This is a genomic window from Allgaiera indica, assembly GCF_900106675.1.
Taxonomy (GTDB): Bacteria; Pseudomonadota; Alphaproteobacteria; order Rhodobacterales; family Rhodobacteraceae; genus Acidimangrovimonas; species Acidimangrovimonas indica.
The window spans coordinates 278989-336659 of record NZ_FNOB01000001.1 but is presented as its reverse complement, the minus strand read 5'-3'; the positions used below and the strand labels follow the sequence as shown (position 1 = coordinate 336659).

The 57671-nt window shown below is 65.1% G+C and carries 45 protein-coding genes; 24 read left to right on the top strand and 21 right to left on the bottom strand.

What is annotated here, in order from left to right:
• Positions 1-45 precede the first annotated feature (45 nt).
• Complete coding sequence (locus BLV97_RS01530) at positions 46-639, top strand: c-type cytochrome (protein WP_244520937.1); 594 nt, start codon at positions 46-48, stop codon at positions 637-639.
• Between the two features lie 189 nt (positions 640-828).
• On the opposite strand, the gene BLV97_RS01525 is transcribed toward BLV97_RS01530, so the two are convergent.
• A complete protein-coding gene (locus tag BLV97_RS01525; protein WP_035841369.1) occupies positions 829-1260 on the bottom strand; it encodes an Lrp/AsnC family transcriptional regulator in 432 nt (143 codons plus the stop codon).
• Between the two features lie 126 nt (positions 1261-1386).
• Here BLV97_RS01525 and rocF point away from each other — a divergent pair, with 126 nt between their 5' ends.
• The 3 genes from rocF to BLV97_RS01510 all read left to right on the top strand — a co-directional run bounded on the left by rocF (position 1387) and on the right by BLV97_RS01510 (position 4411).
• A complete protein-coding gene (rocF, locus tag BLV97_RS01520) occupies positions 1387-2313 on the top strand; it encodes an arginase (RefSeq protein WP_035841372.1) in 927 nt (308 codons plus the stop codon).
• Positions 2313-3392 carry an ornithine cyclodeaminase gene (locus BLV97_RS01515; protein ID WP_051645991.1) on the top strand — a complete coding sequence of 360 codons (1080 nt, stop codon included), beginning with the start codon at positions 2313-2315 and terminating at the stop codon, positions 3390-3392. The genes rocF and BLV97_RS01515 overlap by 1 nt, the downstream gene beginning before the upstream one ends.
• Before the next feature lie 344 nt (positions 3393-3736).
• Entirely contained in the window at positions 3737-4411 is a 675-nt protein-coding gene (locus BLV97_RS01510; protein WP_244520936.1) for a VPLPA-CTERM sorting domain-containing protein, read from the top strand.
• A 33-nt stretch (positions 4412-4444) separates the two neighbouring features.
• On the opposite strand, the gene BLV97_RS01505 is transcribed toward BLV97_RS01510, so the two are convergent.
• The 3 genes from BLV97_RS01505 to BLV97_RS01495 all read right to left on the bottom strand — a co-directional run bounded on the left by BLV97_RS01505 (position 4445) and on the right by BLV97_RS01495 (position 9458).
• Positions 4445-5824, bottom strand: coding sequence for an efflux transporter outer membrane subunit (locus BLV97_RS01505; RefSeq protein ID WP_035841375.1), 1380 nt, complete (start codon positions 5822-5824; stop codon positions 4445-4447).
• A 179-nt stretch (positions 5825-6003) separates the two neighbouring features.
• Entirely contained in the window at positions 6004-7776 is a 1773-nt protein-coding gene (locus BLV97_RS01500; protein WP_244520935.1) for an HlyD family type I secretion periplasmic adaptor subunit, read from the bottom strand.
• Complete coding sequence (locus tag BLV97_RS01495; RefSeq protein WP_244520934.1) at positions 7773-9458, bottom strand: type I secretion system permease/ATPase; 1686 nt, start codon at positions 9456-9458, stop codon at positions 7773-7775. The genes BLV97_RS01500 and BLV97_RS01495 overlap by 4 nt, the downstream gene beginning before the upstream one ends.
• 482 nt (positions 9459-9940) lie before the next feature.
• Here BLV97_RS01495 and xrtD point away from each other — a divergent pair, with 482 nt between their 5' ends.
• Positions 9941-11452 carry a VPLPA-CTERM-specific exosortase XrtD gene (gene xrtD, locus BLV97_RS01490; RefSeq protein ID WP_244520933.1) on the top strand — a complete coding sequence of 504 codons (1512 nt, stop codon included), beginning with the start codon at positions 9941-9943 and terminating at the stop codon, positions 11450-11452.
• A 398-nt stretch (positions 11453-11850) separates the two neighbouring features.
• The gene (locus BLV97_RS01485) at positions 11851-15465 is read left to right on the top strand and encodes a calcium-binding protein (protein ID WP_035841379.1); all 3615 of its coding nucleotides are present in this window, start codon (positions 11851-11853) and stop codon (positions 15463-15465) included.
• Between the two features lie 34 nt (positions 15466-15499).
• Here BLV97_RS01485 and BLV97_RS01480 read toward each other — a convergent pair whose 3' ends face one another.
• From BLV97_RS01480 to BLV97_RS01470, 3 genes are all read right to left on the bottom strand, one after another.
• Positions 15500-16588: a hypothetical protein gene (locus BLV97_RS01480; protein ID WP_035841381.1), complete on the bottom strand. Its 1089-nt coding sequence runs from the start codon at positions 16586-16588 to the stop codon at positions 15500-15502.
• A gap of 19 nt (positions 16589-16607) precedes the next feature.
• On the bottom strand, positions 16608-17972 hold the full coding sequence (locus BLV97_RS01475; protein ID WP_051645993.1) for an MBOAT family O-acyltransferase: 1365 nt from the start codon (positions 17970-17972) through the stop codon (positions 16608-16610).
• A gap of 400 nt (positions 17973-18372) precedes the next feature.
• On the bottom strand, positions 18373-18573 hold the full coding sequence (locus BLV97_RS01470; protein WP_143037473.1) for a hypothetical protein: 201 nt from the start codon (positions 18571-18573) through the stop codon (positions 18373-18375).
• A 565-nt stretch (positions 18574-19138) separates the two neighbouring features.
• Here BLV97_RS01470 and BLV97_RS01465 point away from each other — a divergent pair.
• Entirely contained in the window at positions 19139-19741 is a 603-nt protein-coding gene (locus BLV97_RS01465) for a VPLPA-CTERM sorting domain-containing protein (RefSeq protein ID WP_092163916.1), read from the top strand.
• A 128-nt stretch (positions 19742-19869) separates the two neighbouring features.
• Here BLV97_RS01465 and BLV97_RS01460 read toward each other — a convergent pair whose 3' ends face one another.
• Genes BLV97_RS01460 through BLV97_RS01450 form a run of 3 tightly spaced genes read right to left on the bottom strand, consistent with a single transcriptional unit; the run spans position 19870 to position 23307 of the window.
• Positions 19870-20721 carry a CpsD/CapB family tyrosine-protein kinase gene (locus BLV97_RS01460; protein ID WP_035841389.1) on the bottom strand — a complete coding sequence of 284 codons (852 nt, stop codon included), beginning with the start codon at positions 20719-20721 and terminating at the stop codon, positions 19870-19872.
• Between the two features lie 52 nt (positions 20722-20773).
• A complete protein-coding gene (locus BLV97_RS01455) occupies positions 20774-22345 on the bottom strand; it encodes a GumC family protein (protein WP_092163915.1) in 1572 nt (523 codons plus the stop codon).
• Positions 22342-23307, bottom strand: a complete 966-nt coding sequence (locus BLV97_RS01450) for an ExeA family protein (RefSeq protein WP_081825010.1) — start codon at positions 23305-23307, stop codon at positions 22342-22344. The genes BLV97_RS01455 and BLV97_RS01450 overlap by 4 nt, the downstream gene beginning before the upstream one ends.
• A gap of 669 nt (positions 23308-23976) precedes the next feature.
• On the opposite strand from BLV97_RS01450, the gene BLV97_RS01445 reads away from it, so the two are divergent.
• Both BLV97_RS01445 and BLV97_RS01440 read left to right on the top strand, forming a co-directional pair.
• Positions 23977-24555, top strand: a complete 579-nt coding sequence (locus tag BLV97_RS01445) for a sugar transferase (protein WP_244520932.1) — start codon at positions 23977-23979, stop codon at positions 24553-24555.
• A gap of 103 nt (positions 24556-24658) precedes the next feature.
• Positions 24659-27238, top strand: coding sequence for a tetratricopeptide repeat protein (locus tag BLV97_RS01440; protein WP_035841395.1), 2580 nt, complete (start codon positions 24659-24661; stop codon positions 27236-27238).
• 260 nt (positions 27239-27498) lie between these two features.
• Here the strand turns inward: BLV97_RS01440 and BLV97_RS01435 are convergent, their stop codons facing one another.
• On the bottom strand, positions 27499-28290 hold the full coding sequence (locus BLV97_RS01435; RefSeq protein WP_143037472.1) for a PEP-CTERM sorting domain-containing protein: 792 nt from the start codon (positions 28288-28290) through the stop codon (positions 27499-27501).
• 328 nt (positions 28291-28618) lie between these two features.
• Here BLV97_RS01435 and BLV97_RS01430 point away from each other — a divergent pair, with 328 nt between their 5' ends.
• The 3 genes from BLV97_RS01430 to BLV97_RS01420 all read left to right on the top strand — a co-directional run bounded on the left by BLV97_RS01430 (position 28619) and on the right by BLV97_RS01420 (position 31366).
• Positions 28619-29233 (top strand): polysaccharide biosynthesis/export family protein, encoded by a 615-nt coding sequence (locus tag BLV97_RS01430; RefSeq protein WP_143037471.1) that lies wholly within the window; start codon positions 28619-28621, stop codon positions 29231-29233.
• A gap of 15 nt (positions 29234-29248) precedes the next feature.
• Positions 29249-30670 carry a hypothetical protein gene (locus tag BLV97_RS01425; protein WP_143037470.1) on the top strand — a complete coding sequence of 474 codons (1422 nt, stop codon included), beginning with the start codon at positions 29249-29251 and terminating at the stop codon, positions 30668-30670.
• Positions 30671-30754: 84 nt separating this feature from the next.
• Positions 30755-31366, top strand: coding sequence for a rhomboid family intramembrane serine protease (locus BLV97_RS01420; RefSeq protein ID WP_244520931.1), 612 nt, complete (start codon positions 30755-30757; stop codon positions 31364-31366).
• 72 nt (positions 31367-31438) lie between these two features.
• Here the strand turns inward: BLV97_RS01420 and BLV97_RS01415 are convergent, their stop codons facing one another.
• On the bottom strand, positions 31439-33523 hold the full coding sequence (locus BLV97_RS01415; RefSeq protein ID WP_051646041.1) for a hypothetical protein: 2085 nt from the start codon (positions 33521-33523) through the stop codon (positions 31439-31441).
• Positions 33524-33793: 270 nt separating this feature from the next.
• Here BLV97_RS01415 and BLV97_RS21095 point away from each other — a divergent pair, with 270 nt between their 5' ends.
• Complete coding sequence (locus tag BLV97_RS21095; RefSeq protein ID WP_035841990.1) at positions 33794-34597, top strand: glycosyltransferase family 25 protein; 804 nt, start codon at positions 33794-33796, stop codon at positions 34595-34597.
• Between the two features lie 67 nt (positions 34598-34664).
• On the opposite strand, the gene BLV97_RS01405 is transcribed toward BLV97_RS21095, so the two are convergent.
• Positions 34665-36479, bottom strand: a complete 1815-nt coding sequence (locus BLV97_RS01405) for an ABC transporter ATP-binding protein (RefSeq protein WP_092163911.1) — start codon at positions 36477-36479, stop codon at positions 34665-34667.
• A 247-nt stretch (positions 36480-36726) separates the two neighbouring features.
• Between BLV97_RS01405 and BLV97_RS01400 the strand changes: the two genes are divergently transcribed.
• Positions 36727-37794, top strand: a complete 1068-nt coding sequence (locus tag BLV97_RS01400) for a glycosyltransferase family 2 protein (protein WP_143037469.1) — start codon at positions 36727-36729, stop codon at positions 37792-37794.
• Here the strand turns inward: BLV97_RS01400 and BLV97_RS01395 are convergent.
• Positions 37784-39319, bottom strand: coding sequence for an O-antigen ligase family protein (locus BLV97_RS01395; protein ID WP_035843244.1), 1536 nt, complete (start codon positions 39317-39319; stop codon positions 37784-37786). The two genes, BLV97_RS01400 and BLV97_RS01395, sit on opposite strands and share 11 nt — an antisense overlap.
• Positions 39320-39497: 178 nt before the next feature.
• On the opposite strand from BLV97_RS01395, the gene BLV97_RS01390 reads away from it, so the two are divergent.
• Together BLV97_RS01390 and BLV97_RS01385 are read left to right on the top strand one after the other, a co-directional pair.
• A complete protein-coding gene (locus BLV97_RS01390; RefSeq protein ID WP_051646099.1) occupies positions 39498-40466 on the top strand; it encodes a glycosyltransferase family 2 protein in 969 nt (322 codons plus the stop codon).
• Positions 40463-41398 carry a VirK/YbjX family protein gene (locus BLV97_RS01385; protein ID WP_081825078.1) on the top strand — a complete coding sequence of 312 codons (936 nt, stop codon included), beginning with the start codon at positions 40463-40465 and terminating at the stop codon, positions 41396-41398. The genes BLV97_RS01390 and BLV97_RS01385 overlap by 4 nt, the downstream gene beginning before the upstream one ends.
• A gap of 9 nt (positions 41399-41407) precedes the next feature.
• On the opposite strand, the gene BLV97_RS01380 is transcribed toward BLV97_RS01385, so the two are convergent.
• From BLV97_RS01380 to BLV97_RS01370, 3 genes are read right to left on the bottom strand one after another with little or no spacing between them, the layout of a single operon-like run.
• Positions 41408-42223, bottom strand: coding sequence for a sulfotransferase (locus BLV97_RS01380; protein ID WP_035843248.1), 816 nt, complete (start codon positions 42221-42223; stop codon positions 41408-41410).
• Between the two features lie 3 nt (positions 42224-42226).
• Positions 42227-43441, bottom strand: coding sequence for a glycosyltransferase (locus BLV97_RS01375; protein ID WP_035843284.1), 1215 nt, complete (start codon positions 43439-43441; stop codon positions 42227-42229).
• 55 nt (positions 43442-43496) lie between these two features.
• Positions 43497-44393 (bottom strand): glycosyltransferase family 2 protein, encoded by an 897-nt coding sequence (locus tag BLV97_RS01370; RefSeq protein ID WP_035843253.1) that lies wholly within the window; start codon positions 44391-44393, stop codon positions 43497-43499.
• 211 nt (positions 44394-44604) lie between these two features.
• Between BLV97_RS01370 and BLV97_RS01365 the strand changes: the two genes are divergently transcribed.
• The 3 genes from BLV97_RS01365 (at position 44605) to BLV97_RS01355 (ending at position 46556) form a co-directional block, all read left to right on the top strand.
• On the top strand, positions 44605-45390 hold the full coding sequence (locus BLV97_RS01365) for a WecB/TagA/CpsF family glycosyltransferase (protein ID WP_244520929.1): 786 nt from the start codon (positions 44605-44607) through the stop codon (positions 45388-45390).
• A 142-nt stretch (positions 45391-45532) separates the two neighbouring features.
• Positions 45533-46141, top strand: a complete 609-nt coding sequence (locus tag BLV97_RS01360) for a Pr6Pr family membrane protein (RefSeq protein WP_092163910.1) — start codon at positions 45533-45535, stop codon at positions 46139-46141.
• Positions 46142-46325: 184 nt separating this feature from the next.
• Positions 46326-46556, top strand: coding sequence for a hypothetical protein (locus BLV97_RS01355; protein WP_035843263.1), 231 nt, complete (start codon positions 46326-46328; stop codon positions 46554-46556).
• Between the two features lie 27 nt (positions 46557-46583).
• Here the strand turns inward: BLV97_RS01355 and BLV97_RS01350 are convergent, their stop codons facing one another.
• Positions 46584-47444 carry a hypothetical protein gene (locus BLV97_RS01350; protein WP_092163909.1) on the bottom strand — a complete coding sequence of 287 codons (861 nt, stop codon included), beginning with the start codon at positions 47442-47444 and terminating at the stop codon, positions 46584-46586.
• 361 nt (positions 47445-47805) lie between these two features.
• Here BLV97_RS01350 and BLV97_RS01345 point away from each other — a divergent pair, with 361 nt between their 5' ends.
• From BLV97_RS01345 to BLV97_RS01335, 3 genes are read left to right on the top strand one after another with little or no spacing between them, the layout of a single operon-like run.
• A complete protein-coding gene (locus tag BLV97_RS01345) occupies positions 47806-48651 on the top strand; it encodes a sulfotransferase domain-containing protein (protein ID WP_035844003.1) in 846 nt (281 codons plus the stop codon).
• A complete protein-coding gene (locus tag BLV97_RS01340) occupies positions 48648-49625 on the top strand; it encodes a glycosyltransferase family 2 protein (RefSeq protein WP_035844004.1) in 978 nt (325 codons plus the stop codon). Before BLV97_RS01345 ends, BLV97_RS01340 begins: the two co-directional genes overlap by 4 nt.
• Positions 49626-49650: 25 nt before the next feature.
• Positions 49651-51750: an NAD-dependent epimerase/dehydratase family protein gene (locus BLV97_RS01335; protein WP_035844005.1), complete on the top strand. Its 2100-nt coding sequence runs from the start codon at positions 49651-49653 to the stop codon at positions 51748-51750.
• Between the two features lie 12 nt (positions 51751-51762).
• Here BLV97_RS01335 and BLV97_RS01330 read toward each other — a convergent pair whose 3' ends face one another.
• Positions 51763-53274 (bottom strand): hypothetical protein, encoded by a 1512-nt coding sequence (locus BLV97_RS01330; protein ID WP_035844006.1) that lies wholly within the window; start codon positions 53272-53274, stop codon positions 51763-51765.
• A 201-nt stretch (positions 53275-53475) separates the two neighbouring features.
• A complete protein-coding gene (locus BLV97_RS01325) occupies positions 53476-54162 on the bottom strand; it encodes a VPLPA-CTERM sorting domain-containing protein (protein ID WP_035844008.1) in 687 nt (228 codons plus the stop codon).
• Positions 54163-54531: 369 nt separating this feature from the next.
• On the opposite strand from BLV97_RS01325, the gene BLV97_RS01320 reads away from it, so the two are divergent.
• Complete coding sequence (locus BLV97_RS01320; RefSeq protein WP_035844009.1) at positions 54532-55791, top strand: glycosyltransferase family 4 protein; 1260 nt, start codon at positions 54532-54534, stop codon at positions 55789-55791.
• Between the two features lie 36 nt (positions 55792-55827).
• Here BLV97_RS01320 and BLV97_RS01315 read toward each other — a convergent pair whose 3' ends face one another.
• The gene (locus BLV97_RS01315; RefSeq protein ID WP_035844010.1) at positions 55828-56799 is read right to left on the bottom strand and encodes an agmatinase; all 972 of its coding nucleotides are present in this window, start codon (positions 56797-56799) and stop codon (positions 55828-55830) included.
• A 477-nt stretch (positions 56800-57276) separates the two neighbouring features.
• Between BLV97_RS01315 and BLV97_RS21480 the strand changes: the two genes are divergently transcribed.
• Complete coding sequence (locus tag BLV97_RS21480) at positions 57277-57543, top strand: DUF2267 domain-containing protein (protein ID WP_342028508.1); 267 nt, start codon at positions 57277-57279, stop codon at positions 57541-57543.
• Positions 57544-57671 lie beyond the last annotated feature (128 nt).

Genomic DNA, 57671 nt, shown 5'->3' with positions numbered 1-57671 from the left:
CGCCTGCGGCGCGACGCAGGCCGCTGCCGTCGGCAGGCAGAGGACATGGAAAGAAAACCGCACAACCGTCTTCGTTGCGGAAAATTTGGGCGACTGGCCCGTTCACTGGCGCGCCCAATCCCCCTCGGTGCCGCGCATGGAAGCCTTGGGCGGAGCGACGGCATGAAAACCACGGTACTCGTTCTTTCCATCGGCGCCGCGATGATCGGTGTGGTGCTTTGGCTGGCCTGGCCCCGGAACGACAGCGCGTGGCCCGTGCAGCCTGCGACGGTCGACATCGCCCAGGGCCAGGTGCTTTATCAGGCCAACTGCGCAGCGTGCCACGGGGATCGGCTGCAGGGCGACCCGGATTGGCGCCGCGCCGGTCCCGACGGGGTTTTCCCGCCGCCGCCGCATGACCAGACGGGCCATACATGGCATCACGGCGACGCGCTGCTTTTCAACTACACGAAACTTGGCGGTCAGGCGATAATGGACGGCGGCGGAGCCGGCGGCAAAAGCGGCATGCCCGGCTTCGGCGCAACGCTGAGCGATGCGCAGATCTGGGATGTTCTGGCCTATATCAAATCGACATGGCCGCCGCGCGTTCGGGCGATGCAGGCAGAACGCACGAAGGCCGAACGCGCAAGGAGCAGATAGGCGCGCGGTCCCCTCCCGCGGGCGGTTCGGCACATTGCCGGACATCGCATGAACGCCGCGATAGCCGCCCGCGATTTGCGCCTTCCTGCGCCATTTCGCATTCGTCAATCGCCTCTGCCGCGCCGCCGTCGGCGGGGCCGCAGGCAGGTGACAATCACAACCCAGGCCCCGGCCGTCTTCCAAGGGCCTCTATCCCGTCACATGCGCCAGCAAAAGGCAGCTTTCGCTGCGCAGCACACCGGGCACTTCGCGGATCTCGCGCAGGATGCGGTCGAAATCCACCAGGCTCGCGGTCTTGATCTCGACCACGAGATCCCAAGATCCATTGGTCGCATAGATCGTCGAGACCCCGGCCACGCGCCGCAACGTGCGGATCACCGCGCGCGACATCTTGCCCTGCAACTCGATCAGCGTGATCGCCTTGATCTCGCCTTCCACATCGACATCGGTTTCGATCGTGAAACGCCGGATCCGGCCGGTCGCGACCAGCGCGTCCAGACGGGCCCGCACGGTGGTGCGTGAGATCCCCAAGCGCTGCGAAAGTTCCGTCACAGACGCGCGCGAATTTTCCCTGAGCGCCGAAATCAACGCCCGGTCGGCGGCAGAGGCAGCTTCAGCCATGACATTCCCATTTTGCCAAGTGTATTTAATCAATATGATCAGAAAGCGCGGCAATATTGTCAATTTTTCGCGCAAACCCTCCATCGGCTTCTGGCACACTCACCCCCGCAACATCCAGGAGAGGCCATGACCCGCACCTGTTCCCTTCTTGGCGTCCCGGTCGAGACCGGCGCCGCGCAACGCGGCTGCACCATGGGCCCCGCCAGCCTGCGCACCGCCGAACTGGGCGAAATCATCGCCGGTCTGGGCTGGCAAGTAAGCGACCTGGGCGATTTGACCGTTCCCGCCACCCCGGCGCGGGCGCATGACAACGCCGCGATCCACCACCTGGCCGAAACCGCCGCCCTGATCGGCGCGCTGGAGCCGGCCGCCTTCGACGCGGCCCAGGCCCATGACCGCGCGATCTTCATGGGCGGGGATCATTCCATGGCCGCGGGCAGCATCGCCGGCGTTTGCCGTCACGCCGCCGCGCGGGGCCGGCCGCTTTTCGTCCTTTGGCTCGATGCGCATCCCGATCTGCACCGGCTGTCCACGACCACCAGCGGCAACCTGCACGGCACGCCGATGGCCTATCTGATCGGAGAGCCGGGTTTCGAGGCCTACCCGCCATTGGCCCATCCGCTGGCGCCGGAAAACATCTGCATGATGGGCATCCGCTCGGTCGACGAACCCGAGGCCGCGCATATCCGCGACCGCGGGATCGAGGTGCACGATATGCGGGCCATCGACGAAACCGGCGTGCTGGCGCCACTGGAAAGCTTCCTGGCCCGGGTCCGTGCCGCGCGGGGCCTGCTGCATCTCAGCTTCGATGTCGATTTCCTCGACCCCGCCATCGCGCCCGGCGTGGGCACCACCGTCCCCGGCGGCGCCACCTTCCGAGAGGCCCATCTGATCATGGAAACGCTGTGCGACAGCGGCCTTGTCACCTCGCTCGACCTGGTCGAGCTGAACCCCTTCCTCGATGAACGCGGCCGCACGGCTAAATTGCTGTGCGACCTGACGGCCAGCCTGTTCGGCCGCCGTGTCCTCGACCGCATGACGCGGAGCTTCTGATGCCGCTTCGCCCCCAGCCTTCGCCCCTTGCCTATGTGCCCTTCGTCAGCGTCGACAACATGATGCGCCTGGTCAACAGCCTGGGCGTCGAGGCCTTCCTGACCGAACTGGCCACCTATATCGAGGCCGATTTCAGGCGCTGGCCGGAATTCGACAAGACCCCGCGCGTGGCCAGCCATTCCCGCGACGGGGTGATCGAGCTGATGCCGACGGCCGATGCCGAAAACTACGGCTTCAAATACGTCAACGGTCACCCCAAGAACATGCGCGCAGGCTATCAGACGGTCACCGCCTTCGGGGTGCTGTCGTCGGTGGCGAACGGCTATCCGATCTTGCTCAGCGAGATGACCGTGCTGACGGCGCTGCGCACGGCCGCGACATCGGGCCTTGTCGGGCGCTATCTGGCACCCGAAGGTGCGCGGGTGATGGCGATGATCGGCAATGGGGCGCAATGCGAATTCCAGGCGCTGGCGTTCCGCGCGCTGTGCGGCATCGACCGCCTGCGGCTGTATGATATCGACCCGGCCGCGACCGAGAAGGCGGCGCGCAATCTTGCGGCGCAGGGATTTCAGATCACGCGCTGCGGCAGTGCCCAGGAGGTGGTCGAGGGTGCTCAGGTCATCACCACCTGCACGGCCGACAAGCAATGCGCCACCGTGCTGACCGACAACATGGTGGGTAGCGGCATCCACATCAACGCGATCGGTGGCGATTGTCCGGGCAAGACCGAACTGCATCGCGACATCCTGCTGCGGTCGGACATCTTCGTGGAATACCCGCCGCAGACGCGGGTAGAGGGAGAAATCCAGCAGCTTGCCCCCGACCACCCGGTGCAAGAGCTGTGGCAGGTGATGCGCGCCGAGGCGCCGGGCCGGCGCGACGGGCGCCAGATCACCCTGTTTGATTCCGTGGGCTTCGCGATCGAGGATTTCTCGGCCCTGCGTTTCGTCCACGACCGGATCCAGGACACCGAATTCTTCGAACCGCTGGATCTGCTGGCCGATCCCGACGACCCGCGCGACCTGTACGGAATGCTGATCAGGGCGGGCCGGCCTTCTGAAGCGGCGCCAAAGCCCTAGCGAGAATAGGCGTTCGCGGGCGCGGCAAAGGTCGCGTCCTTCGTGCGATCCTATTTCGCGAAAGTCGCGTCTGTTGCATGGCGCGCTTCCCATGGCCCGAAATCCGCGCTTGCGAATGGCTCAAAGCGGTCTGCACCGCGCGAAAGCAGCCGAGCAGCCAAATGATTCGCTTCCTGGCCCGCCGTTGGCATATCCAGATGCAATTGGCGATTGTTGAGCATTAGTGGAACGGCACAACCTATTTGTCATTCCGTACCGGCGCAATACATCCCACGCGTGCATTTGGGGTAGATTCCAAGGAGATTCCACAAAATGACTCGGATCACCGACGGCGCGACAGTAGTGTGGCAAAATCGTGGCAATATTGTGCCAGATCGATTGCATTAGGAATTGAGACAATGATCAATTTTCGAGCACTTACTCTTGCGATTGCGCTCAGCGGCGTTGCCGGCGCGTCTCAAGCCGCTGTGGTATATTACAATACCTATGTGACCGGCGCCGATCTGGGTACCACCAATGTCGCCAAGGTCGAACTGACCGACAGCGGGTCGAACACGATCTTCAAGATCTCCAATACGCTGGCGGCCTATCCCGCCGGTTTCATCAATCAGCTTGGTCTGGATTACGTCGGGTCGGCGCTCTCTGCGCTTGGCTTTGGCAATTTTTCGGGGGTCGCGCCGCTTTCGATCTCTACGAACAGCGCGCCGCCTCCGGGCAATCCCTACAATGTTGTCATCGACTGGAACACCAGCAACGCAGGCGGTGGGATCCATCGCCTCAACCCTGGCGAAGATACCGCCTTCACGGTGTTCAACGCGAATACCTGGGATTTCAATTTTGCGAATGGGGTGACGCAGATTCATGTGAATGCCACGGCAAATGGCAATTCGACCAAGTATACGACCCCGGTCGCGCCCGTGCCGCTGCCCGCGGCCGGCCTGATGTTGATCGGCGGCCTGGCCGGGCTTGCGGCGCTGAAGCGGCGGCGCAAGCAGACCCAGGTTGCAGCGGTCGCCTGACCGCATCCGATGCCCTGCCCGCGCCGAGCGTCGTCACTTCTGCGGCGCGTCCTGTCCGGCGCCAAGCCCCAGCGCCACATGCAGCGCGATGAAATCCGTGGCAAAGGCCCGCCGGGTCTGCGCCAGGCTGGCCCGCGCATCCGCGATCGCGCGTTCGCGGTCCAGCAGATCCAGAACCGTCACGTCGCCATGGCTGTCGAGCAATTCGCGCGAAAGCTTTAGCGCCTGCGCGTTCAGCGATACCGAATACGATGCCATCGCCACCGCCCGGCGCGAGGCCGAGACCGAGGCCAGCGCGCTCGAGACCTGCTCGACCCCCGACAACACGGCCAGCCGCCAGGCCTGATAGGCCTGGTCCGCCCGCGCCTGTGCCGCATCCACATTTGCCGCCAGCCCCGGCTGATTGAACAGCGGCAAGACCAGGCCCGCACCCAGGGACTGGCCGCTTTTGAGCGCGCCGTCGAAGGGGGCGACGATCTGACCGGACAGGCTAAGCGAGGGATAGCGCGCGGCTTCGGCTGCGTTCACGTCGCTGACTGCGGCCGCGTAATTGCGTTCGGCCTGCCGGATGTCGGGGCGGCGGCGGACAAGATCGGCCGGCACCCCCAGCGCGGCCTGGCCGCGGGGCAGGGGCTGCCTTCCGGTATCGCGCAGGTCGATATTCAGCGCCCCGGCCGGCACCCCAAGAAGCGTGGCGATCCGCGCGGCCTGCTGGGCGATCCGGGCACTGATCTGCGGGATCTGCGTCTCCGTCTGGGCGATCAACGCCTGGCTGCGCAGCTTGTCGAGCTTGGTCGCGGCGCCGGCGGACAACAGCGTCTCGATTCCGCGCAGGGTGCGCCGGCGCGAGGCCAGATCGCTGTTATGCTGACGCAGGCTTGCCTGATAGAAGCGCAGGTCGATATAGGCCTGCGCGAGGTTCTGAAGCAATGTCAGCCGAGCGTTCTGCAACCCGTAGCCCGCAGCCTGCAGCCGCTCTATCGCCGCCCGGGATTGTGCCCGCGCCGCGGGAGAAAACGAAAGCCCCAGCGCGCCGATGCTTTCATCCACGCTGGTTCCGCTGCCCTTCTGCACCGACAGGTTCAGATTGCCGGCGACCGTGTTGCCCGCGCGGCGCGACAAGGCCGCGGCTTCGGCCAACCTGGCCTTGGCCTGCGCCACCGTCACGCTGTCCGACAGGCCGCGAGCAATCAGACGGTCCAGCACCGGGTCGCGGAAGCTCTTCCACCATTCGTTCTGATCCGCCGGCACAACCGGCAGCGGGGCCAGCCGCGCGTATCGGTCCGGCAACGCCATCTGCGGTTCGTGATAGACCTGCCCGACCGAACAGGCCGAAAGCACGATCACCAGCGGGGCCACGCGCGGTAGCGCGGCCACGGGGCCCCAGCCCCATCGCAAAATCCGACGTTCCATTGTCCTGCCCCGGCCTCTTTCGGCTCTCGGTTTCATGCCTCATCGCCCGTTCGTGCGGGCAATGACGTCTATGTTACCAGAATTTTCCGAGAATTTGCAGCATTTTGTCGCATGCCGTGCGAGGCGCCTTTGCCACGGTGACGCGGATACCACGCACCGAGGTTCTCCGACGAAAGCTTCTATTCTCGGAAAGCCTTGTCGAAATAGACCACCAGCGGATGCAGCAGATAGGTCATCGGACTGCGCGACCCGGTCTCGATGAAGGCTTCGGCGGGCATTCCCGGCACCAGTTTCATGCCCGGTCCCAGCTTGGCCAGCCCGGCCTTGTCGGGTTCGATCGTCGCGGCGTAGTAGTTCTGATGCGTGGTCGGATCGGTCAGCACATCGGCCGAGATGCGGATCAGCTTGCCCTCGATCGGTGCCGTGGTGCGCTGGTCGAAAGCCGGGAAGCGCAGCGATACCTTCTGTCCCAGATGGATGTCGTCGATATGGGTGCCGTCGACCCGCGCCTGCACCACCAGCGGCTGGTTCTGCGGGATGATATACATCAGCGGAGCTGCCGGCTGTACCACCGAATTCACGGTGAACACCCTGGAATCATAGACAATTCCAGATACGGGCGCGCGAATTTCAAGGCGTGACAGCGTGTCCTTCAGCGATAGCCGTTTCTCAGAAAGCTCGACTTCCTTGTACTGGATGTCGCGCAGCTGGCTTACCGCCTCCTCGCGCCGCTTCGTGGTCAGTTGCAGCTTTTGAATTTCGTTCGCGGCGATCTGGCCCTTCAGGTCGGCGATCTTGGCCTGCAGTTGCGCCACCTGGCCCAGCAGCGTCTCGCGCTTGGTGCGCAGGTCCAGCACGCGCGAGCTTTGCGCAAGGCCCTGTGACAGCAGCTTTTGCTGATCCGCCAACGCGGTCTCGATCAACCCGGCCTGCCGCTTGACAGAGGCCAGCTCGGCCTGGGTGCCGCTGACGCGGTTGCGCACCTGTGCATTCTGCTCGTCGATCAATCCCACCTGCTGGGTCAAGGCCTCAAGCCGGGCCTTGAACAGGGTGCGCTCGCTTTCCATCTGGCCGGCAAAGCCGGGATCACCGCGGATCCAGTCCGGCAGGTCCCCGATCGCGGCCACGTCCTTCAGGCCGTCGCGTTCGGCGCGAAGACGGGCCCGCCGCGCCGCCAGTTCGCGCAATTGCCCTTCGACAATCGCCAATTCCGAACGGGTGCGGCTGCCGTCGAGTGTAAGCAGAAGCTGCCCGGCCTTCACCCGGCTGCCATCTTGCACCAGGATCTTGCCCACCACCCCGCCCTGCGGGTGCTGCACGACCTGCCGGTTGGATTCCACCTCGATCCGGCCGGGGGCCACGACCGCGCCGGCAATGCGCGCCTGCACGGCCCAGAAACCGAAACCGCCGAACAGGATGACCACCGCCAGGATGCCGATCACCGCCGGCCAGGCGGCGCCCCATCTCGGTTCGGGCGGGTCCGTGGGTTCCTGCCCTGGCGGGGGGCGAGAGGCGTGGTCCTGTTTGCGCGGATCGCGCGCGGCGACGACGGGCGAAGCCTTGGGGGCGCGATCCTCTGGGGTCTGCTCCCCGGATTCCAGACCTCGGGACGAAGGGCTTTGGGGGGGCGGGCCTTCGGGATCCGGCGACGGGCCCGGCGCCGGCACGGGCGCAGCCGCCTTGGCCATGCTTTCTTCTTTGGGCGTCTCTTCGGCGCGGCTGGGCGTGCGGTCGCCGCCCTGGCTCCGGGCGCGTGTTCCCTGCCCGGCGGTGGTCTCGGCCTGCGCCAGCTTGCGCGTCACGCGATCGCCCACGCGGACCGCCTTGGGCAGCGCCTCTGGCCCGGTCTCGGCGGCGGAAGTATCGGAAAGGTCCGATCCGCGCCGTTCCGCCTGTTCGGCGGGCGTGTCGCCGCCCTTGTTGTCGCCGCGGACCAGGCGAAAGCGGGTCATTCCGCGCCCCCCTGCGCACGCGATGCGGCCTGAACCGTCGCCTGAACCACCGAAGCGTTCTGCAGGACCTTCGAAAGCACCTCATCGCGCGGGCCGGCGGCCTTGATCTGTCCGCCCTCCATCACCAGAAGCACGTCGCACGCGACGATCGCCATCGGACGATGGGTCATGATGATCACGGCCCGACCCTCTTGCTTGGCCTGCACCACGGCGCGATTGAGCGCCTCGGATCCTTCGGAATCGAGGGCCGAATTCGGCTCGTCCAGCAGCAGAAGCTGGGGGTTGCCGTACAGGGCGCGGGCCAGCGCGATCCGCTGGCATTGCCCCCCGGACAGGCGGCTTCCGTTGCCGTCAAGCCTGGTGCCGTAGCCTTCGGGCAGTTTCAGGATCATCTCGTGGGCATTGGCGCGCCGGGCGGCCTCGATCACCGCTTCGGAATCCGGGCTGGTCGCCATGCGCGCGATGTTCTCGGCCACGGTCCCCGTGAACAGGGTTACCTGCTGCGGCAGATAGCCGATATGGCGCCCCAGATCCTCGGGTTCGTACTGGTCCAGGGTGGCGCCGCCAAGTCGGATCTCGCCCGACGCGGGGGGCCAGTATCCCAGCAGCGCGCGCGCCAGCGTCGACTTGCCCATGCCGCTGGCCCCGATCACCGCCAGCGCCTGACCCGGCATGACCGAGAAGGAGATATTGGTGATCAGCGGCGCCCGGCGTCCCGGCGCCACCACCGACAACCCGCGCACATCCAGCCGCGCCTCGGGCACCGGCAGTCGGGTAAGCTTGGGGAAGATCGGCGTCGCGGCAAGGTACCGCCCGAGCGAGACCCAGGCAGCGCGCGCCTTCTGTATCATCGGCCATTGTCCGATCGCCTGTTCCACCGGTGCCAGCGCCCGGCCCAGCATGATCGAACTGGCCACCATCGCCCCCGCGGTGATCTGGTTCTTGAGCACCAGATAGGCGCCGACCGCCAGCATCGTCGATTGCAGGTAAAGCCGGAAGGTCCTGGTCGTGGTGGTGAAGCTGCCGGTCCAGTCGGCGGCGGCAAGGGATTGGCGCAATGCCTCGGTTCGTAGGCTTAGCCAGCGCTGCAAGATCGCCCGCCGCATGCCCTGGGTCATCACCACCTCGGCGCCACTGCGCGCGTGTTCGGCGAAGTGATGCGCCTGGGCCTGGGCGCTTTGCGCTTCGCGCACCTTGCGCGCCGTTAGCATCTGGTTGGCGATGCCGATGGCCACCAGCACCAGCCCGCCCACCACCGCCGTCGCCCCCAGCAGCGGATGAAAGATGAAGATCGCCGCCACGAAAAGCGGCGTCCAGGGAAGATCCATCAGCGCCAGCAGGACCGGCGAGGACAGCAACGCCTGCACCGCGTCGATGTCGCGCAGCGCGCTGGTCGGGGCCGCGCGTTCCGCGGGGATCTGGGTGCGCCGCAGCGCCGCCTCGAAGACGCGGGCGTCCAGCGCAGTCTGGAACCGCGCACCCACCCGTCCCATCAGGCGGCCGCGGGCGTAATCGATGACCCCCATCAGCAAGAACAGCCCGGAGACCAGCAGGAAAAGCGCGGTCAGCGTCTCCATCGACCGCGAGGCAAGCACCCGGTCATAGACCTGAAGCATGAATAGCGAGCCGGTAAGCATCAGCAGGTTGACGAAGATCGAGAAGACGAAGGCTGCGGCGATCAACCAGCGACCGCGTGCCCGGGCTGCTCTCAGCTCGGCGATCCCAGAGCGAGGTGTCGTTGTCGCTGTCGTCACTGTCTCGATGCCCCTGAACCAGTCGCTGCCTGTGACGTTGTTTTGCACCAGCAAAGCTTAATTTCACGAAAAAGGGAAGGTGAACTGCATTTTTGTGGCCGCTTCGGCGGCTCTGCGCTCAGCGAGGCGCCCGGGCCGGCGCTGTCAGACCCGGGTTTGCCGCGCGCCCGGATGAGCGCAACCCGAGACACGGCATCACCTGACTTCGCAGGACCCTTTCCGAATTGAGATTCGCATCCATAAGTGTTAACGTTCAGCGAATTTCTCGGCACCATTTGGGTGCCACCGTTCCTATTTTATTCTTTTTCAGAGGTCTTGAGCCCGTGACTTTGACAAATGACTATGTCCATCCGCCAAGCGGTTTTGCGGCGTTTCGGGGATGGGGGGTATTCTGGTTTGTGGTCGCGGTGGTGAGCGCTGCCATATATTTCCAGACCGGGCTTGAAACCTTGTTCCGGGCATGGGCCACGCCGGAATACAGCCACGGTCCGCTGATCCCGATCCTGTCGCTTTTCCTGTTCTTGCGACAGCTCAAGTCCGTGCCGATCAACACCGCCCCTGTGACCGACCGCACGCCGGGAGTGATGGTGCTGATCTTCGCACTGCTGCTGGGCGGGGTCGGCCGGATGATCCAGATCCCGGATTTCGCAGCCTATGCGATCATCCTGTGGGTGGGGGGGCTGATCCTTGTCTCCTTCGGCTGGCGTGACGGGCGCCAGTTCTGGCCGCCGGTGTTGCACCTAGTCTACATGCTGCCGCTGCCGGGCGTCCTTTATTACGGGCTTTCGACCTATCTGCAGGGGGTTTCGTCGGAACTGGGCGTGTGGATGCTGCGGTTGATCGACGTTCCGGTCTATCTGGAAGGCAACATCATCGACCTCGGGGTCTACAAGCTGCAGGTGGCCGAGGCCTGTTCGGGCCTGCGCTATCTGTTCCCGATCCTGTCGTTTTCCTACATCTTCGCGGTGCTCTACCGCGGCCCGATGTGGCACAAGGCGATCCTGCTGGTGTCGGCCGTCCCGATCACCGTGTTCATGAACTCGGTCCGCATCGCGATCGCCGGGGCGGTGGTCGACCATTTCGGACTTTCCTTCGTCGAGGGGGTCACCCATTTCATGGAAGGTTGGGTGATCTTCGTCACCTGCGTGCTGATCCTCTTCGCGCTGGCCTGGCTGCTGCTGCGGCTTCATCCCGAAAAGCATAGCCTCGTCGCCGCGCTCGATCTCGAAACCGCGGGCCTGGGGCCGCAGTTCCGGCGCATCGGGCTTGTGCGGCCGTCGAAGGAATTGATCGGTGTCGCGCTGTTGGTAAGCGCGCTGGCGGCCGCCTGGCAGGTGATCCCGCCACGCCAGCTTTCGCAGGTTCAGCGCGAGCCCTTCTATCTGTTCCCGCGCCAGGTGGGCGACTGGTCGGTCGGGGAATCGGCGCGTCTGACCCCCGATATCGCGCGCATTCTGGCCGCGGATGATTACATCTCGGCGCCTCTCACGCGCCCCGGTACGCCGCAGGCGGTGGATCTCTTCGTGGCGTGGTATCGTGACCAGATGACAGGCGGCACCCATTCTCCGACCGTCTGTCTGCCGGGCGCCGGATGGGAGATCGCCAGCCTAGAAACCATCAAGGTGTCAAAGGACCTGGGCGGGGCAAGACCGTTCACCCTGAAGCGGGCGATCATCCAGAAGGGTGTCGAGCGGATGTTGGTCTACTATTGGTATGACCAGCAGGGGGTGAATACGGCCTCGTCCTATTACGCCAAGCTGACCCTGACCAAGGCCAAGGTGCTGACCGGCCGCAGCGACGGCGCGCTGGTGCGGCTGATCACGCCGATCAACTCGGGCAATGATGTCGCGGCGGCGGAAGCGCGGCTGCAAGATGCGCTGCGCGCCGTGATCAAACCGCTGAACCGCTTCGTCCCTGGTTGACAGGGCGGCCCCTGACGGACACCTGACGACGCCCGGCCCGAGCGGCCGCGACAGGCGCGGCCCATTTGTTGTCTTCCGGGTCATTTGGCTGCGGAAGTGCGTGCGACGGATGGCTCGGGCCAACCGTCGGCAGATAAAGATTCATGCGCGAGGCGCAAGCCCGATCAGCTGACCGGTTCGCTGACTTCCGCCGCCCTCTACCAGAATTGGCAGTTTACTGCCATGTTCCCCCACCACATATTGAGGGTATGGCATGCATGTGACACCGATAAAACATTCCGTACCTTTCTAAGTCTTGCCGTTTTCAAGCCATCGACCGGCCCGAATCTCACGGCTTTGTTACAGGAGTGCAAGTCACCCGTATGACGCGGGCGTTCGTGGAGCGAAGCGGAGGGACAATGTCCAACACCGATCTTCTGAATAACCTTCCCGCGGGAGAGGGCCTGACCGATCCGACCCTGGCCTATGGGCTGATCGGGGTTTCGGACTATGGAACGCAGATGCCGTTCCTGAACATCGCGCATATGATGCGGCCCTGGATCGGGCATACCGCCACGCAATGGAACGGTATGACGACCCAGCAGCTGGAAGATGGCGGCTATTTCGACGCGAATGGCTGGCCGACGCATATCCCGAACGGGCTGAGTTCGATCGGTACGATCTGGGCCTGGGGCGGCACCGATCAGCAGGGTACCCCCGCGGCGGAATCGCGCGCCGGCACCTATGTGCTGACCTATGAGGGCGAGGGGACGATCAAGATGGGCCTCAATGCCCATGTGATCAGCTCCCAGCCCGGAAAGATCGTGTTTGCGAACCCGACGGGCACTCAGATGTCGATGTCGATCACCTCGACCGACCCGAATGGGACCGGGGATTACATCCACAACGTCTCTATCGTGAACGAGAAATACGAAGGGCTCTATCAGGCCGGCGAGGTCTTCAATCCCGACTGGCTGTCGGTCGTCAACGACGCGCGCGAGCTGCGATTCATGGATTGGATGCGCACCAACGGTTCGTCGGTTACGGACTGGGCCCATCGGCCACAGCTCGACTCTGCGAGCTGGCAGGACAAGGGCGTGCCGGTCGAGGTGATGGTTCAACTGGCGAACCAGACCGGCACCGACCCCTGGTTCAACATGCCCGCCAAGGCCACCGACGCCTATGTGCAAAGCTTTGCCACCTATGTGCGCGATCATCTCGATCCCGGCCTGACGGCGCATGTGGAGTATTCCAACGAGACCTGGAACAAGTCCTTCTCGCAAACCGAGTGGATGGATACCCAGGCCAAGGAACTTTGGGGGACCGCCCGTGTCAACGGTGGTCCGCCGCCGGGCAATCTCGACTTTTACGCGATGCGCGCGACCCAGGTCGCGGAAATCTGGGATCATACCTTCGGCGCTCAGGCGGCCACGCGCGTCGACAACGTGCTGGGCGCGCAGAACGGATCCTGGTGGTGGCTTGAAAACCGCATCCTGAACGGCGAGGTCTGGCAGGCCAACGATCCCGGCCATTTCGTATCCCCCGCCTCGGTGTTCGATTCGGTCGCGGTGACCACCTATTTCGGCCAGGCGATGATGGCCGACAGCGGCCTGCGCGCTGATCTGCTGAAAGCGATCGCGGACCCCAATGTGGACGCAAGCGCCTGGTTGACCCAGAAGATGACCGATCCGAATGTCTGGTCCTCGATCCCCGACATCGAAGCCAGATGGGCCGCGATCAAAAGCGTGACCGACCCCGCCGGCCTGAAGCTGATCGCCTATGAGGGCGGCCAGCACATTCAGCAGGCTTATGCGCTGGGCACCATGACCTCCGGCCAGGTCAGCGACCTGACCCACTTCCTGACCGATTACATCCGCAGCGGCGACATGGCGTCGCTATATCAGCAGCTTTGGGACGCCTGGTCGCAGGTCAGCGATGGCCCGTTCATGCAGTATGGTGACGTCCAGGCGCCGTCGAAATGGGGATCCTGGGGCATCCTGAGCGCGCTGGGCGACGTCAATCCGCGCGCCCAACTGCTGGATCATCTGAACCAGACCTCGCACTCGTGGTTCGGCGACGGCGGCGGGTCGCAATATCAGCAGGGCGTCATCAAGATCGCCGGCGACGGCGGCGAGGTTCTGACCGGCACCGCCAAGCAGGATTTCCTGGTCGGCGGCGCGGGCAACGACACCTTCGTCGCGGGCGCCGGAAACGACGGCATCAACGGCGAGGGCGGCCACGACACGCTGGTGCTGTCGGGGGCGCCGGACCAATATTCGATCGCCGCCGACGGGCCGGGCTACGCGGTCAAGGGCGCGGATGGCACCGATTACATCGTCGGGGTCGAGGCCTTCCATTTTTCCAATGGCGAGACGCTGACCCTTGACCAGTTCCTGAGCGGTGATCCCGTCGCCGCCACGGATGCCACCGACCATAGCACCGATAACACGACGGACAGCACAGCGCACGGCACCACCGCCGATCCCACCACGAGCGAAACCGCGGCCCCCGCGTCGGGCGGCGCGACGGTACTTGGCGATCAGGGTGGCATGGTCCATGGCACCGGCAATGGAAGCGTGACCATTGCCAACACGGCCGATGGCAGCGGCGTGACCATCAACGCGATCAACGCTTGGTCGCAGCTGGGCCGTGATCTGGGCCTTAGCGACAGCAGCTCGGGCTATGTTGTCGCGGCGAAATCCGCCTCGGCCACCATCGACGGACAGGACGTTTCGGCCAGTTACTGGAGCTTGCAGGAAGACCGGGCTTCGAAGGACGGCGCGGCGCTGACCGGCAGCGCGCTGACCACCGCGCAGCTGCTTGGTTCGGTCCTGACCCATACCCATGACATCACCTTGACCGACGCGAGCGACCGTTTCATCGGCGGCGGCGCGGATGAACGGATCTTGGGCGGGGGCGGCAACGATTACATCGCAACGCATGGCGGCAACGATGTGCTGCTTGGCGGCGACGGCAACGACACGCTGCTTGGCGGCGCCGGGAACGATACGCTTGCCGGCGGCGCGGGCAACGACCTGATCGACGGCGGGGCCGGCAACGACCAGCTTCTGCTGCAGGGCGTGGCGCAGGATTATGTGTTGACCTCTCAGGCCGATGGCAAGTATGTCCTTGAAGGCCCCAAGATGGACGGCACGGACATCATCGAGAACATCGAGACCTTCCATTTCGCCGATGGCGTCGTCATGGGGTTGGGCGCGCTTCTCGCTCAGTCGGCCCAAACGCCGGCGCCCCAAGCCGAAGCCCCAGCCGTTGCCGAAACCGCCGTGGAGGCGACCGGTGCGTTGTCCGTGGCGCTGAAGGGCGATGTGGTGCAGTCGGCCGCGCCGCGCGACATGGTGCTTCAGCTTTCCTCGGATACCGGGGTGGTGGTAGACAGCGTCAACCCCTGGTCGGCACTTGGCAAGTCGCTGGGCCTGACCGTATCCCACGACCCGGCCTTCGTGCTGTCGGAAAAGGGCACAACCGCGGATTTCGGCGGCACCAATGTCGGTGCCAATTACTGGAGCCTGCAGAACAATGTCGCCGTGAGGGACGGCGAAGCCCTTAATATCGACGCGCAGGACACCACCAAGGCGCTGGGTTCCGTCGTCGTCAACGCAGCCTCGCTGACCCTGACGGAAGGCAATGACATTTTCCATGGCAGCGGCCTGGCCGACGTGATCTATGGCGGCGGCGGCAATGACGTGCTTGACGGACGTGGCGGCAATGACGTGCTGAACGGCGGCGGTGGCAACGATTGGATCGTGGGCGGCGGCGGCGACAATCGCATGACCGGCGGCGCGGGGCGTGACCGCTTTGTCATCGGGACGCAGGACGGGCACGACGTGATCACCGATTTCACGCAGGAAGATACGCTGGATTTGCGCGCATTGCATTTGACTTCCGTCGATGCGGCCAAGGACATGATGTCGACCGATCCGCATGGCGATCTGCAATTCACCCATGACCATACGACTGTCGTCTTCGAAGGCCTGCACGAGACCGATCTGTCCTGGATGAGCCTGCTTACCTGACCCGCGCATGGGGTGCTGCGCCCGAGTGACCGGGTCAGCGCCCGATGGCCTTCAGGAAGGCCTGACCAAAGCGGACGCGGATCTCGGGCGTATAATGGCCGTCGGACGTATAGGCTTCGGGTTCCGTCGGGTCCTGGTGATCGACAGTCGCGACATAGCGGATCCGTTCTGCCCTAAGGGTCGGCTTCAGCAGCGCGGCAAGATCGGGTTTTCCGCGCACCTGCACCAGAACGACGACGGGGATCTGGCCGTCCGCGCGCGCGATCATGGCGAATTCCCGAACCATCCGGCGCAGGATTTCGCCATAGGGCAGGGGCGCGCCGAAAGGATCGGCCAGCAGGCGCTGTTTCGTCGCGGCGATGGATTTCACCGCGATCGACCGGCGCACGAGACGTGCGAAGGGCGAAGCGTCGAGCCAGGGTAACCCGAAGGTCTCGGGCCCGTAGAAGGCATCGACCCGCCGCAATTGCCCACGCCAGGCCCGCGCCCCCGGCGAGGACGGGGTCAGCAGGTTCGCGCGTTCCTGCGCCGCGCTTTCCATGAGGGGCTCGATCCGGGTCAAGCCGCCGCCCGGCGCGGGCAGGAACACCGGGTAGGTGAAGGGCGAGGGTTGCTCGAACATCCAGGTCTGGTTGCTGAGCGCGCCCATGCCGGGCACGCTGGAAGACAGGATGCCGAACACGACGACATCGCCTTTGCGCCGGTTCGCCCGATCGTCGAGAAACATCGCGAAGGTCGCGTTCGGCGGAGCGGCCGGGCCCGCGTGAAGATCGACGACAAGGCCCGGGTCAAGCGCCTTCGCCGCTTCCAGCACATGGTTCACGAAGGACATGCTGTAGCCGCGAATTTCGGGTGTGTGCGGATCTTCGCGGGCGAACCGTTCCGCCGATTTGCGCATCATCGCCTGGCGCCACGCCACATCGAACAGGTTGCCGGGCGCCCCGGGACGCGCGATCCAATCGGTCAGCTTGCCCGGCACGCTGTAGCCGTAATCGAAGAACTGGGCCAGTTTGGCGACCGGCCCGCTGCGCCCGCGCGGCAGGGCAAGGACGACGGCAACCATAGCATCCAGCAAGACCAGACAGGCGATGGTGGCGATCAGGGTCTTCAGAAGCTTCGGCATGGGCAGGGGGACCTTCCGCCTAGAACTGGAAATAGATGAAGGCAGAGGTCGCCGTGGTCGCCCCGAAGGCAAGCAGATAGACCATTCCGGCGTAAAGCGCGCCGCGCAGGCTTGTCGCCCAGCCGGCGTAGAAGGTCGGGCCGTAGCGTTCGATCAAGGCGTCCCACAGCAACAGGCAGGCGATCGCCAAAACCGTCGGCACGGGCAGTTTCGGTATCGACAGCGCGGCGAACTGCGCAATATCCAGATGCAAGATGCTTTGGGTGAATTGCCCGACCTGCGCCAAAGATTCCGCGCGAAACAGCAGCCAGCCGTAGCTGACGACCTGGAAGAACAGCACGATCGCGGCCAAGCGTTTCACGCCCGCCGACCATCGGGGCCTTGGCCGTTCGAACCCGTCCCGCACGGTTGCCAAGGATCCACCCTGGCGGCCGAACAAGGCCCGATGGACGGTCAGCAACATGCCCTGATAGGCGCCCCAGGCGACGAAATGCCAGGCCGCACCATGCCACAGCCCACCCAGCACCATCGTGGCCATGAGGTTGCGGTACGTCTTCCAGCGTCCCTTCCTATTGCCGCCGAGCGAAATGTAGAGATAGTCGCGCAGCCAACTCGACAGGCTGATGTGCCAGCGATGCCAGAATTCCTGCGGGTTGGTCGCAAAATAGGGCTGACGGAAGTTGAGCATCAGGTTGAAGCCAAGCATCTTGGCCACCCCTCTGGCGATATCCGTGTAGCCCGAGAAATCGCAATAGATCTGGATCGCGAAAAGCCAGGTGGCCAGCAGGATATCGGCCCCTGACGGCGCGGTCGACTGATAGATCGCGTCCACCGACGGGGCGATGCCGTCGGCGATGACGATCTTCTTGATCAATCCTGTGGTGCACAGCACGACCCCGCGTCCGAAAGCCTCGGACGTGACGCGGCGGGGATTCGCGATTTCGGGCAGCAGGTTGCTGGCGCGTTCGATCGGGCCTGCGACAAGCTGCGGGAAGAAAGAGACGAAAAGCGCGAAATCCAGAAAATCGGCCGTGGGTTGCAGCTGCCGTCGGTAGACATCGATCGTGTAGCTCAGTGTCTGGAAGGTGTAGAAGGATATGCCAACCGGCAGGACGATCGACAGCACAAGGGGAGAGGGCTGAAAACCCAGCGCGCTCAGCAGATCGTGCATGCTGTCGGCGAAGAAGTTGAAATATTTGAAGAATCCTAGAAGCCCGAGGTTCATGGTCAGAGAAACGAGCATCAGATAGCGCCGCCGCCGGTCGTTGTTTTCCCGCCCCATGCGCAGGGCGACGAAGTAATCGACTCCGGTACTAAGCAGTATCAGCCCTAGGAAGCGCCAGTCCCAGGCGCCGTAGAACACATAGCTTGCAACAAGCAGCATACGGTTCTGGGCACGATGGCGAAGGATTGCGTAGAGCGTTAGAACGATGGCAAAGAATAGCCAGAACTGCAGTTGACTAAAAAGCATTTTCGCTTAAGCGCCCTACTACCCATCCGACAATGTACATAAATTGCGGAAATCTGGACAGCGCTATTCTTCGGCCGCCGCATTACTGTTCCAAATCGGTCGTTCAGCATGAGCCCAGGCTGTCGTCACCGGAAGGTGACCGCCGTTTCCGAACGGCGGATGGCCGCCCGCAATCCGGTGGGAAGTTGGCGCATGCCCGCGCCCTCCCCGCATCCAGGCGCGGCTTTTTGCGCGCCGCCGGGATTTCATTGCACCGATACCTTGGACAAGAGGCTAGCGGCTGGGCCAGCCTCTTGCCTCGGGAAAAGGAATCTCAGGATCGGATTTGGCGCGACAGCGCGGGGGCAGCCGTGGGCTGGCCCAGCGGCCCGCCGGGGCGTTCGTCGCTGCGCAAGAACGAAAGAACCACGATAAGGCCCGTCCCCAGATTGCCCGCACCCACGAAGGCAAGTACGACAACCCACCAGGCGGCGCCAAGCATGGCCGCCGCCACGCCACCCATGATTCCGGTCAATAGTGCTCCAAAGATGATCGTAGGAACCATTTCGGGCCACATCCCTTCATACTGCTCACGGAGATTTCCCGCGAAACGCTGCCATTCCAGGCAGCTTTGGCTTGCGCAGGTTCATGCCACCGCTGGGTGTGTGGGCTTCCTGCATTCCTGAACTAACTTGTCGCGCGAATCGGGCGAAACTATGACTGGCTACGATCCCATGCGCCGTCAGCACTGGTACACTCAAACCTTCCCGGCCTTCGCGCCTCTATCAAGGGAAAGATGCGCGCCGAATCCCTAACTTTTCGTTAACGCTGCAAGTCGGCCACGGCTGGCACGCGCCCGGACGGCGGCTTCGCATCCTCCGAAAATACAGCCTCCAGAGGCATGTAACGAGAAGTTGATCCAACAATAAGGCGTGATTGCAGAAAAACTTTGACAGAATTAAGGCATCGCGTAGCCTGTCTGTGGTCGGGTGGCCCCTACAGAAATCATCTTGAAATTGCAGGTGCTGAAGGGGTCTGGAATTCTACCCGGCGAATATTGTGACGATTTTGGCGCCAGAAATGGTTGAAAGGAAGTTAACATGAAGAAACTCGTAGGAATTATTGCCCTTGGCGCCTCGATGGCGCTTGGTGCTGGCGCGGCGTTCGCCGCCACCTGCACCTCTACCGGTGGCGGGTGCGGCACCTACACCAACAACGATTCGCAGGTTCTCGCGAACGGCACCGTGATCGGCTATCAAGTCCAGTCGATCAGTGGCGGCAACTTCGTCTACGCAAGCCGGTTCAACAATTTGACGTCTGATCCGGTGAACGTGGACTTCACCGTTCAGCAGTTCCAGAAGACCAACCAGGCGTCGATCAACAACCTGACGCTCACGGGCTACACGGACGCGGGGTATTCCAACCGTCTTGGCAGCCTGAATGTGACCGACAGCACCGGCGCGCCGACGCAGATGCTTGGCTCGCTTAACGATGTGCTCTTCAAGGGAATCACGCTGCCGGTGCAGACGATCTACTTCAAGCTGACCGGCACCGCGGTGCCTTCGCATCTGTCGGCTAATCTGCTGCCGTCTACGCAGTTCACCATCGCCGCTGTTCCGGTTCCAGCCGCAGGCTTCCTGATGCTGGCTGGTCTGGGCGTGTTCGGCTTCGCTGCGCGCCGCAAGAGCAAGATGGCGGCGTAGGCCTTCGCCTTCCGCACTGACTGCGGGCCGGTCCCTTGCGGGGCCGGCCCATTTCTTTGCCTCGTATCTATGGCCTGATCTTGGGGCATTCGACGCGCCAGCCCCAATGCTGCGGACGGCGCCCCGGTTCAGTAGTATTCGCCGCCATAGCCGTCGTGCTCGTCAAGATAGCGGCACTTGTTCATCACCGTGCCCAGCACGTTGGTCAGGCCCGACAGGTCTCGCTCGGAGCTGTCGACTTGCCGCGCCGAAGTGCTGTCCGCAGCCGCGACCAGCAAGGCGCAATCGACCTGACCCAGGAAGGCAAGGTTGTCGTCATTGCCCATCATCGGCGCGGTGTCGAAGATGATGACATCGGGCTTGAACCGGGATTCGATGTCGTCCAGCGTCGAAGCGGTCGAGGAGCCAAGCAACGTCTCGGCCGAATGGGGAACCGGCCGCCGGTTCAGCCCGATCGCCAGATTCGGCCCGAACCGGACCGCGTGCTCGGAAAAATCCCGAGTACCCGCGAGTAGTGCCGCGAGATCATGCGACCCCGCCTGCTGACCCAAGAGCCGCGCCAGCGAGGGCCGGCGCAGGTCGAAATCCAGTAGCATCACGCGCAGGTCGGCCTGCCGTGCCATCGCAAGCGCCAGGTTCAGGCTGACCGTTGTCTTGCCGCAAGCTTTGTTGGGCGAGGTGACTGCAAGACGCTTCCAGCCCTCGGCGCGCATCTGGCGCAACACGCGGGTTCGCAGGATGTCGTATGGCGCCGCGAATTCGGAGCCCATCAGCGCGCTCAGGCGCATCTTCCTTGCCAGCGCATTCCCGATCGGGATTTCGTGGAGCGCTGTCCATAGTGCTTCGGGGCGCACATCTTTGATCGGGCGCCCAGAGTCCGGCTGTGGCGCCTGGCGTGGCCTGTGGTCTGGCGCCTCCCCGTCCTTGGTTGCCTTGCGGGCGGCGCGCGCCTTGGCCATCGCGGCCTCGAGTCTTTCCATTTCTCTCACTCCTCGGGGGCGCCCCCCCCTTCACAGAACACGTTACGCGGCACTACCCGCCGAGCTTGGTCTGAATCTTCGCCGCAAGCAGGTCGAGCGGCATGTAATAGGTATCGATCGCCCACATCGAGAGCGGAACCACGACGGCCACCAGCATCAGCGCCCCCAGCGTGATCATGCGCCGCCCGACGGTTTCGCCCGGGGTACGGACATAGGGGATCGCCACAAGCGGAGTGACCCCCAGCGCGTTGGTCAGATCGGCAGGGCGGCGCAGCGACGTGTCAAGCATCTCTCGCAGCACGATCAGCCCAAGACCAAGCGCAACCCCGGCAATCAGGCCCAGAAGGATGATCTTGCGGCGGTCGGGCCGCGACGGCTGATCTGGCGCCGTCGCGGGATCGAGCACCGCCAGCCGCTGGCCCTTCGACAGCGCTTCGATCCGCTCCCCCGTCGAGGCCTGCGACAGACGCGTGACGGCGGCGTTATATTGCGACTGGATGTTGTCGTAGTCGCGTTCCAGCGCATCGAGGGCGATCTTGTTGTCCGCGGTCTCGTCGATCGATTTTCCAAGCTTTGCCAATGTCTTGACAAGCTCTTGTTCTTGATTTTCCAGCTGCGTGATGCGTCCGTCGATCTGCGCGGTCTGTATGTCCAGCATTGCCTTCTGGGCGGTGCTGACGTTGTTGGACGCGTCGGCAGCCGTGGTCGCCGCACCGGCCGCGGCCGCTGCCTGCTGGTGGGTTACCGTCTTCTCCAACTGGGCGATCTGGGCTTTCAGCATCAGCACCTTGGGATTGGATTTCGACAGCACCGCGAGCGCCTGCGCCAGCTGGGCCTGCAACGCCGTCAGATGCTGGGCCTCGGGCGAAACCGACGCACCGGTGCTATTGGTCGAGACCCCGCCAGTGGCATTGAAGATCGCGACCAGACGCTGCTTTTGGTCCCTAAGATCGGCGACCTGGCGCTGCACCGAATTCAGCCGCTCGCGCAGGCTGGACTGCTCGGTCATGCGGAAATCGAGCGTGGCGGGCAGGGCGCCGCGATGCTGGTTCTGGAAGGAGAGGATCTTGGCGGATTGAGCGTTCAGCGAGGTCGACAGACGTTCGACCTCTTGCTTGAAGAATTGCAGCGTCTGCTCTGCCTGGTTGGTGCGCATCGAGGCGCTGAAATTCAGGATCCGCGTGACGTATTCGTTCACCACCGCGGCGGCGGTGGCGGCCGAGCGCGCGGAAAACGCGATCGTCATTGTCGTCGCCTGGTCGCGCCCGGTGCTGTTGCGGATCTGCGTGGAATCGCGCATCGCATCCACGATCCGGTCCGGCGACATCGTGTCGATGCCGGGGAAGACCTGGAAGCGCCGCGCGATCTCCAGCAGGTTCTGCCGCGTCATCAGGCGCTGTTCGAAGATCTGCAGCTGTTCCAGTGCCGCCGTGCTGACCGTCGGCGCCGCCAGGCTGTTCGGTATCTGCGGGGATTCAAGCAACAGCCGCGCCTGCGATGTATAGGTCGGCGGCAGCTTGAGCGCCGCCGTGCCCGCCACGGCGAGGACCGCGACGAAGGCCAGCGCGAAATAATGGAAGCGACGCCGGAAGATCGCGAAATAATACTTGAGGTCGATGGTCATGGCTTGCCGGTCTCCGCATGGTCTTTGATCTGCGCGGCGAAGAAGACGTTGTCTTCCAGCACTTGTTCGAGTGTCGTAGTCGTCACGACGGGCGATTCGTTGGTCCAGGCATAAAGCAGGGCCATGTCGCAGAACTGGTTTATCAGGCGCGGCACGCCGCAGGTCACGTCATAGACCAGCTTGCGCGCCGCCATGTCGAATTCCTCGCCGGTGCCGCCGGCGGCGACCAGGCGGTGGACGATGAAGTTCCCCGTCATGGCCGCGTCAAGCGGCAGCAGATGGTAGCTGACGGCGATGCGCTGGGCCAGTTGGGCCAGTTCCGGCCGCCGGATCGTTTCGGCCAGCTCCGGCTGCCCCACCAGCACCAGCTGGACGACCTCGTCCTTGCCGGTGTTGATGTTGGTCAGCATCCGCAGTTCTTCCAGCCCTTCCATCGACAGGTTCTGGGCCTCGTCGAAGATCAGGGTCACGCGCCGGCCGACCGCATATTCCGCGATCAGAAAATCCTGCAATTGCTGGAACAGGAAGACATAGCTGGAATTCGAAGCAAACTTCTGGCTCAGCGCGTTGAGCACCCATTGCAGCAGGGCGCCGCGCCCGCCCTGGGCATTCGACACCAGCCCGACCGTCGCCGAAGGGTCTATTTCACGCAACAGTTCGCGCAGCAAGGTGGTCTTGCCGCAACCGATCGCCCCGGTCAGCAAGGTCACCGGGGAACGGGAATGGATGCCGTATTCCAGCACCGAAAAGGCCCGCCGGTGCTGCGGCGACCACATCAGCATGTCGGGGTCGGGCAGCAGCGTGAAGGGGCGCTCCTTGAAGCCGAAGAAATCGGAATAGAAGCCGCGAAGTTCGGGGTCGTCGCTGTTCGGTTGCGTGCCGTCCGCCGCGACCGGCTCGGCCGTCGTCGCCTTGCCTGCCTTGGCGTCCCGCGGATCCCATGGTGGGTCAATCTCAGTCATTCAATATCCTTGGTGACCGCGAAAAAAAGGCTTGTCCGCCGTCATTTGGCGAGAGCGGGCACAAGCTGCGGCCTCAGCCCTCCTTTTTTGAGGGAGGCTCCGGAGAAAAGCAATTGCTCACTTGGCTGCGCTGTTCGTCAAGGCGCGGGAAACACCGAATCGACCATCTCGATGCGGGCAAATTTCTGGCGGTTCCATGGTGTCCTGTCGCGCGTTTGGTGCCCAAATCGTGACAATCAGCGGATGAGCGCGCAGAAACAACATCGAATCGGGAACAGTTCCGTGAACTTTGGGGCGAAAACATGGCGATCGGTCGGAGCGACACCATTTTTTTGTCGATTTTTCGCCTCGTTCCGCTAACCTGTACCCGTGTGAGTGCGAGTGGCGTAGAACGCTTGCGGGTGAAGTACAGCGTTCCTGATTATGTAATGCAATTCTGATTTCCGGGTTCTGGCCCCGAATATTTTTCTTATTGACGCGGCCTTTTCGTGGTTTGCGATTTGGGGCGCCGTGGCTGTCTGATTTTCCAGACTGTGGCGCGGTGTTTTATTTGAAGGGATTACTTTGACCATGCATTTGCCCGACTTGTATGATAGCTATTCAATTCTGGACAGACAGAGACGAAACCGCGCGCGGCGCACGGGACTCTATCGTGGCGGCGTCAAGCGCATGATCGATGTTTCTCTCGTGCTGATCTCGCTGCCGCTGGTGGCACCGATGCTTGCAATTCTGGCGCTTCTCGTCGCCCGCGATGGCCACAGCCCCTTCTACTGGAACCGTCGGGTCGGCCGCGGCGGCCGGGTGTTCCACATGCTGAAGCTGCGCACGATGGTGCCCGATGCCGACCGCAAGCTGCAGGAACATCTCGACAATTGTCCCGCGGCGGCGGCCGAATGGTCCTACAGCCAAAAGCTGCGCAACGATCCGCGCGTCACCCGCGTGGGGCGCTTCCTGCGCAAGTGTTCGCTCGACGAACTGCCCCAGATCTGGAACGTGCTCAGAGGTGACATGTCGCTGGTCGGCCCCCGTCCGATCATGCCCAATCAGGCGCCGCTTTATCCCGGCACCGCCTATTTCAATCTGCGTCCCGGGTTGACTGGACCGTGGCAGGTATCGGACCGCCATGAAAGCGCATTCGTAAAACGCGCGGAATACGACGCCCGGTACGAGGCCGAGCTGTCTTTGGCGACAGATACGAGGCTCATTGTGCGTACTCTGGGCGTGGTGATGCGCGGTACGGGTTGTTAGCCTACCGGCGCAGGAAGTAACCTGGCCCCACCGGAGACGCCTCCGTGGGGTCCTTGCCCGTTAAGACGGCGTTTCGAGTTGAGCCAGATTTCAGGAATCCCACATGACTTTTTCCCGCGCTGCCTTTCTTCTCCCGGTCTTCATGGTCGCCATGTTGGCGCTTGCGGGGTGCAAGACCAATGAAGAACGGGCGGCAGAGTATTTCCAAAGCGCCCAGAACTACGTTAGGTCTGGCGACTTCTCCCGCGCCGGAGTCGAGTTCCGCAATGCGATCCGCCTTGCGCCGGGCGATGACAAGGTCCGGATCGGCTTCGCCGAGATGCTTGAATCCGAGGGCAACCTTCCGGGGGCTTATCAACAATATGCCTCTCTGATCGAACATGACCCCAACAACATCACGGCGATCTCCGCGGCGGCGCGGCTGGCCGCCGAGCTGACCGATTGGAAGACGGCCGACGAACAGGCGCGGGCCGGCCTTGCGCTCAAGCCGGATGATGTGCAGCTGAAGGCCGTCGAGGTCGGGGTACGTTATGCCAAGGCGGTGTCGGCCCGCGATGACGCCGCGCGCGCAAAGGCCGCGACGGACGCGCGCGACCTGATCAAGAAGCTTCCCCGAAATCTGATGCTTTGGCGCATCGTCATCAACGACGAGATGCGTTCGCAACGCTACGATGCCGCGCTGGAAAAGGTCGACGCCGCGCTGAAGATCGCGCCGAAGAACCGAACCTTCTATGCGCAGCGGCTAGCGATTCTCAGCGCGCTACGGGACGGGCCGGCGATCGAGGCCCAGCTCAAGAAGATGGTCGACATGTTCCCGGGCGACAACGCCGTGCAGCAAACCTTGCTGCGCTGGTATGTCTCGCAAGGCAAGATCGCCGAGGCCGAGGGTTACCTGAAGAGGCTTGCGGCCGAGGCGAAGCCCGCCCAACGGGCCAAGGCCGACATGACCCTTGTCGGTTTTATTCTGCAGTACCGTGGCCATGATGCCGCGCTGAAAGAGCTTGACCGGGTGATCGGCTCGGGCGACGTGCCGTCGGCCCCCGCCGCCGCCCCTGCCGCCGCCCCCGCCGCCAGCGCCGATGACACCAACGGAAATGCGGCCGATGCCGGCACCGATTTGACGTTGGAAAGCTTTCGCGCGCTGAAGGCGACGATCCTGTTCCAGAAGGGCGAGCGGGACCAAGGGCTGAAGTTGATGGATGCGATCGTCAAGACTGCGCCCGCCACGGACGAGACCCGCCGCATCGAGGTGACGCTGGCGAACATGCGCTACATGGCGGGCGACAGCGTGGGCGCGCGCGCCCTGGTCGAGAAAGTGTTGAGCCAAGACAAGGGCCAGACCGAGGCGCTGAAGCTCAAGGCCGGCTGGCTGATCGATACTGGCGACACCGACGAGGCGATCTCGCTTCTGCGCACGGCAATGGAGGCCAATCCCAACGATCCCAAGGCGATGACGCTGATGGCCCGCGCCTACGAGCGCAGCGGCAAGCCCGATCTTGTGGGCGACATGCTTGGCCAGGCGGTCGAGGCCTCGAACAGCGCCCCCGAGGAATCGCTGCGCTACGCGCGGTTCCTCGCGCAACAGGGAAAGGAAGTCTCGGCCGAGACCGTGCTGATCGACGCGCTGCGCCTGTCGCCCGACAACTTGCAGCTGCTGATCCCCTTGGGACAGATCTACATCGAGACGAAGGATTGGCCGCGCGCCGAGGGCGTGACGCGGCGCCTGAACGAGATCGGATCGCCCGAGGCCAAGGCGGCCGCGCTGAACATGACACCGGCAATCCTGGCCGGACGTCAGAACCTGGGGGCCGCGGTTTCCTATCTGGAAGGGCTTATCAAGGACGGTCAGGGCGGGATGGACGCCCAGATCGCGGTGATCCGGTCGTTCCTGACAGAGGGCAAGGTCGCTCAGGCGAAAGAGGCCGCCGCCAAGCTACTGGCCGAGAAGCCGGAGGACCCGGCACGTCTTTTCGTCCTGGCCTCGGTGCAGGCGGCGACCGGGGATGTGAAAGACGCCGAACAAGGCTATCGCAAGCTTCTTGCTGCAGATCCCGCGCGCGATCGCGTCTGGGTCGCGTTGATTCAGCTGCAGCGGGTCTCGGGGCAGGTCGCGGCATCGCATGCGACGTTGACCCAGGCGCTTGCGGCCGTACCGGATTCGTCGGCGCTTCTGGGCATCAAGGCCGCCGACGAAGAGAAGGCGGGCCGTATCGACGCCTCGATCGCGATCTACAAGAAGCTTTATGACAAGAACCCCAACAGCGTGCTGAATGCCAACAACCTTGCCAGCATGTTGTCGGACCATCGTGCGAGCGACCCGAAATCGCTGGGAGAGGCGCAGCGGATTGCGCGCCGTCTGGCGGGGACCAAGGTGCCGGCTTTCGCCGATACTTACGGCTGGATCGCCTATCAGCGCGGCAATCCGCAAGAGGCGCGGACCTATCTTGAACTGGCGGCGCAAGGAATGCCGCAAAGCCCGATCGTGCAATATCATCTGGCCGAAACCTACAAGGCGCTGGATGAGCACGACAAGGCCAAGGCTCAGTTCAAGAAGATCGTCGCCATGGTCGGGCCCGACGACACGCGCCCCTTCGTCCAGGCCGCGCGCAAGGCTCTGGCCGATCTCAAGCCCGCCGGCGATGGCGCGGAGGCGATGATACCCGCCAACGGTAGCGGCAACTAGGCCCCGCCAGCCTCCGGCTGCAACGAACGACGCCCCGGTGCCATGCCTCGGGGCGTTCGTTCTGGGTGTCGCCTTTGGCCCGTCGCCCGGCGCGACGGGGCGATTGCCGTTTCGGGGGATACATGCTGTGCGACCTGCCAATGCGTTTGCATGGAAGGGAATTGGAAGGGCTTTCGCGCGGCGGCGGGCGGCTTTTGCGGCCTGACGACTGCCCGTTTCGACCGCCCGTCAGGGCGCGGGCCGGAAATTCGGAGATCCGATCAGGTTGCAGGCCGTCTGCGCCGCCCGGCCATGACCAGCGCGCCCAGTCCGAGCAGCAGCATCGGCAATGTCGCCGGCAGTGGAACGACCGACGGCAGCGCAGCCCTGGACGTGCCCGAGGATGGGCCGCTTCCGCCGGTGATCGTCGGGTTGCCCGAACCCGACCCGACTAGACCCGTTCCGCCCGAGCCCGCCCCGACTAGGCCCGTTCCGCCCGAACCAGACCCGACTAGGCCCGTTCCGCCCGGACCGGCGGAGGTGAGGAGGTTTCCGGACGGAGCGCTAGTGCCGCCAAAGGGGTGCGCCCCGGCAAGCAGCGCGGTCCACGGTGGCGAGGACTTGGCGCTGCCTTGCAAGCCGCCTTGGGCCGGGCCGCGTGGTGGGCCGCCATAAAGGCCCGCCCCCCCCGCGATCAGCTTCTCGAAGATTTCGGCCGGGGTGAGCGTGCCGCCCGCTGACGTTCCGCCCTGGCCTCTGTCCTGGCCGTCGTGCAACCAACTGGCCAGGGAGCCCAGCAGCGTTCCCAGGTTGGCCACGCCATTGCCCGGCATCCATGTGAACGGGGCGCTGGGAAACGTATGGTGCAGCCAGTATAGGGCCGAGACGATCTGTGAAGTCTCGGTATCGCCCAAATGGCGCAGGCCCATCCCCACCGTCTCCGGCAGGCCGGACAGACGAGACGACGGTGTCGGCGCGGCCGCGCCCGCCGTGGCGCCCAAGGACAACGCCGCAGCCATGAAGAACGCCACCGCGCTACGCCGCGGATGCCACTGTTTCACCCAAATCAACATTTTGGCCCCCAATCCCAAACTGAGTCGCCGAATAACTTTGCCTTAATGTTGCCCAATATAGGGCGAAATCGCCATTTGTCATGCCAAGAATCTTCCGACAAAGCGTTCCTGCATCGGCAACAGTCCGGTCCACGCCGGCTTCGGCCGGGAAACGCGGCAACAGACGGCGCGCTTCACATGGCACACTTCACATGGCACGCGTCGGCCAGTGTCACCTTCGCGGCCGCGGGCCGCAACTGTTGCCCGACGATGACGCAAGGATGAACTTTGCTACGCAGAGAATTGTTTTTCTGTCGGAACTCCCGCATGATCGTCAAATTAAGAACAAGTGAGCGAAACCATGTTCAAAGCCATTCTTCGTCTGGCCATCGCGGCCATCTTCGCCGTGGTCGCCGTTTTGCCGGCCGCCGCAGCCTATCGCATCAAGCCTGGCGACACGTTGAAGATGCAGGTGCTTGAGGATTCGTCGCTCAACAGCGACCTGCTTGTGCTGCCCGATGGCTCGGTCACAGTTCCGTCAGTGGGCACGATCCAGGCCGCTGGTGACAGTATCGAAACACTGCGCAGCGTGATCGCCAAGCGACTCACCCCGAATTTTGCCACCACGCCGACGGTCTATCTGTCGATCGGAAGCCTTGCTCCCGTCAGGTCGGTCGGATCCGGGCGCGGGCAGATCGACGTCTACGCCATGGGTGAGGTCGCCAAGCCCGGCCTGGTCGAGGTCAGGCGCGGAACCACGCTGTTGCAGGCGCTGGCACAGGCCGGTGGGCCGACCCCCTATGCCGCGACCAAGCGCATCCAGCTGCGCCGCAGTTTCAAGAACGGCCAAAGTCAGATCCTGCATTTCGACTACAAGGCGCTGATGTCCGGCGCAGCGGTTCCGACGATCGTGCTGCAACGCGGCGATGTCATCATTGTGCCGACCCGGCGGTTGTTCGAGTAAGGCACGGTGATGGGGGTGATCAGGCGCAGAGGGACGGCCCGCAAGACAATCATCGTGGCGGTGGCCTGCACGGCCGCCGCGGTTGGGGTATTGCCGCGGGCCGACGCGCAGCAGGCCTCGGACGTCCCGGCGAATCAGGCGCCGCCGCCACGGCTGGTGCTGAATTTCGGCACCAGGCTGAACCACGAATCCAATTACAAACTGACGATCCCGGCGCGGGCGGTCACCACCTTCGACACTACCCTGGGGCTGCACTTCAACAGCACCACTCATATCCAGAGGCTGAGCTTTTCTCTTTCGGCGCTTGGCCGGTTGTCAAGCGATGGCGCGGTGGCGGAAAGCGGGTTGCATGAACCCGCGGCGCGGCTGTCCTACAGCCGGGAAACAAAGGATGCGCGGCTGAAGATCGACGGAAGCTACATGCGCCGGCCCACGTCGCAAAGCATCGGCTACACGACGCTGCCGGATGGTTCTCTGTCGCCGCAACCGATCGTTTCGAGCGGTACCGTCAGCACCGCATCCGCGCGACTGGGGTTCGAGACCGGGCTACGTGCGCCGGTCGGCTTCGGGCTGAACCTGGAGGGTTACAACCGCCTCTATAGCGGCACGACCGATCCCAACGCCTATGACGTGCGCACGCGTTCGGCGAATGCGGTGCTCAAGCTGCATCCCAGCAAGGTGGTCGAATACGACCTCGGCCTGATCTGGAGCCGCGAACATGATACCAACGCGCTGCTTACCCGGCGGCGCAGCTCCGGCGCCTATGTCGGGGTCAGCCGCGCGCTGTCGCCCGTCCTATCCCTGTCGGGGCAGTTGGGATATCAGCGGTCGGAAACCGATTTCGTCGCGACCGGGACAAGCCAGATATCCAAGGGTGCCTATGGCAATCTCAGCCTCACGCGCGACACGCGGACCGGCAGCCAGGGCGTGACATATACGGCGGCGCGCGACAGCATCGGCCTGCGCAACACGCTAAGCCTCGACGCCAAGACGACACTTCGCGACGGGGCCCAGCTTTCGGCCAGGATTGGCGCCGCGGCGCGACCGGGTCATGCCGCGCAACTGGTGGGAAAGCTGCGCTATGATGGCAAGTTGCCCGATGCCAAATACGCCGTCAGCATCGACCGGCGGGTTGGGCTGAATGCCAACGACGTCGATGTCGCCGAACTGCATGTCGGCGCCAGCTACACTCATTCAATCAACGCGCTGTCGAATCTGGCGCTTAGCCTGGACTGGGCGCGGGTGGGCAGTGCTGGCTATGGCAGTTATCCGACCACGAAGCGCCAGACCGTGGAGGTTGTCTATTCGCACGAATTGGCCAAGGGCTGGAACTTGAACGCCGGGGTCCAACACCGTCGGCAAGAAAGCAGCGCGGGCACCGCACGGTCAAATGGGGCTTTTCTCAGCATCGGGCGAAGCTTCACGCTGCTGCCCTGAACGCCACCCGATCGTGGGATGCCCCGAAAGGACATGATGGCCGTTGTGCCCCAGTTTCCAAGCCGCCTGAGGGATGTGCCGCTGGTGATCTGGGTCATACTGATCGCCGACAGCTTGCCCGAACTGGTGCTCGAAGGGGCCGGCGCGGGGCTTTGGGGAAGCCCGCGCTGGCGAGATCTGGCCTATAGCTGGGCGGGGTTCTGGCCCGGGCTGCTGCACAACTGGCAACCCAACTATCCGAGTCAGGCCCTTGCGATGTTCGTCACCTATGGCTTCGTGCATCTGGGTATCACTCATCTGCTGGGGAACATGCTGGTGCTGGTCTGGCTCGGTCTGCCGGTGGTTTCGCGGGTGGGCAGCGGCCGCTTCCTGATGATCTACTTCATGTCGATGATCGGCGGCGGGCTTGGCTATGCGCTTCTGTCGTCGGGACTGACGCCGATGGTCGGCGCTTCGGGGGCGCTGTTCGGCCTGGCCGGGGCCTGGGTCGCCTGGGAATATGTCGACCGCTTCACCGCAGGCCAGATGCTTTGGCCGGTGCTGCGCATCGTGGCGCTTCTGGCGGCGCTGAATCTTGTGTCATGGTGGGCCACGGGGGGGCATCTGGCCTGGCAGACCCATCTGGGCGGCTTCGTCGCGGGCTGGATCGCGGCGCTTCTGGCTGACCCGCGGCCCCGCCCGGGCGAGGCTCCCTGAACCGGCTGGACCACCCGCGGTGCCTTGCCCCGTCGCCTCGGCGGCCTTGTCGGCCGGGCTTCCTTGCCGCAGCTAGCGGTGCAGCATCTCGGCCAGCGTCCGTGTCGCGCCGCCATCGAAGACGAAGGTCTGGATGTTGAGCACATAATCCGACACCCCCGGCCCGGTCAGACGATACCCTGCGGCTTCGGGCACAAGGCGGTATTGGTCGGGCCTGCCGGCCAGCAGCACGGTGTTCGTGCCGCCGCCACCGTTCAACCCGTCTGCCCCGGTGCCCGGCACCAGCGTGTCGTTCCCGGACCCGCCGATCAGGAAATCCTGTTTGCCGGTGCCGGTCAGCCGCGTGCCGTTCGGACCGGCGATCCTGATCACGCCCTGTTGATAGCGCGCCCCGCCACCATCGCCGAACCAGGCCTTCGAGCTTTGGTTGCGCCGGATCAGCAGGTCGGCCCGGGGATTGCTGTCGCCAAGAGCGGCGAACAACCCCCAAGATCCCCATTTCGACGGCGCCCCCACGTCCGAATATTGCATGAACGGCCCGTCGCCGATCTTCGCCCAGCCGTCCCACAGCGCGTCATACAGCATCGCCATGTCCGGGCTGCGGATATAGCTGGTCAGGAAACGGGTCAGCCCGGCAAGGTCGTCCTTCTTCAGCCCTCGTACCGCGAAGGCCTGCTGTATGTGCTGCCCGCCCTCATATGCGACGAGCTTGAGCTTGTATCGGTCGGCGATCTTCTTGACGCCCTGCCAGCGCGCTTCGATGCGAGGGATCGAGGTTGGATAGGACGGGTCGCTTAGCTTCGAGGTCAGCCAACGGCCGGTTGCGGCGGGGCTTTGGCTCTGGATCCGTTCCAGCAACTGGGCGCGCAGCTTCGCGTCCGCCACGACCGCGCCTCCGAAGTAGGTCGTCACGGCAAGCGACGAAAAGACCGTCGGCGGCGCGACGAAGGACGCGGGCTCATGCTTCTTCCACAGCGGGGCGGTCAGTTCCTGCTCGGCCTGCCAGAGGTTGCCGTTCTGCACCCCCATCACGTTGTCCACGCGCTTGCGCGCCTGGGCGCCAAAGACATCGTTCCAGATCAGCGCGACCTCGGTGGCGCGCTTGGCGGCGTAATTGGCCCTTGCGCCGCCCCCGGTCTCGCCCCAGTCGGCCTTTGCCTGGGCGATCAGCCAGCGGGTCTGGCTAAAGGCCCAATTCCAGATTTCGTTGGAATACTCCACATGTGCCACAAGATCGGGGTCGAGGTGGTCGCGCACATAGGTGGCGAAGTTGCGCACATAGGTATCCGAGGCCTTTGCCGGCATGTTGAACCAGGGCTCGGCCCCGGTCTGGTTGGCAAGTTGCACCATCACCTCGACCGGGACGCCCTTATCCATCCAGGTCGCGTCCTGCGGCGTCGGGCGCTGCGACCAGGTCTCGATCTGGGAACCATTGGTCGCCATCCAATCCATGAAGCGCAATTCGCGCGCATCCGCGACGACCTTCAGCCAATCGGGGTTGAAGATCTCGCCAGCCTGATAGAGCCCTTCGTATTTCTGCGGCACGATGGCGATATCGCGGATATAGTCGCCCGTCCCCTTCGGATCGGTTGCGGTGATATCCAGCGCCATCTGCGTCCCGGTCGGATTGTCGAAGACGATGCGTCCCGGTCGCGACCGGATCACCCGCACGCTGCCCAGCTTTAGCCGAATCGACCCCTCGCCCTTGTATGTCAGTACATAGGTGCCGGCGCGTGACTTGGCCTCTTGCGACCCCGCCAGATCCTTGCCACCCCAGGCCCAGATCGTGCCGATCGATTCCAGCCCCCGCGGAATGCGTTTGGGCCAGCCCTTCGCGTCCAGATAGCCGCCCTCCTGCAGTTGGTGGGTGGTCATCGCGTTCCACTTCGCCCGGCTATGCCCGATCCAGGGGCGCATCATGTGGGCGATGTTCAGGAACGGCATCTCCGGCGACCAGTCGGAGATGCCCGTCAGCCCGTAGGCCAGCGTCGGATTGCGCAGCCCCACGCCTGCCGGCAACGCCTCTGCCCAGGCGCCGCCTCCCATCCCCAGCAGGGTCACGGCGGCAAACGCGGCGATCAGGCCGCGCTTTTCGCGACGCCTCTTGCGGTGTGCGTTCGCGGCGGGCGTGTGCCGCGTCGGGTGGGGCGGAAACATTTGGGCAACCTCATTATTGGACCCGCGCGGCGCCGCGCGCCGGTCCGGGCGACCAGGATGGCGAAATCTAGCACGCCCGACCCGTGCGGGACAGGCAGCACCCTACGACAGCTTGGAAACTGCGCAAAGGTTCGCCATGATGCGGATCGACGGATCATGCACCAGACGAGGCCCCGGCTCCGGAGCGACCATGAAGATGCGCGCAGATCTCTACCCCCCGTACCGAACGGGCGAATCCTTTCCCTGCCCGCCCGGGACAAGGGGTGCGACATGACCATGACCAGGGGTGGTACGGGCACAGAGGCGGGCACAGCGCCCGGCGCGGTGGATATCTACAAGATCGGCGCCCGCCCGCTGTCGGCAGATGAACGCGACATGGGCGTCCGGCCGATGGCGCCGGTGATCGGGGCCGAACTTCCGACACTTGCCTATTTCACGCATATACTGGGCAATTTCCGCGACACTGGTGAACTGCTTGCCCCGGCGGAGGTGGGCTGTGCCCTGAGCCATCTGTCGGTCTATGAAGAGATCGTGCGCAGCGGACGGGCCGCCATCATCCTGGAGGAGGATATCTCGCCGCGACGCGATCAATTGGTGGCGGCGCTGGATTTCGCGGCGCAGACCCGGCTGCCTTTCGTGCATCTGGGCTGGCACCCCCAGGCGCGACGGGGGGTCTATTTCCTAGGCCGCCACGATGCGCGGGCCAGCGCGATCCTGGTCGACCCGGCCAGGCATTTCTTCGGGGCCTTCGCCTATTACCTGTCGCCTGCCGCGGCACGCGAATTGCTGGCGTTTCAGACCGAGACGCTGCGCAAGGCGGATTACTGGAGCCTGTTCTTCGACAGCGCCTCCTTCGCGCCCTATTTCCGGCCCTTCTTCACCCACCCTGAGGCGCGCGGAGCCCTGGATGGCCAGCGTCAGCGTGCTGCGCGCTGGAAACCCCGCGCGACATCGCGGTCGCTGGGGCGGTTTCTGCGCGCCCGTGCGCGGCTTCGGTGGCGAAAGTGGTTTCGAGGATACCGCCCGGTCGATGCCGCCTATGTTGCGCGCTGCTTCCCGCAGGATCTGCGCTGACCCGCCAACCGGGCGCGACCGTTCCAGCCGGGACGAGATCCGCGACAGGCGCCGCCGTGCTGGGCCTTCAGCCGACCCGCGCAATCTTGCGAAAACCAGCGTTGCCTTCGATCAGCGCGTCCCAGCAGTCGAACCCGGCGACCCGGCCATGATCAAGCATCAGGATGCGGTCGCAGTTCTGCAGTGTCGTCAGCCGATGGGCAATGATCAGCACGGTCTTGTCGCCGGGCAGGTTGTCGATCGCCTCCATCACCTCATGCTCGGTGACATTGTCGAGCGCACTCGTGGCCTCGTCGAAGACGATCAGATCCGCGTCGTGATACATCGCCCGGGCGATCCCGATGCGCTGACGCTGGCCACCCGACAGCCGCACCCCGCGTTCTCCCACCGTCGTGTCGTAGCCCTGCGGCAGTTCCTCGCGGATGAAACGGTCGAGCCGCGCGATCTCGGCGGCGCGGCGCACGCGGGCATGGTCGATCTCTTCGGGCAGGGAGCCGAGGGCGATGTTCTCGGCGATCGTCGAATCGGTCAGGAAGATGTCTTGCGGCACATAGCCGACACTTTGCTGCCAGGCGCGGACGTTGTCCTCGGTGATCTCGACACCGTCGACCGTCATGCGCCCTGCGGTCGGCTGCAGCAGGCCAAGCAAAAGGTCCGCCAGCGTGGTCTTGCCCGCGCCGCTGGACCCGACGATGCCGATCTTCTCGCCCGCCTGGATCGACAGCGAGACCCCCTCCAGCCCCTGGGCCTCGGCGGCGGGATAGCGATAGGCGACCTGGTCGAGGACAAGCGCGTGTTTCAGCGGCAGCGCGTGGTCGGGCGTCGCGGCCAGGGGACCGCTCATTCCCTTTTCGATAAGATCCTCATGGATCGACTCGATCGCCGCGCGGGCGAATTTGAGCCGGGTCAGCCCGCCGTAGAGTTTCTGCAATTCGGGCATCATCTTCTGCCCCGCGAAGGCGAAGACGCCAAGCAGCGGAAGGATGCCGCCAAGGGCCCTTCCCGACGCCAGCCCCTCTGGGTCGACCAGCAGCAGGCACAGCAGGATCATCCCGCCGAAGGCCACGATCTGCATCGCATATTGCGGCAACTGGCTGCTCAGGGTCGAAATGCGCAGGCTGCGCGCCATGCGCAGGGACGGGGTGTCGAAGCGGCGCACATAGGCCGCCTCGCGCCCCAGCAGCTTGATGTCCTTGGCGCCACCGAAGGCCTCGCTGACGATGCGGAACCGCGCCTTGTTGGTCTCGGCCCGGACCTCTCCCTCGCGTTTCACGATCCGATGGCTGAGCATGTAGGTCGTGCCATATAGCCCGCCAAGGATCGCGAAGGCTGCCAGCGCCACCACGGGGTTGACCCAGATCAGCAGGGCGACGATCACCGAAATGGTCAGCAGCGAGGTGATGACATCGGCGGCGGGGGTCAGGAACTGCCCCACGACGACTTGCACTTCGGATAGAACCTGGGTGCTGAGGTTACCGGAATTGGCGTTGAGGAAGAACTCGTAGCGCTGGCGCAGATAGGCGGTCAGCAGACGGTGGCTGAAGGTATGCATCCGCATCGTCGTGTAGCGCGCGACGACAAGCGTCCGGAATATCTGCAACAGGTTCGATAGCAGGATGATCGCCAGCGACCCGACCCCCAGCCCGATCAGGAAGGCATAGTCCGAGGTGAAGCCACCGGTTCTGTAGGCCCAGGCGAAGACCGCGTTCTGATGGATGCGGCCGGGGTCCGACAGGACCGAAAGGAACGGCATGACCGAGCCGACCATCAGCGCCGACGAAAAGGCCGAGACCACGACGACGATCAACACGATCCACGCATTGCGGCGCTCGCGCCGGTCCAGCAGTTCCCAGGCCTTTTTCCAGAGCGCGAAGTCAATCATATGTCGCCGTCGAATCACTTTCACCGGCACCGTGCGGGGCCTTGAGTATCTTGTTCATCCGGCGCCTGAATTTCGCCTCTGGTCATTCCATAGCATTCCCGAGGATGCGGCTCAACTCGGCTGAGGTAGCGGGTGCGTTGGCGGATCGGCTGCGGTCGATGGTCCGGCGCGCGCTCGATTCCCGCGCTTGTGTTGAAGTGCGGCTTTCGCTCATGATGGCGCAGGAGCATTCGCGCAGAGGATTTTCATGACGCATTTGGCAATTGCGCTCCTGACGCATAATGAAGCAACCCATGTCCCGAAATTATTTCAGGATTTGCGCCGTCAGACCGTTTTCGACGCTCATGGCCCGGCCGATCGGATCGACCTTTTCGTGGTGGCGAACGGCTGCACCGATTCCACCCTGGAACGAAGCCGCGAGTGGGTGGCGCGGCTGAAGTTCCCCGATTTCGTGCGCTTCCACCCGGTCGAACTGGAGATCGCCAGCAAGACCAACGCCTGGAACGTGTTCATGCATGACCTGCTTCCCGATGGCGTCGATGTGGTCTGCTTGCTCGACGGGGATATCAGATTGCCGCAGGCCGATCTGATCGCGGGCGGCATCGCAGCGCTTGCGGCCCATGCCGAAGCGATCATCGCCAGCGACGTGTCGGTCAATGATTACACCGGGGCCGCGCGGCTGAATCCGATGCGGCTGCTCAACCGCGTCTTCCAGCGCCCGCCCGGGGCGACCAAGGGCATGTGCGGGCAGTTCTACTGTGCCCGCGCGCCGCATTTCCGCAAGATCGTGCTGCCGGTGGGCCTGTTGTCCCAAGATGGCTATCTGGGGGCGATGGTGGCGACGGATGCGCTGACGCGGCTTCCCGGCCCGCCGGGGCGGATCGTCAATGTCCCGGGCGGATATCACCTGCATCCCGCCTATGTCAGCCTTGCCCGGATGTATCGTTTCCAGAAGCGGCAGGCGATCGGCACCGCGCTCAACCGCCTGATTTACCAGGAAATGGAAAAGATGCCCGCGGGGTACGACCTGCGCATGGCCGAAATCGCACGCCGCAACCGGGCCGATCCAGATTGGGTCCGGCAATTGATCGCGGCGCGCGCAAGGGAAACCCGGTCCTTCGTGCCGCGCAGCTATGTCTTCCGGCGCTTTCACGCCGTGCGCAACGCCGGGTTCAAGGCCGGGCTGAAATGGCTCGTGATGCCGCTGGCGGTGCTGTTTGACTATGTGACCGCCCATTACGCGAATGCCGAGATCCGCAGTCTCTCGGTCGGGTCGGTGCAGGCGAATCAGGGCAAGTTCAAGATCAGGCAGTAGCCCTTGTCGGGGGCCGCGGAGGGGCACGGCGCGCAGGCGGGCCTTCCGGCGGCGCTTTGGCTGCCTCCCGACGCGCTAGCCAGCCGGTCAAGGCGCCCGCGATCATCCAGGTGACCGGGGTCAGCGTCGCGTTCGGGATCATGTCGATCAGATTGGCCGTCAGCACCACCGAAAGGCCCACGGTCGCCGGTGGAAGCCCCGACCCCCTGCGCCTTAGGGCGATCAGGAAGATCGGGATCGTCAGCAAGCCGAAGTTGGCGATATATCCCAACCAGCCGGAATCGCTCATGACGATGATCCACATGCCATCGGTGACGGAAATGTCGCGCCCGTGTTCGCTATAGACGCGCCCGCGGCCCCAGCCGCCCCAGCCCGCAAGGGGTTTCTGGCGCGCATGGGCAAGCAGCCGGTCCTCGTTGACCAGCCGAAATTCCAGCGATCGCGCACGCTCGGGCGAATAGGATTCCGCCGCGGCGACGAATCGGTTGACCGGGATAAGATCGGCGTGGCGCAACGCGGGATATGTCAGGATCACGGCGGCGATGATCGCCGTGGCCACCACCTGCGCGCGCGGCGAGAACAGCAGCGCGACAGGCAGCAACACCAGCGCCACGGCCAGCGCGCCGAGCGATTTCGCCAGGATCAGCGTGCCCAGCAGCCAGACCAGCGCGAACAGCCAGCGCGGCGCCTTCCGGTCGCCCTCGGCGCGGCAGGTCCTCCACAGGGCGGCGGCGGCAAGGATCGCCATGGCGAAATAAATCGCCAGCCACAGGCCGTGCTGCAGGAAGACCACGGGACGGAAGCCGCCGTCGCGCATCGCCTGGACGAATTGCTGCGCGAGAAACCCGTAGATGCGCCGCGCGAGCTGCGGGCTCATCCGGATCTCGTAGAGGGCGGGCAGCGTGTAGAACAACCCCCAAAGCACCAGTCCGATCAGCAGGTATTTATGCGCACGTTGGGTCGCCAGATAGCGGCGCGCCATCAAGAAAGGCAGGACCGAGATCAGCGAGGTCAGCGCGAAGGAAAATGCATCATAGAGCCTCAGGCCGGGCAGGACCCGCGGCCCGATGTCCACGGGCTGGGAATTGGTCAGGACCGACACGAACGGGGTCACGAACAGCAGCACCAGAAACATGTTGCTGATTCGGTTGCCCCCCGAACCGGTCGTTTCACCGGGTCCGGCCTTCTGCGTTTGCAGATGCGTCTGTCGCCGCGCCAGGGTCTCGCGCTGGCGTGTGAACGGGGTTCTGCCGGCACGATCCGCGACCGTCGCGGAACCCCGCGCCGTCGCGCGCTCTGGCGGGGCCGGGACGAGCATGGCCATGATCAGCGCCGACAGCACCGGAACCAGCGTCTTGTCATAGGTGGGCAGCACCGGCAGGTTGATGCCCACCCCGAAGGGCAGGAGCAGATAGCCCCCCAGAATCGACGCGATCAACGCCCGGTCGCGCGGCAGCGAACGGTACAGAAAGAACACGACGACCGGCCATAGGAAGAGCGCGACATAGGAAAATGTATTCGGCATGAAAAACGCGCCTGCCTGTTTGCGTACAGCTTCGCTGCCGTTTTTCTAGCAGGCGCGGCCGCGCTTGCCCACCGCGCAGTTTCGCCCAAGCTTTCAAGGGGCTTACAAAAACGACGCATCTGCCCTATAGAAACCCTATTCATTCCTTCTTGCCGCGGCGGGACGGCCGATTTGTAAAATGCGTTCTTCGGACCTGACCCTGACGGTCTCGATCATCAATTACCGGACCGGTGACATGACGCTGGCCTGCGTGGGCTCGGTGCTTGCCGATCTTGGCGATATCCCCGCCCGCGTGGTGGTTGTCGACAACCTCTCGAATGACGGATCGGCCGAACAGATCGAGGCTTGGATTGCCCAGCAGGGGCCCGAGGTTCCGGTTACGCTGGTGCGGTCGCCGACGAATTCGGGGTTTTCGGGAGGGCACAACCAGGGAATGGCCGCGGCGCCGGCCGATTTCTACCTGATCCTCAATTCCGACGCGCTGATTCGTCCAGGGTTCTTCGCGGCCCTGCTCGACGCCGCAAAGGCCCATCCCCGCGCCGGTCTTCTGGCTCCGCGGCTCGAAGACGACGACGGTACCCGGCAGGTCAGCTGTTTTCGCTTCCCCTCGCCGGCAAGCGAGTTGATCCGGGGGGCGAGCACGGGCGTGGTCACGCGGGTGCTTGGACGTTTCGCGGTGCCGCTGGCCATGCCGCCGGCGCCCGATCAGATCGAGTGGGCCAGCTTCGCCTGCATCCTGCTGCGCAAGGAGATGGTCGCGGCAATAGGACCGATGGACGAGGGCTATTTCCTTTATTTCGAGGATACCGAATATTGCCTGCGCGCGCGCCGCGCCGGATGGCGCATCGCCTATATCCCCCAGGCCCGCGCCGTGCACTTCCGCGGCGGCAGCGCGCCGGTCAAGACCCTGGCACGCGAGCGCAAGCGCCTGCCGGGCTATTACTATGCCTCGCGCGCCCGGTTTCTGCGCCAGGCCCATGGTCGGGCCGGGCTTTGGGCCGCCAATCTGATGTGGCATCTGGGCCGGGCTCTTGCGCAGGTGCGTCGCGTGGCGGGAAAGGCCGTGCCCGCCCCCAATGCACGCGAGGCGCGCGATATCTGGATCAATGCCTTCCGCCATTCCGGCGACAGCCGCGCGGCAAGATGAACCACAGCCCCCCTTCCGTGGCGCCGCGCGTGCTGTGGCGGCTGTTGGCCGAGATCTTCCCGGGCGGCTCGCGCACGGCGTGGAAGCTGCGGCTGCGCGGCTTCGCCATCGGCCTGCGTCACCGCTGCCGGGTGGGGCGTATCGTCAACGCGCCCGCAGGCAGCGAGATGCAGCGTCTCGTTCGGGAACGCCCCGAGATGCTGGGGGCGCTGGTCTGGCCCTATCTCTGCGCCGGCTGGGACGCGCGCGAACGCCTGCGCCGGATCGCCGCCCATTACCAGGAAATCGACCGCCTCGGCCCGCCCTACGCCTTCTCGGTCCACGAACGACTGACCCTCGCGCGCGTCGGACCGCCAGAGCTTGGCGCCGCGCTAGTCCTCGACCAGCCGCACTGGTTCCTGCGCGAGGGGGGACTGGTCCTCAATCTGTTCTTGGGCAATTTCCGCGCCTTCTGCCTTGCCTTTTCGCTGATCCGCGAAGGGGACGAACTGATCGCGGTGATCGGCGGCCTCCAGGGCCGCAACCGCGAGGGCGTTCTGGACATCTACCGCGACCTGACCAAGGAGATGCACGGCCTGCGCCCGCGCGATCTGCTGATCGAGGTGTTCCGCATGCTTTGCCGCGAGATGGGCGTCACCCGGATCGAGGCCGTGGCGGATGCCTGCCGCCACCACCATCACCCCTATTTCAAGGGCAAGAAATCCGACACCCACCAGGATTACGATGCGGTCTGGGAAGACCGCGGCGGCACCCGCCTGGGCAAGTGTTTCTTCGAATTGCCGGTCTCGCCCGAACGTCGCGATCTGGAAACGGTGAAACCCAAGAAGCGCCCGATGTACCGCCGCCGCTTCGAGTTTCTCGACGCGCTGGAGGCGGAAATCTCTGCGCGACTCCCGCAGCTTCGGCCCGAAGCCGCGGTCGACGCCGACTAGCCGCGCGATTCAGCCCGTGGCGCGTTCCGCCGCCGCGCGCAGCAAGGCCTCATGATGCGTACCGCGCACGGCATCGAGGCAGGCGTCGAAATTCTCGATGACCTCGGTGATCGGTTGGGTGATGATCTTGCGCATCCGGGTGCGGGGCCTGATCGGCGCGACCCCCAGGAAGGCGAAGGCGTCGTGCATGATCGCCGCGCGGGTATCCTCGTCGCGGTAGAGGTCATCATACTGGATGACATATTTCGCGTCCTCGGGCAGACGCGCGATGATCTGTTCGAGGCTGGCGTTCTCGGTCTCGATCGCGCGCAGAAGGTCCGCGATCCTGGCCGGATCGATGGTCAGGCCGCCGCTGCCGCGATCGTCGTCGTCGCCGCCGACCTTGACCACCCCGGTCGCCCCGAGCCGCGCGTTCGAAACCATCCGGTCCACCACATTGCGCCGCACCAGCGCGATCACCTTCATTCCCGGTCGGTGCAGGACGCGTTCCGATATGCCGTAGCGCTGGAAGTTGAGCGAGAATTCCTTCACCCCGATCGTCCGGACCTGGGCAAGCCGCTTGATCTCGTCCTGCTTGCCCTCGCGGCGCTTGCGCAGGTTGCGCTCGGCATTGGCGAGGTTGCGCAGCAGGCGTGAGGTCAGGATCCATTGCACGAACGCCTCGTCCGAACGCCACAGGAAGGGCGCCCTGTTCTTGAGCTTGCGCATTTTCGTCCAGTGGCCCAGCACCTCGCCGTAATTCAGCACCTCGGGGCTTTGGTTGAGCATGTCGCACAGCGTGTTGCTGCCGCTGCGGCCAAGGGTCAGAACGATATGATTGCGCATCGACTATCCTTTCCCGTCCCCGTCCCCGTCCCCGTCCCCGGCGAAGGCGCGGGCCAGCTTGGCCGCTTCGGTCTCGACGTCGAACTCGGCCACCACCTTGGCGCGTCCCGCCGCACCCATCCGGGCGCGCAGTTCGGCGTCGCCCAGAAGGCGGCCCAGGCGGTCCGTCAGCGTTTCCAGATCGCCCGGCGGGGTGACGAAGCCCGACACCCCGTCCTCGACAAGTTCCGGCACGCCGGCGACCCGGCTGGCGATCACCGGAAGGGACGCGGCCATGGCCTCCATCAGCACGACGGGCACGCCTTCGGCAAAGCTGGGCAGCACCAGCATGTCGGAACGCGCCAATTCCTGTGCGACCGCGCCCTGCGGCTGGTAGCCAAGGAAATCGACCCGCCCGGACAGGCCCAGCGCGCGCGCCTCGGCCTCCAGCGCGGCACGGTCGGGCCCGTCGCCGACGATCGCCAGCCGCGCCGCCGGGTGGCGCTCGGCCAGCGCGGCGAAGGCCCGCAGCAGAAGCGGCGCGCCCTTCACCGCCGCCAGCCGCCCGACGAACAGCACCCGCGGCCCGGGTGCGTCGGCCTTTTCCTTGCGGTAATTGGCCGGGATCACCCCGCAATGGATGATCTTCAGCCTGTCCCAATGCCTCTGATCCGAGAACAGCATCGCCTGGCTGCGGGCGAAATGGCTGATGCAGGCGACGAAACGCGCCCGCGCGATCTTTTCGTCCAGGCGCCACCAATGGGCCTCGAAGAAGATCGCGGGGCCATGCAGGGTGAAGCTGTAGGGAATGCCCGACATCTCGCTGGCGATCATCGTCAGGGAGCAGCTGGAATTGCCGAAATGGTTGTGGATGTGATGCACGCCACGGGCGCGCAGATGCTGCACCAGCACCGCCGCCTCGAGGAAATAGAAGATCTGCCAGGCCAGCGCCCGGGCCCCGGGTGGGCGCGTGCGCAGCGCCAGCTTCAGCGCCCGGAACCAGCGCCCCGGCGCGCGCGCCAGCGCTGTGCCATGGGCCGTGGCCAGACGCAGGGGGTTCTTCGCCGCGGCCAGCACATAGAAGGTCTCGTCCAGGGCCGCGATCTCGTCCGGGCCGGTGAAATCGGCCGCATCGGGGCGGCGCGCGGCACAGGGATGCACCGTCAGGCCCAGCCGGCGCAGCGCCTGGATCTCGCGCAGGATGAAGGTATGCGAGATCATCGGATAACTGCCGGTCATATAGGCGATCGGCCCGGTCGCGGAGAACTGGCTCACGTCTGTATTCCCCCGATTGCTAGCCACCGGCCGGCCACCACCACATCAGTTTCCCAAGCCCGCCGGCCGCGCGGGCGCGCAGCCCGTCGAAGGCCCGACGGTCGAACGGTAATACGGCCGCCGCGCCAAGGCCATAGCCCAGCGCCTGCGCCCCGCCCGCCGCCATCCAGAACAGCACCGCCGCGCGGTTGCCGCCGCCCGCCTCGACGATGCAGCGCAGCTGGCCGTTGCGGAAGCGGCGCGCCCGCACATAGGCCGCGGTCATGCGTGCTGCGGGAACTGTTTCGTCCACCGCGGCCTCTTCGCACCAGGTCAACCGCACGCCCGTGTCCTGCACCAGGCCGCGCAGGAACCAGACGTCTTCGCCACCGCGATTGAAGCGCGGATCGAACGGTGTCCTGCGGGTAAAGCAGCGCGCCCGTTCGAACATCGAATTTCCGGTCCCCAGATAGGCGCGCCGGTCCGAGATGTCGGTGCCGGTGGCCACCCCCATCTCGCGGGTGAACAGCGGCTCCAGGGCGGTGCGCAGATGAACCGGGGGCGGGGTTTCGAAGGTCGGACGTACCGGGCCGAAGACGGCGGCATGGCCGGCGTCGGCCAGTTGGGCCAGGCTGGTCAGCCAGTCCGGCACGGGGCGCTGGTCGTCATCGATGAAGATCACATGCCGCCCGCGGGCAGAGGCGACGCCCGTGTTGCGTGCATGGGCCACGCCGGCGCGCGGCTCGTGCCGGTAGGTGGCGGGCATCGGCGCGGCCGCGACCGTCGCGCGCGACGAGGCGTCGGGGCAATTGTCGACGACGATCACCTCGCAATCGGCCCCGAAGGCGGCGACCTGCGGCGCCAGCAGCGCCAGCAGGGCGGACAGATCGCCGGGACGGCGGTAGGTCGGAATGACTATCGAGAAATGCAAAGCCATAAGGATATCCGAAAAGAATGCTCTTTCACGCTGTCCGAAAAGTCGGGCCGACCGCAACGGCCGCTTGAAGCGAAGGACAAAGAAGCCGCAAGTGTTGTGCCCATGCGACGCAGTCAGGGCTGCGCCCCGGGGCCGTCGCGGGCAAGATGGACAAAATCCCGCCCATGGGCCATCACCGAAATGGTCATGCGCGGCATCGGGACAGGTCAGGTTGAACGGCGGGGTAGGCGACAACATTCCAGGCGCGAACCGGGGGGTCCTTGGGGCGACCGAGGTCACGACGCCGACGCGGGTCGCGCTTCTGTCCGACCTTCGCGCGCGATGCGCCTCGGGCCGCGGGTTTGCAGTGGCCACCGTGAACCTTGACCATCTGGTGAAGCTGCGCCGCGATCCCGCCTTTCGCGCCACTTATGCCGCCCAGACCCATGTGGTCGCCGATGGCAACCCGATCGTCTGGCTTCAGCGGCTGGCCGGAAGGCCGGTCGAACTGGTGACCGGCTCGGACCTGATCGACCCGCTGATGGCGATGGCGGCGCGGGACGGCGTCAAGGTGGCCTTCCTTGGCGCGACCGACACCGTGCTGGCCCGGGCGGCGGAAAGCCTGCGTGCCCGGCACCCCGGGCTGGAGGTCGTCGCGCGGATCGCGCCCCCCTTCGGCTTCGACCCCACCGGCCCCGAGGCCGACCGCATGATCGACGAGATCGCCGCCGCGGGTGCCCAGCTTTGCCTTCTGGCGCTTGGGGCGCCCAAGCAAGAGATACTGGCAGCGCGTGGCCATGCACGTCACGCGCGGCTGGGCTTCGTCTCGATCGGGGCTGGGCTCGATTTCATCGCCGGCACGCAGCGGCGCGCGCCGCGCTGGGTGCGCCGGATCGCGATGGAATGGCTGTGGCGGATGCTGACCGACTGGAAGCGGCTTGCGGCACGTTACCGCGATTGCGGGTTGATCCTTCCGGGACTTGCGATCCGGGCGCTTCGCCAGCGTGGCAAGCGGTGATCCCTGTGTGCTGCCGCCAGCCACCGGGACAGCGCCACGGGCCGTGATCACGCACAAGCCGCCCAGATGCCCGCAAGGCGCGTCCGCCAGGAAGATCGCGGCCGTATGTTGCGGCTGACCAGAAGAAAGGATGTCATACGCCATGCACAGGTTCCTTCCTGCAGTGATTGCCGTTCTCGCGCTGGCCGCCCTGGTGGCGCAATTCCTGGTTTCGAGCGATCTGATGGGATCGCCCGGATCCGGCGCCGTCCTGTGGCGGATGGCGGGCTATTTCACGATACTGACCAATCTGCTGGTCTTGATCACCTTCGCGCTGGCGGCCGTGGACGACCGGCGCATCGGGGCCGGCTGGAGCGGCGGCCTGACGCTTTGGATCCTTGTGGTGGGTGCGGTCTATCATGCGGTGCTGGCGGCGCTTTGGCAGCCGAAGGGCCTGGCCTGGTGGGCCGACCAGGGGTTGCATACGGCAGTTCCGGTGCTGGTTCTGCTGTGGTGGCTGTGGCTGGCCGACAAGCGCGGACTGCGGCCCCGGCACGCGACCCTGTGGCTGATCTGGCCGCTTGTCTATTGTGCCTATGCGTTGACCCGCGGCGCGTTCAGCGGGTTCTACCCCTATCCGTTTCTCGATGTCGCACGGCTGGGGCCCGCGATGGTCGCGCTCAACGTTGCGGGGCTGATCGTGGCCTTCGCGCTGGGCGGTCTGGCACTGGTGGCGCTGGCCCGGCGTCTTGGCCCCGACCGCCCCGTCTGATCCGGCCGCGGCGCGGCAGGCCGTGCCCTGGCGCGGGGCCTGGCGCCGCCTTTGCCGGTGCCGCGGTTCGGGCGGCGATGACCCGCGCATCCGATGCGTGCCTCATTCTCTTCGAAGAATCGCCTTGATACTGGTTAATCATCTGTCACCAATGTCACGGAGATTTCCGCGAGGACCCGCCAGCATGAGCGACATGATCCCTCCGCGCTCGTCCCCGATCCCGGCCGAGATCTACGGCACTTCCCGGGGTCTTTTCTACCTGTTGGGAGTGCGGCCCGACGCAGAGGCCGCGCCCGCGGCGCCTCAGGTGCCGCCGCCGGGGGTAGATCCGGCGCCTTCCAGCGCGACCGCGCCGCCTGCGACGGCGCTTCTTGCACAGGTGCAGATGGCGGATATGTTCTGCTTCCGCCTCTAGCGGCGGGCGTGGCCTGCGCGAAGGCGGCTAGTCTTGGGGGCCGCGCGTTGCGGGCACCGGCAGGCCATAGCAGGCGACAAGCGGCGCGATCTGGATGTCGTTGCCGGCCTGCGCGTTACCCGCATACAGGCTGCGTGCCTGGGAATTCGGCCACACCACCAGCTTCTGTCGATGCGTGACCAGCCGATAGTGGCTGCCGGCCCTGCGCCCCATCCAGTAAAGCCACAGATCGTCCGCGCGCGGCGCAAGTTCGAGAAAGCGCGCCGCGTCGGTGACCTCGGGGGCAAGCGCGCCGGGCGGATACAACACCCCTCCGACCCCGGTGGGGAAGATCAGATCAGGCCGGGGCTCATTGCGGATGTCGTGCGGCCAGCTTTCATAGGGCGCGACGGTGCCGTCCTCGCGCAAGGTGAAACGATGCGCCCTGTGGCAGACGATCTGATCGGTCTCGCCCGACCAGGCGGTTAGCAAGGCACGCAGCCAGTGGCGTTCGTAATGGACATCGTCATCCGCCGTGACCAGCACCGCCTCGGGAAATTCCTTCAGCGCAGGGATGATCTTGGTGTAGGAGCGCAGGTCCTCGGTTTCGCGGATCTCCAGCCCCTCGGCTTCCAGCGCGCGTACCGACCCGGGCAATTGGCGCAGATCGTCGGGGCCAAGCCACAGGATGACGCGATCCGGGCGCACCGATTGGGTCAGAAGGCAGCGCAGGGTCAGGTGCAGCGTGGGAAATCGCGCCGCATAAGAGGTCAGCGTGATGATCAGGGTCCTGTCACGCCCATGCGGACGGTGCGGCACCACATGCCGGAGGCGCCATCGCAAATGGGCGATCGCTTGGCGCAGGCGCGGCCGAAGCTGCAATTTCCTGGCGAACTGCCCGAGGTCCATCACCGGAACTTTATGCCTGACCCCGCCGTGGCGGTAGGTGCAAAGCGTGGGGGGCGGGTATCGATGTCAGTGCCAAGAACGTGCCGATCATGAGAATCGCAAATCTGTGTGCCGCCCCGCGGCGACGGTGATGGAAGATCGGGTAATCATATACCCGGCCTGCCGGTTTTTCCACTGTCGCGCGGAGCTTGGTAAAAGAAAGAGCGCGATACCCTTGTCTGGGCCAGCAATGTTCGGAAGGCGTTCGGGCCACTGCCGAAAGATCGAAAAACCGAGGGTAAGCGCTATCCAGGCTTAAATAAATGCTGCAAACGGCGTATAGGGGTAGCAGTTGGGCGCGCGCCGCCACGAGAGATATTGAATGACCCTTCCCGATTTCCTGATCATCGGTGCGATGAAATGCGGCACCTCGACCCTTCAGACCCAACTCGCCGCCCAGCAGGGCATCTTCATGTGCGACCCGAAAGAGCCCAATTTCTTCTCTGACGACGCGATCTATGCCAAGGGTCTGGACTGGTATGAAAGCCTCTTTGCCGCGGCCGCCCCCGGCGATCTGAAGGGCGAGGCCAGCACGCATTACACCAAGCTTCCGACCTATCCCGAAACCCTGCCGCGCCTGCGCGCCGTCCTGTCCGGCCCCCGCCTGATCTACGTGATCCGCAATCCGCTGGTGCGTGCGGTCTCGCATTACGTCCACGAATGGACCCAGGGCGTGATCACCGGCGATCTGGATCGCGCGATCGACCGGCACCCCGAGCTGATCGCCTATGGCCGCTACGGCGAACAGATCGCCCCCTGGGCCGAAGCTTTCGGGGCCGGAAACATCCTGCTTCTTTCGCTGGAGGAAATGCAGGCCGATCCGCAGGGCGTCCTGGATCGCACGGGGGCCTTCCTGCGCCACCCGGGGCCGGTCGTCTGGCGGGCAGAGACGGCACGGGTCAACGTCTCGGCCGAGCGGGTGCGAAGGCTTCCCCTGCAGGGGCTGCTGATCGACAATCCGGTGGCGACCGCGCTGCGCCGCGCCCTGGTGCCGAAGGCGATCCGCGCCAGGATCCGGGCCTCTCGTCAGATGCAGGACAGGCCCGTCCTGACCCCCGAACGGCAGCGCGCGCTGGAACAGGTCTTCGCCGAGGATCGCGCCCGCCTGGTGGCGCTGTTTCCCGGTGCGCCCGCGCTGAGCGCGGCCTATCCCTTCCTGACGTCATGAGCGGCAATCCCAGCATCGGTGCCGTCCTGATCGGCCGCAACGAGGGCCAGCGCCTGATCCGAAGCCTGGCGTCGGTCGCGGGCATCCGCCGGGTCGTCTATGTCGATTCCGGATCCACCGACGGCAGCGTCGCGGCCGCGCGCGCGGCGGGGGTAGAGGTGGTCGAGCTGGATCTTGCCACTCCCTTTACCGCGGCCCGGGCCCGCGACGCGGGCGTCGCGCGGCTGCGCGCGGACGGGCTGCCGGACATGATCCAGTTCATTGACGGCGATTGCGAATTGCATCCCGGCTGGATCACCGCGGCAAGGGGGGCTTTCGAACGCGACGAAAGCCTTGGCGTGGTCACCGGCTGGCGGTCCGAGCAATTTCCCGAAGCCAGCGTCTACAACGCGATCTGCGATACCGAATGGCATCGCCCGGCGGGGCCGATCAGGACCTGCGGCGGCGACATGATGGTGCGCGCCGCCGCCTATGAACAGGTCGGCGGGTTCAACCCCCGCGTCATCGCCGCCGAGGACGACGATTTCTGCCTGCGGGTCGGGCAGGCGGGCTGGGGACTGCTGCGCCTTCCCCTGCCGATGACGCGCCATGATGCGGCGATGACCAGCTTCGCCCAGTGGTGGCGGCGCGCGGTACGCGCCGGGCATGGCTATGCGCAGGTCGGCGCGCTTCACCCCGGCCACTTCCGGCGCGAGCGTGCCCGGGTGCTGGCCTGGGGCGCCGCATTGCCGCTTGCGATGCTTCTGGGCATCGTCGTCCTGGGCGGCTGGAGCCTGGCGCTTGGCCTGGCTCTTTATGCCCTGTCCTGGCTGCGCAGCATCCGCGGCCTGCGGCGCGAGGGCCTGGGGCGTTCCGACGCGGCCCGGCAGGCGGCCTTCCTGACCTTGTCGAAATTTCCCAACCTGCAGGGCATGCTTACCTATTACTGGCGGGCGCTGCGCGATCGCGAGATGCGGATCATCGAATACAAATAGCTTTTCTTCGAAGGAGTTTTCAGCCGTGCCCAACCTTCCCCTGCGCGTCGGCCTGATCGGGGCCGGATATATCTCGTCCTGGCATGCGGCGACGCTTGCCGACGTCGCGGATACCAGGCTGACGGCGGTCTGTGACACCAACCGCGGCGCGGCCGAAGACCTTGCCGCCGGCTACGGGGCGCGGGCGTTCGGATCCGTCGCGGAACTGCTGGCCGCGGATCTTTGCGATGTCGTCCATATTCTGACGCCGCCGCAGACCCATCTTGCGCTGGCGATCGAATGTCTGGGTGCCGGGCTGCATGTGCTGATCGAGAAACCGGTCGGTCTTTCGGCACCCGAAGTCGCCCAGATCGCCGAAGCCGCCCAGGCCGCGGGCAAGGTGGCGGCGGCGGGGCACAATTTTCTTGCGCTGCCGTCCTACGAGAAGCTCAAGGCCGTGCAAGCGTCGGGGCGGCTTGGCAGGATCTCGGCGGCCGAGATCAAATGGTGCTTTCCGCTGCCGCCGCTGCGCTCGGGTCCGTTCAGCCTGTGGCTGCTGCGCGCGCCGCAGAACCTGTTGCTTGAAATCGGGCCGCATCTGTACGCTTTCGCGCAGGATCTGTTCGGCCCGATCGAGATCCAGCATCTCGAACTGGGAATGCCGATCGCCCTGCCCGGGGATGGCACCCGCCCGCAAAGCTGGCGGATCCTCGCCCGGGCCGGCCATGTCGAGATCACTTTCACGATCTCGCTGGTCGAAAGCTTCGACGACCGCTCTGTCACGCTGCGCGGATCAAGCGGCATGGCCCGTCTCGACATGGGGCGCGATACGCTGCAGCTGCAGATGGAAAATGCCGCCGATATCGTGCTCAATCCGCTGATCGGGGAGATGTCCCTTGCCGGGCAGCGCCTGGCGGGCGGGCTGCGCAACGCCGCCGTGCAATTCGTCTCGCTCAACCAGAAATCCCCCTATGGGCTAAGCTTCCGGGGCATGTTGCGCAGCATCTATGGCGCGATCGCGCGGGGCATGGCGGTCGATCCGCGCTTCTCGATCGCCTCGGCCACCGAGGTCATGCGCGCGATCGATGCGACATTGCAGCGGATGCCCGCGCCGGCGTCCGTACCGGCCGTTCCGAAGGGCACGCCCGCGCCGCGCATCCTGGTGATCGGCGGCACCGGCTTCCTGGGCCGCGGCCTGACGCGCGCGCTGGTCGAAAAGGGGCAGGATGTGCGCGTGCTCAGCCGCGGGCAGGGCGGCCCCTTCGCCGACCTCCCCCACCGGGTCGAGATGGTCTCGGCGTCGCCGCGCGACCCGGAAGGTTTGCGCCGCGCGATGTCGGGGATCGACACCGTCTACAACCTGGCGAAATCGGACGACAAGACCTGGGAAGACGCGCTGCGCAACGATGTCGGCGTGGCCGTGGCCGTCGCCGAAGCCGCGCTGGACGCGGGCGTCGGGCGGTTGATCTATACCGGCACCATTGCCTCATACGACATGTCGGATCCGGCGCGCACGATCACCGAGGACACCGGCTTTGCTGCCGATATGGCGGATCGCAACCTCTACGCCCGGTCCAAGGCCGAATGCGAGGTTCGGCTGATGGCGCTGCACCGCGACCGGGGGCTGCCGCTGGTCATCGCGCGGCCGGGGATCGTGGTGGGCCGGGGCGGGCCCTTGCAGCACTGGGGCATCGGGCGCTGGAACGGTCCGGGGGCGGTGAAGATCTGGGGCGACGGGCGCAATATCCTGCCCTTCGTGCTGGTCGATGACGTCTCGGATGCGCTGGTGGCGATGCGGGACGCGGACGGAATTCTTGGCCAGACCTTCAACCTGATCGGAGAGCCGATGCTGACCGGCCGGGATTATTTCGATGCGATCCATGCCCAGCTTGGGGCGCGGATCCTGGTGCGGTCGGGCAACCTTACCGGCTATTTCCTGTTCGACGGGCTCAAATACGCGCTCAAGCGGCATCTACTGAACCGCAAAGGGGCCGTTCGCGGATCGCTCAAGGACTGGAAATCGCGTGCCCATCTGTCGCCGTTCGACAACAGCAAGGCCAAGCGCATGCTGGGCTGGGTTCCCGAATCCGATCGCGCCGCCTTCGTCCGCAAAAGTATCACCGAGGCCAATCTGTTCGGATTCTGAACCCCGCCCGCTTCAGCCCAGCCAGCCGAGTTCCCGCCCCCGCCGGTCGGCAAGCGGGCCAAGGGCATAGCGCGCCGGGCTGCCGTCGCGGCTGCCGTCGGCGCGGTAGCGGCCCGCGGCCCGGGCGGCAGCGGCGGTGGGAAGCGTGGGCGTGCGGGTCCAGCCCGTCAATCTGCCGCTCGCATTATACTGCAGGTCGTCGTGCCAGGGTGCCCACCAGAAAAGCACCGGATCGTACCGCGCGCGCCGTGCCGGTGCATCGTAATTGACCGAGGCCAGCCGTGGGATGCCGCCAGGTCCGAAGTCATAGCTGCGTGCTTCGGGCGGCAAGGTGACCGAAAGGAAGGCCGGCGCCGAAAGATGGCGCCCGGCCTGCGCGAACAATCCGATATCTATGCGCGCGCTGACCGGCGGCTGCCCCTTGGTGCCGAAACCCGCCGGTGCCGGGCGGGGCGATTGCCAATCAAGCACGATGCGGGCCTGCGCGCCTTGGGTCAGGATCCGCACCGCCTGGGGATCGCCGCGCAAAAGGACCCAGTGGAATTGCAGCGCCCGGCCGGCGGGATCGCGTGTGTTCGCCGCGGTCAGCGTGATCTCGTGCCGGCCCGCAAGCGAACGCCACAGCCGGGCGATGGCGGCGGGGGTGTCGAACAGCCGCTCGCTTAGTCCGGCAAGACCGGCGCGGTCGCCGAAATCCTCGGACAGCACCGCCAGCCGAGGCGCGGGGGGGATCTCATCCGGTGCAAGGCTGGCGGCCAGCGCCACCGCCGCGACGGGGTTCAGCGCCGCTCCGGCAAACGCCGAGGGATGGGCCGCGCCCGACATGTAGGCGGCCGCGCCGCGCAGGCCCTTCTGGGTGCGCCGCATCACCCATTGCACAGTCGGCGCCACCAAGCCCAGCCGTTCCATCCTGGCGCGCGTATCGGGGCGGAAGGCGGCCAGGATCAGTGCCTGGATGCGCAGGAAAGGTTGATCGCTGTACGACGACCCCTGCGAGACGGTCATGTAGGGCCAGGCGGCGGGGAAGTAATCGAACCGGTCGTGATCGTGATGCTCGGGATAACAATATAGCGCGTTCGCAAAGTAATCCTCTGCCGCGCGCGCGGCGCCGCCGGGCTGCGTCATCGCCAGCCGCGCCTGACTGCGCGCCTGCGGGCTGCGTACCAGCGCGGTCGAGGAATTGCCCAGCACGATCGCGGGAAATCGAAAGGCACCCGCCAGCCCGTAGTCAAGCTGCCGCGCCTTCAACTCGGGGCCGTAGACGACGCGGGTCAACTGCGGAAAGGCATCGAAGGAAAGCTCGGAATGGCCGCGGTCGCGATTGTCGTAGAGTACCCCGGCCAGACCTGCCGCCTGCCCCCTGGCGAACAGCATCCGTACCCGCGCCGCTGCGGGGTCGCCATCGGCGGTATTGACGACAGGGGCCCGGACGGCGGGTGGCGGCAGCTTTGCCGCATCCAGGGTCAGACGGCCGGAAGCGGGATCCTTTGCCAGCATGTCGGCGGTCAGCCGCAAAACAGCCATCCCGCCGTCCCCGGCGGCCCGCGGACGTACCGGGATCAACGCCAGTGCAGTGGCTGCAAGAAGAACAGAGCGCCGCTTCATCTGGAAACTCGTAGCCGGCGGGCCGCGGATGCAAGGAAAACCGTCAACCCCGATGCGGCCGGAACGGTAAGGGGCGACCCCTGGGAAAGGGATCGCCCCGCATCATTCTATCGCGCAAGCTCAGGCCTGCTTGCGGCGACGGGCCATCAGCCCGAGCAGGCCGAAGCCCGACAGCAGCAGCGGGATCGAAGCGGGCAGCGGAACGACGCCGACACCGCCATTGCCACCGACGACCGAGATGCGCACCATCATGTCGTCATGGTTGTCATCGCTGCCGGCACCGCCGTCATCGAACCACAGATCCACCGCCTGGCCCGAGGTGCCAACCGGATTCGAGGTGATCGACGCGAAGAAATTCGGCACCGCGCTTGTCGGGCTCGATGCGTCGGGATTGGCACCGTTCATCACGGTGTGGGCACCGCTGTTGGCGGTGAAGTCAAAATTCAGCAGCCCGTGGGACACGTTGTTGATGGTCATGCTGGCAAGCGGCGAACCGGGCGAACCCCAGGTGCCGGTGCCGGTGGTGCCACCGGTTGCGAACAGGTTGCTTCCACCAAAGTCGAAGCCGTTGTTGTAGCCGGCTTCCGAACCGTAGAAGTCGAATTTCAGATCGACCGTTCCGTTCAGCCAGATCGACGCCCCATACCAGCCGGCGCGCGACGTGGTGCCCGCCCCGTAGACCGGCACGAGCCCGTCGTTGAACGACGTGCCGCCGGGAATGGTTCCGGCCGTCATCGCCGAGGCCATACTCGCGCCCAAGGACATCGCCACCGCCAAAACGCCGGCGGAAAGAGTCGAGAACTTCATTTCAATTACCCCCTTCAAATGTTGCAGAAAAAATAAATCCCAAGAATCGCGGGACGAGGACCTCATCAAACACACGCAAAAAGTTAACACGTTTTCTCGCGATTGAACACGAATTCTTTAGATCCCGTTAACACTCGTGATGTTTGTCGGGAAAGGCCGCGCGGCCCTGCGCTTCGGGGTCGGGCCGGCGGGGCCGTCGCGACCGACCTCGCGCCGGCCAAGGGTGCGCTGAAGGGGGCGCTCAAGGTCCCCGGGGGGGGGCTTCGGATGCCACCTCAGGATTTTCGGGTGGATTCGGGATGAGAGGGGGGGCTAGGATAGCGACATCGCTTTTTTATCATCAACTTAATTCAACCGTGGCGAACCTGGATGAACAGCAATCTACTGTCTGATGTCGTGCATGTTCCGGATGACGCGGGAAAGATCGTGCGACATCGGCTGGGGCTGTCGGGGTCGGACCCGTTGAAGGTGACCTTCATTCCAGGGCCCGGCGATGTCGCGGGAACCTTCGATTATTGGCGCCGCGGCCAGCACGATCCGCGGGTTCCGTCGATCACCTATTCGCTCATGTTCTATGAGCTGATGGAGCAACTGGACGCCCGCTGCCAAATCATCGCCCATCATCCGATCGGTGAGTCGGCCGCCGAGCCCGGAGACCGGTTTCGCTTTGATCAGGTCACCCAAAGGCCCTCAAAGGGTCGGTTCGACCGCGCGCGAAGCCGGGCGCAACTGGCGGACGATCTGGTTCGCTTGACGAATGACTTCGATCCCCATGCTGTCATCATATCGACGCATGGCCCGAACCGATCCTGGAAACGCCTGAGTCGTGGCAGGCTGCTGGTCCTTAGCGTCCACAACACCTTCTGGCCGATGCATCGCCCACCGCAAGGCCTGAAGGGCCGGTTGCGCAAGGCCGTCCTGTCGCACCGGACGCATGTCCTGGATGGCGCGATCTGCACCTCGCACGAATGCGCCCGGCAACTGGCGATCCTGACCGGCAACCGGATATCGGCGCAGGTCGAGTGCCCGCAGATCCTGCAAACCCATCCGCTGGCCAAGGCCGACGCCGTGCGCGACCTGCTGTTTCTGGGACGGATCGAGCGAAGCAAGGGCGTGTTCATGCTGATCGACGTGTTCGAGCAACTCGCGGCTGCCCATCCCCGACTGAGTCTGACGATCGCCGGGTCCGGCTCGGCGGATGCGGAACTGTCGCAGCGCATTGCCGCATCGCCGCAGCGCGACAGGATTGCCTTCCCGGGACGGCTGAACAGCGACCAGGTTCACGTCGCCATCGCAAAGGCGGATCTTCTGGTCTGCCCGACGATGACGACCTTCAACGAAGGTCTGGCCCTGGTCGGATTCGAGGCCGCGGCGCATGGCGTCCCATCGGTGCTGAGTTCCGTGGTCCCTGCGCAGGATCTGCTTGCGGACAGCTGCATCGTCTTCGAGGCCGACGATCCGCAGGCGCTTGCAGCGGCCCTGTCCGGTGTGATCGAGAACAAGCACGCCTACAGGGATCTTTGCGCGGCAACCGCCGCCGTCCGCGACAAGATCTATGATCGGTCGCTGTCATGGGGATCGGGTCTGTTCAAGGCGCTTGCCGCGGGGGCGAACGGCCCGCATGGCTGAAGGCAGGCTTGACCGGTCTGGCCGCCGGCCGTCGCCTCAGGCCCTGCGGTGATGCACGATCCGTCCGATCGCGTTCATCAGCAGCTGCGCCGCCAGGATCGAGGTCACCCCCGCCGGATCGTGATCCGGCGCGACCTCGACCAGATCCAGCCCCACGATCTGCCCGCGCCTGGCCAGCCCGTCGATCAGTTCCAGCACCTCGTAATAGAGAAACCCGCCGTGCGAGGGCGTCCCCGTCCCCGGCGCGATCGAGGGATCGAAGGCGTCGATGTCGATCGTCAGGTAGCAGCGCGCGTCGGCCGGGATGCGCTGTAGCAGCGCCTCGGTTCCCAGCGCACGAGCCTGGCGGACCGACAGGATATCCGATCCCATCTCGCGCGCCGCGACATAGCCGTCGCGCGCGGTGGACGATACATTGCGGATGCCGATCTGTGTCAACCCGCCGACATAGGGCTTTTCTGCCGCGCGTCGCATCGGATTGCCATGGCCGAAGCGTACCCCGTGGCGCTCATCGACGAAATCCAGATGCGCGTCGATCTGCACCACATGCAGCGGGCCATTTGCCGCGCAATCCTCGGCAAACGCGTCGATGCAGGGGATGTTCACCGAATGATCGCCCCCGATCACCACCGGCAACGCGCCGGCCGCCAGGATCTTGCGCACCCCGAAGGCGATGTTCGCATGGCTTTGGATCGTGTCGGTATGGATGATATCGGCATCGCCCAGATCGACGATGCGCACCTTGTCGGGTTGCAGATAGGTGATGTCGTCCTCGTGGTCATAGGCCCCGGCATGGCCAAAGGAGAACAGGGTCGAGGCCTCGCGCACCCCGCGCGGCCCCATCCGGGCCCCGGCACGCCATTGGGCGCCGAAGTCGAAGGGCGCGCCCAGGATCGCGACATCGGCCTCGATCCGGTCCCAATCCTCGACATAGGGGTATTTGCCGAAGGTGCAGATCCCGACGAAGGGCAGGTTCAGCCGCCCCGTTTCATAGCCGTGCCCTGACATGCCGGTCCCTTTGCTGACGCGATCCCGGTGCAAGCTTGCGGCACGCGCGCGCGATAGGCAACACGGCGGCTTCCGCAGATGGCGCGCGATCACGGCGCCGCCCGGCGGCGCGACGCCGGCTGCCAACGGCATGGGCGCCGGCCAAGCCTGCTGTGCCTTGCACCGGGTCTTCTATGCTTCGGGATCGATCCCGGCCGGCCCCGGGCGGCTTGGCCCAAGCCCGCGCCTGGCCCCCTGCATCCGTTTCCGTCGGGCCACCGCGCAGACTCCGGTCGCGAAGGGGGCAGACCCGATCGGCGTGATCGCACCGCGGCGGACCCTTCATTGACCGAGGTCAATGAGAAGCGATCCCTCGCGGCCCATCCTCGGGGTGAAAGGGTCATGCGGGCTCCGCCCGGGTTGCGCGCGAAAGGCCGGGCCATGAAGACCACCGGAATACCCTCGCTCGACCACGCCCCCCAGGTTGCCGCCGAATAGCTGAACGATCTGGGCGAGATCCTCGACTGGCCGCGCGACCGATCGCGCCTTTACCTTCTGCTGCGCGCGACGTTGCACGCGGTGCGCGATCTCCTCAGCCCCGACGAGGCCGCCGACCTTTCCGCGCAATTGCCGCTGCTTATCCGCGGCACCTATTACGACGGCTGGGGGCCTTCCCGGACCCCGGTTCACCCGCGTGGCAAGGCCGTTTTCCTTGCCCGCGTCGCCGGCGAGTTCACCGAAACGCTGCCCCGGCCGCTTCGCTGAACCAGGAGCGAGACATGACCGAGAAATCCACCAAGCTGACCGTCGACAAAGAAACCCGTTCCGACCCGCCGGCGCCGGAACGCTGGGCCCCCTTCGATACGCTGCGCCATGAAATCGACCGCCTGTTC

Bases quoted from the DNA above. Each gene is read 5' to 3' on its own strand.
- BLV97_RS01355 (WP_035843263.1), top strand. From the start codon at position 46,326: ATGAGCGACATGATCCCTCCGCGCTCGTCCCCGATCCCGGCCGAGATC.
- BLV97_RS01530 (WP_244520937.1), top strand. From the start codon at position 46: ATGGAAAGAAAACCGCACAACCGTCTTCGTTGCGGAAAATTTGGGCGA.
- BLV97_RS01340 (WP_035844004.1), top strand. From the start codon at position 48,648: ATGAGCGGCAATCCCAGCATCGGTGCCGTCCTGATCGGCCGCAACGAG.
- BLV97_RS01345 (WP_035844003.1), top strand. From the start codon at position 47,806: ATGACCCTTCCCGATTTCCTGATCATCGGTGCGATGAAATGCGGCACC.
- BLV97_RS01315 (WP_035844010.1), bottom strand. From the start codon at position 56,799: ATGTCAGGGCACGGCTATGAAACGGGGCGGCTGAACCTGCCCTTCGTC.
- BLV97_RS01525 (WP_035841369.1), bottom strand. From the start codon at position 1,260: ATGGCTGAAGCTGCCTCTGCCGCCGACCGGGCGTTGATTTCGGCGCTC.
- BLV97_RS01485 (WP_035841379.1), top strand. From the start codon at position 11,851: ATGTCCAACACCGATCTTCTGAATAACCTTCCCGCGGGAGAGGGCCTG.
- BLV97_RS21095 (WP_035841990.1), top strand. From the start codon at position 33,794: ATGACCATGACCAGGGGTGGTACGGGCACAGAGGCGGGCACAGCGCCC.
- BLV97_RS01455 (WP_092163915.1), bottom strand. From the start codon at position 22,345: ATGACCATCGACCTCAAGTATTATTTCGCGATCTTCCGGCGTCGCTTC.
- BLV97_RS01460 (WP_035841389.1), bottom strand. From the start codon at position 20,721: ATGGAAAGACTCGAGGCCGCGATGGCCAAGGCGCGCGCCGCCCGCAAG.
- BLV97_RS01415 (WP_051646041.1), bottom strand. From the start codon at position 33,523: ATGTTTCCGCCCCACCCGACGCGGCACACGCCCGCCGCGAACGCACAC.
- BLV97_RS01475 (WP_051645993.1), bottom strand. From the start codon at position 17,972: ATGCTGCTTGTTGCAAGCTATGTGTTCTACGGCGCCTGGGACTGGCGC.
- BLV97_RS01440 (WP_035841395.1), top strand. From the start codon at position 24,659: ATGACTTTTTCCCGCGCTGCCTTTCTTCTCCCGGTCTTCATGGTCGCC.
- BLV97_RS01505 (WP_035841375.1), bottom strand. From the start codon at position 5,824: ATGGAACGTCGGATTTTGCGATGGGGCTGGGGCCCCGTGGCCGCGCTA.
- BLV97_RS01500 (WP_244520935.1), bottom strand. From the start codon at position 7,776: ATGACCCGCTTTCGCCTGGTCCGCGGCGACAACAAGGGCGGCGACACG.
- BLV97_RS01450 (WP_081825010.1), bottom strand. From the start codon at position 23,307: ATGACTGAGATTGACCCACCATGGGATCCGCGGGACGCCAAGGCAGGC.
- BLV97_RS01375 (WP_035843284.1), bottom strand. From the start codon at position 43,441: ATGACCGGCAGTTATCCGATGATCTCGCATACCTTCATCCTGCGCGAG.
- BLV97_RS01380 (WP_035843248.1), bottom strand. From the start codon at position 42,223: ATGCGCAATCATATCGTTCTGACCCTTGGCCGCAGCGGCAGCAACACG.
- BLV97_RS01385 (WP_081825078.1), top strand. From the start codon at position 40,463: ATGAACCACAGCCCCCCTTCCGTGGCGCCGCGCGTGCTGTGGCGGCTG.
- BLV97_RS01330 (WP_035844006.1), bottom strand. From the start codon at position 53,274: ATGGCTGTTTTGCGGCTGACCGCCGACATGCTGGCAAAGGATCCCGCT.
- BLV97_RS01405 (WP_092163911.1), bottom strand. From the start codon at position 36,479: ATGATTGACTTCGCGCTCTGGAAAAAGGCCTGGGAACTGCTGGACCGG.
- BLV97_RS01515 (WP_051645991.1), top strand. From the start codon at position 2,313: ATGCCGCTTCGCCCCCAGCCTTCGCCCCTTGCCTATGTGCCCTTCGTC.
- BLV97_RS01390 (WP_051646099.1), top strand. From the start codon at position 39,498: ATGCGTTCTTCGGACCTGACCCTGACGGTCTCGATCATCAATTACCGG.
- BLV97_RS01480 (WP_035841381.1), bottom strand. From the start codon at position 16,588: ATGCCGAAGCTTCTGAAGACCCTGATCGCCACCATCGCCTGTCTGGTC.
- BLV97_RS01400 (WP_143037469.1), top strand. From the start codon at position 36,727: ATGACGCATTTGGCAATTGCGCTCCTGACGCATAATGAAGCAACCCAT.
- BLV97_RS01360 (WP_092163910.1), top strand. From the start codon at position 45,533: ATGCACAGGTTCCTTCCTGCAGTGATTGCCGTTCTCGCGCTGGCCGCC.
- BLV97_RS01325 (WP_035844008.1), bottom strand. From the start codon at position 54,162: ATGAAGTTCTCGACTCTTTCCGCCGGCGTTTTGGCGGTGGCGATGTCC.
- rocF (WP_035841372.1), top strand. From the start codon at position 1,387: ATGACCCGCACCTGTTCCCTTCTTGGCGTCCCGGTCGAGACCGGCGCC.
- BLV97_RS01350 (WP_092163909.1), bottom strand. From the start codon at position 47,444: ATGGACCTCGGGCAGTTCGCCAGGAAATTGCAGCTTCGGCCGCGCCTG.
- BLV97_RS01320 (WP_035844009.1), top strand. From the start codon at position 54,532: ATGAACAGCAATCTACTGTCTGATGTCGTGCATGTTCCGGATGACGCG.
- BLV97_RS01395 (WP_035843244.1), bottom strand. From the start codon at position 39,319: ATGCCGAATACATTTTCCTATGTCGCGCTCTTCCTATGGCCGGTCGTC.
- BLV97_RS01370 (WP_035843253.1), bottom strand. From the start codon at position 44,393: ATGGCTTTGCATTTCTCGATAGTCATTCCGACCTACCGCCGTCCCGGC.
- BLV97_RS01465 (WP_092163916.1), top strand. From the start codon at position 19,139: ATGAAGAAACTCGTAGGAATTATTGCCCTTGGCGCCTCGATGGCGCTT.
- BLV97_RS01445 (WP_244520932.1), top strand. From the start codon at position 23,977: ATGATCGATGTTTCTCTCGTGCTGATCTCGCTGCCGCTGGTGGCACCG.
- BLV97_RS01435 (WP_143037472.1), bottom strand. From the start codon at position 28,290: ATGTTGATTTGGGTGAAACAGTGGCATCCGCGGCGTAGCGCGGTGGCG.